Origin of the sequence: Marivita sp. S2033 (assembly GCF_046592965.1) — a bacterium.
In the GTDB taxonomy this organism is placed as follows: Bacteria; Pseudomonadota; Alphaproteobacteria; order Rhodobacterales; family Rhodobacteraceae; genus Marivita.
Map to the genome: position 1 here is coordinate 732368 of NZ_JBISBV010000001.1, position 55769 is coordinate 788136.

At 60.5% G+C, this 55769-nt stretch carries 54 protein-coding genes and 1 tRNA gene (2 of these 55 running past the window's edge); 28 read left to right on the forward strand and 27 right to left on the reverse strand.

Translation table 11 applies throughout. The features are described 5' to 3' along the window. Positions 1-115: the start of a hypothetical protein gene (locus ACGKZZ_RS03535; RefSeq protein WP_411222054.1), read on the reverse strand. Its footprint begins 167 nt before the window's first position; 115 of the gene's 282 nt are visible here — the first part of the coding sequence; the start codon lies at positions 113-115; its stop codon lies off the left edge, out of view. Positions 116-238: 123 nt separating this feature from the next. On the opposite strand from ACGKZZ_RS03535, the gene ACGKZZ_RS03540 reads away from it, so the two are divergent. Then, on the forward strand, positions 239-1357 hold the full coding sequence (locus ACGKZZ_RS03540) for a beta-ketoacyl-ACP synthase III (RefSeq protein WP_411222055.1): 1119 nt from the start codon (positions 239-241) through the stop codon (positions 1355-1357). A 54-nt stretch (positions 1358-1411) separates the two neighbouring features. On the opposite strand, the gene ACGKZZ_RS03545 is transcribed toward ACGKZZ_RS03540, so the two are convergent. After that, positions 1412-1867 carry a PRC-barrel domain-containing protein gene (locus tag ACGKZZ_RS03545; RefSeq protein WP_411222056.1) on the reverse strand — a complete coding sequence of 152 codons (456 nt, stop codon included), beginning with the start codon at positions 1865-1867 and terminating at the stop codon, positions 1412-1414. Positions 1868-1934: 67 nt separating this feature from the next. Next, a complete protein-coding gene (locus tag ACGKZZ_RS03550) occupies positions 1935-2528 on the reverse strand; it encodes a thymidine kinase (protein WP_411222057.1) in 594 nt (197 codons plus the stop codon). A 236-nt stretch (positions 2529-2764) separates the two neighbouring features. Between ACGKZZ_RS03550 and ACGKZZ_RS03555 the strand changes: the two genes are divergently transcribed. Together ACGKZZ_RS03555 and ACGKZZ_RS03560 are read left to right on the forward strand one after the other, a co-directional pair. Continuing rightward, entirely contained in the window at positions 2765-3115 is a 351-nt protein-coding gene (locus tag ACGKZZ_RS03555; RefSeq protein WP_411222058.1) for a YigZ family protein, read from the forward strand. Positions 3116-3143: 28 nt separating this feature from the next. Further along, positions 3144-3494 (forward strand): diacylglycerol kinase, encoded by a 351-nt coding sequence (locus ACGKZZ_RS03560; RefSeq protein WP_411222059.1) that lies wholly within the window; start codon positions 3144-3146, stop codon positions 3492-3494. Between the two features lie 6 nt (positions 3495-3500). Here ACGKZZ_RS03560 and ACGKZZ_RS03565 read toward each other — a convergent pair whose 3' ends face one another. Both ACGKZZ_RS03565 and rimO read right to left on the reverse strand, forming a co-directional pair. Continuing rightward, positions 3501-4442, reverse strand: coding sequence for a zinc transporter ZntB (locus tag ACGKZZ_RS03565; RefSeq protein ID WP_411222060.1), 942 nt, complete (start codon positions 4440-4442; stop codon positions 3501-3503). Continuing rightward, the gene (gene rimO, locus ACGKZZ_RS03570) at positions 4439-5809 is read right to left on the reverse strand and encodes a 30S ribosomal protein S12 methylthiotransferase RimO (RefSeq protein ID WP_411222061.1); all 1371 of its coding nucleotides are present in this window, start codon (positions 5807-5809) and stop codon (positions 4439-4441) included. Before rimO ends, ACGKZZ_RS03565 begins: the two co-directional genes overlap by 4 nt. Before the next feature lie 142 nt (positions 5810-5951). Between rimO and ACGKZZ_RS03575 the strand changes: the two genes are divergently transcribed. After that, positions 5952-6728, forward strand: a complete 777-nt coding sequence (locus ACGKZZ_RS03575; RefSeq protein ID WP_411222062.1) for a transglutaminase-like domain-containing protein — start codon at positions 5952-5954, stop codon at positions 6726-6728. Positions 6729-6804: 76 nt separating this feature from the next. Here ACGKZZ_RS03575 and ACGKZZ_RS03580 read toward each other — a convergent pair whose 3' ends face one another. Beyond that, positions 6805-7377: a GcrA family cell cycle regulator gene (locus tag ACGKZZ_RS03580; RefSeq protein ID WP_411222063.1), complete on the reverse strand. Its 573-nt coding sequence runs from the start codon at positions 7375-7377 to the stop codon at positions 6805-6807. Between the two features lie 120 nt (positions 7378-7497). On the opposite strand from ACGKZZ_RS03580, the gene ACGKZZ_RS03585 reads away from it, so the two are divergent. Beyond that, on the forward strand, positions 7498-8307 hold the full coding sequence (locus ACGKZZ_RS03585) for an ABC transporter permease (protein WP_411222064.1): 810 nt from the start codon (positions 7498-7500) through the stop codon (positions 8305-8307). A 10-nt stretch (positions 8308-8317) separates the two neighbouring features. On the opposite strand, the gene ACGKZZ_RS03590 is transcribed toward ACGKZZ_RS03585, so the two are convergent. The 3 genes from ACGKZZ_RS03590 to dapF all read right to left on the reverse strand — a co-directional run bounded on the left by ACGKZZ_RS03590 (position 8318) and on the right by dapF (position 11185). Further along, positions 8318-9013 carry a CDP-alcohol phosphatidyltransferase family protein gene (locus tag ACGKZZ_RS03590; protein WP_411222065.1) on the reverse strand — a complete coding sequence of 232 codons (696 nt, stop codon included), beginning with the start codon at positions 9011-9013 and terminating at the stop codon, positions 8318-8320. 82 nt (positions 9014-9095) lie between these two features. Beyond that, positions 9096-10349, reverse strand: coding sequence for a tRNA (N(6)-L-threonylcarbamoyladenosine(37)-C(2))-methylthiotransferase MtaB (mtaB, locus tag ACGKZZ_RS03595; RefSeq protein ID WP_411222066.1), 1254 nt, complete (start codon positions 10347-10349; stop codon positions 9096-9098). Beyond that, a complete protein-coding gene (gene dapF, locus ACGKZZ_RS03600; RefSeq protein ID WP_411222067.1) occupies positions 10346-11185 on the reverse strand; it encodes a diaminopimelate epimerase in 840 nt (279 codons plus the stop codon). Before dapF ends, mtaB begins: the two co-directional genes overlap by 4 nt. 137 nt (positions 11186-11322) lie before the next feature. Here dapF and ACGKZZ_RS03605 point away from each other — a divergent pair. Further along, positions 11323-11398, forward strand: a tRNA-Lys gene (locus ACGKZZ_RS03605). A gap of 179 nt (positions 11399-11577) precedes the next feature. Here ACGKZZ_RS03605 and ACGKZZ_RS03610 read toward each other — a convergent pair. Then, positions 11578-14688, reverse strand: a complete 3111-nt coding sequence (locus ACGKZZ_RS03610) for an efflux RND transporter permease subunit (protein ID WP_411222068.1) — start codon at positions 14686-14688, stop codon at positions 11578-11580. Beyond that, positions 14685-15830, reverse strand: coding sequence for an efflux RND transporter periplasmic adaptor subunit (locus ACGKZZ_RS03615; protein ID WP_411222069.1), 1146 nt, complete (start codon positions 15828-15830; stop codon positions 14685-14687). The genes ACGKZZ_RS03610 and ACGKZZ_RS03615 overlap by 4 nt, the downstream gene beginning before the upstream one ends. Positions 15831-16092: 262 nt before the next feature. Between ACGKZZ_RS03615 and ACGKZZ_RS03620 the strand changes: the two genes are divergently transcribed. From ACGKZZ_RS03620 to ACGKZZ_RS03635, 4 genes are all read left to right on the forward strand, one after another. After that, positions 16093-16992 carry a metal ABC transporter substrate-binding protein gene (locus ACGKZZ_RS03620; RefSeq protein WP_411222070.1) on the forward strand — a complete coding sequence of 300 codons (900 nt, stop codon included), beginning with the start codon at positions 16093-16095 and terminating at the stop codon, positions 16990-16992. A gap of 120 nt (positions 16993-17112) precedes the next feature. After that, positions 17113-17949: a manganese/iron ABC transporter ATP-binding protein gene (locus ACGKZZ_RS03625; RefSeq protein WP_411222204.1), complete on the forward strand. Its 837-nt coding sequence runs from the start codon at positions 17113-17115 to the stop codon at positions 17947-17949. Further along, positions 17946-18851 (forward strand): metal ABC transporter permease, encoded by a 906-nt coding sequence (locus ACGKZZ_RS03630; RefSeq protein ID WP_411222071.1) that lies wholly within the window; start codon positions 17946-17948, stop codon positions 18849-18851. Before ACGKZZ_RS03625 ends, ACGKZZ_RS03630 begins: the two co-directional genes overlap by 4 nt. Next, positions 18851-19705, forward strand: coding sequence for a metal ABC transporter permease (locus tag ACGKZZ_RS03635; protein WP_411222072.1), 855 nt, complete (start codon positions 18851-18853; stop codon positions 19703-19705). The genes ACGKZZ_RS03630 and ACGKZZ_RS03635 overlap by 1 nt, the downstream gene beginning before the upstream one ends. 3 nt (positions 19706-19708) lie before the next feature. Here ACGKZZ_RS03635 and ACGKZZ_RS03640 read toward each other — a convergent pair whose 3' ends face one another. The 4 genes from ACGKZZ_RS03640 to ACGKZZ_RS03655 form a co-directional block, all read right to left on the reverse strand. Beyond that, entirely contained in the window at positions 19709-21340 is a 1632-nt protein-coding gene (locus ACGKZZ_RS03640) for an alpha-D-glucose phosphate-specific phosphoglucomutase (RefSeq protein ID WP_411222073.1), read from the reverse strand. A 49-nt stretch (positions 21341-21389) separates the two neighbouring features. Then, a complete protein-coding gene (locus ACGKZZ_RS03645; protein ID WP_411222074.1) occupies positions 21390-22100 on the reverse strand; it encodes a GNAT family N-acetyltransferase in 711 nt (236 codons plus the stop codon). Continuing rightward, entirely contained in the window at positions 22097-23485 is a 1389-nt protein-coding gene (locus ACGKZZ_RS03650) for an aspartate aminotransferase family protein (RefSeq protein WP_411222075.1), read from the reverse strand. The genes ACGKZZ_RS03645 and ACGKZZ_RS03650 overlap by 4 nt, the downstream gene beginning before the upstream one ends. Positions 23486-23716: 231 nt before the next feature. Beyond that, positions 23717-24523 (reverse strand): zinc-ribbon domain-containing protein, encoded by an 807-nt coding sequence (locus ACGKZZ_RS03655; protein ID WP_411222076.1) that lies wholly within the window; start codon positions 24521-24523, stop codon positions 23717-23719. 179 nt (positions 24524-24702) lie between these two features. On the opposite strand from ACGKZZ_RS03655, the gene ACGKZZ_RS03660 reads away from it, so the two are divergent. Genes ACGKZZ_RS03660 through ACGKZZ_RS03670 form a run of 3 tightly spaced genes read left to right on the forward strand, consistent with a single transcriptional unit; the run spans position 24703 to position 27016 of the window. Then, positions 24703-25380 carry a cell division ATP-binding protein FtsE gene (locus ACGKZZ_RS03660; RefSeq protein ID WP_411222077.1) on the forward strand — a complete coding sequence of 226 codons (678 nt, stop codon included), beginning with the start codon at positions 24703-24705 and terminating at the stop codon, positions 25378-25380. A gap of 26 nt (positions 25381-25406) precedes the next feature. After that, positions 25407-26282 (forward strand): cell division protein FtsX, encoded by an 876-nt coding sequence (locus ACGKZZ_RS03665; protein ID WP_411222205.1) that lies wholly within the window; start codon positions 25407-25409, stop codon positions 26280-26282. Then, the gene (locus ACGKZZ_RS03670; protein ID WP_411222078.1) at positions 26282-27016 is read left to right on the forward strand and encodes a lysophospholipid acyltransferase family protein; all 735 of its coding nucleotides are present in this window, start codon (positions 26282-26284) and stop codon (positions 27014-27016) included. The genes ACGKZZ_RS03665 and ACGKZZ_RS03670 overlap by 1 nt, the downstream gene beginning before the upstream one ends. A gap of 345 nt (positions 27017-27361) precedes the next feature. Here the strand turns inward: ACGKZZ_RS03670 and lpdA are convergent, their stop codons facing one another. The 6 genes from lpdA to sucC all read right to left on the reverse strand — a co-directional run bounded on the left by lpdA (position 27362) and on the right by sucC (position 36134). Next, entirely contained in the window at positions 27362-28756 is a 1395-nt protein-coding gene (gene lpdA, locus ACGKZZ_RS03675) for a dihydrolipoyl dehydrogenase (RefSeq protein WP_411222079.1), read from the reverse strand. Positions 28757-28842: 86 nt separating this feature from the next. Then, positions 28843-29253 carry an MAPEG family protein gene (locus tag ACGKZZ_RS03680; RefSeq protein ID WP_411222080.1) on the reverse strand — a complete coding sequence of 137 codons (411 nt, stop codon included), beginning with the start codon at positions 29251-29253 and terminating at the stop codon, positions 28843-28845. A gap of 81 nt (positions 29254-29334) precedes the next feature. Continuing rightward, positions 29335-30882: a 2-oxoglutarate dehydrogenase complex dihydrolipoyllysine-residue succinyltransferase gene (gene odhB / locus ACGKZZ_RS03685; protein ID WP_411222081.1), complete on the reverse strand. Its 1548-nt coding sequence runs from the start codon at positions 30880-30882 to the stop codon at positions 29335-29337. A gap of 1 nt (position 30883) precedes the next feature. Next, the gene (locus ACGKZZ_RS03690) at positions 30884-33850 is read right to left on the reverse strand and encodes a 2-oxoglutarate dehydrogenase E1 component (protein WP_411222082.1); all 2967 of its coding nucleotides are present in this window, start codon (positions 33848-33850) and stop codon (positions 30884-30886) included. Positions 33851-33972: 122 nt separating this feature from the next. After that, on the reverse strand, positions 33973-34857 hold the full coding sequence (gene sucD, locus ACGKZZ_RS03695) for a succinate--CoA ligase subunit alpha (protein WP_411222083.1): 885 nt from the start codon (positions 34855-34857) through the stop codon (positions 33973-33975). A gap of 83 nt (positions 34858-34940) precedes the next feature. After that, positions 34941-36134, reverse strand: coding sequence for an ADP-forming succinate--CoA ligase subunit beta (sucC, locus tag ACGKZZ_RS03700; RefSeq protein WP_411222084.1), 1194 nt, complete (start codon positions 36132-36134; stop codon positions 34941-34943). Between the two features lie 379 nt (positions 36135-36513). Between sucC and ACGKZZ_RS03705 the strand changes: the two genes are divergently transcribed. Next, the gene (locus ACGKZZ_RS03705; protein WP_411222085.1) at positions 36514-37560 is read left to right on the forward strand and encodes a glycosyltransferase family 2 protein; all 1047 of its coding nucleotides are present in this window, start codon (positions 36514-36516) and stop codon (positions 37558-37560) included. 40 nt (positions 37561-37600) lie between these two features. Here the strand turns inward: ACGKZZ_RS03705 and ACGKZZ_RS03710 are convergent, their stop codons facing one another. The 3 genes from ACGKZZ_RS03710 to ACGKZZ_RS03720 all read right to left on the reverse strand — a co-directional run bounded on the left by ACGKZZ_RS03710 (position 37601) and on the right by ACGKZZ_RS03720 (position 40051). Beyond that, the gene (locus ACGKZZ_RS03710) at positions 37601-38545 is read right to left on the reverse strand and encodes a class I SAM-dependent methyltransferase (protein ID WP_411222086.1); all 945 of its coding nucleotides are present in this window, start codon (positions 38543-38545) and stop codon (positions 37601-37603) included. Next, positions 38515-39477: a malate dehydrogenase gene (gene mdh / locus ACGKZZ_RS03715; protein ID WP_411222087.1), complete on the reverse strand. Its 963-nt coding sequence runs from the start codon at positions 39475-39477 to the stop codon at positions 38515-38517. The genes ACGKZZ_RS03710 and mdh overlap by 31 nt, the downstream gene beginning before the upstream one ends. 268 nt (positions 39478-39745) lie before the next feature. Then, the gene (locus ACGKZZ_RS03720) at positions 39746-40051 is read right to left on the reverse strand and encodes a hypothetical protein (RefSeq protein ID WP_411222088.1); all 306 of its coding nucleotides are present in this window, start codon (positions 40049-40051) and stop codon (positions 39746-39748) included. 197 nt (positions 40052-40248) lie between these two features. Here ACGKZZ_RS03720 and ACGKZZ_RS03725 point away from each other — a divergent pair, with 197 nt between their 5' ends. From ACGKZZ_RS03725 to ACGKZZ_RS03780, 12 genes are all read left to right on the forward strand, one after another. Then, entirely contained in the window at positions 40249-41106 is an 858-nt protein-coding gene (locus tag ACGKZZ_RS03725; protein ID WP_411222090.1) for an HpcH/HpaI aldolase/citrate lyase family protein, read from the forward strand. A 3-nt stretch (positions 41107-41109) separates the two neighbouring features. Next, a complete protein-coding gene (locus ACGKZZ_RS03730; RefSeq protein ID WP_411222091.1) occupies positions 41110-41661 on the forward strand; it encodes an NnrU family protein in 552 nt (183 codons plus the stop codon). A 1-nt stretch (position 41662) separates the two neighbouring features. After that, complete coding sequence (locus ACGKZZ_RS03735; RefSeq protein ID WP_411222092.1) at positions 41663-41866, forward strand: DUF1737 domain-containing protein; 204 nt, start codon at positions 41663-41665, stop codon at positions 41864-41866. Between the two features lie 23 nt (positions 41867-41889). Then, entirely contained in the window at positions 41890-42921 is a 1032-nt protein-coding gene (locus ACGKZZ_RS03740) for a MaoC family dehydratase (protein ID WP_411222093.1), read from the forward strand. Between the two features lie 218 nt (positions 42922-43139). Further along, complete coding sequence (gene sdhC / locus ACGKZZ_RS03745; RefSeq protein ID WP_411222094.1) at positions 43140-43526, forward strand: succinate dehydrogenase, cytochrome b556 subunit; 387 nt, start codon at positions 43140-43142, stop codon at positions 43524-43526. Between the two features lie 10 nt (positions 43527-43536). Continuing rightward, entirely contained in the window at positions 43537-43908 is a 372-nt protein-coding gene (gene sdhD / locus ACGKZZ_RS03750) for a succinate dehydrogenase, hydrophobic membrane anchor protein (protein ID WP_411222095.1), read from the forward strand. A gap of 16 nt (positions 43909-43924) precedes the next feature. After that, complete coding sequence (gene sdhA / locus ACGKZZ_RS03755) at positions 43925-45730, forward strand: succinate dehydrogenase flavoprotein subunit (RefSeq protein WP_411222096.1); 1806 nt, start codon at positions 43925-43927, stop codon at positions 45728-45730. Next, on the forward strand, positions 45730-46038 hold the full coding sequence (locus tag ACGKZZ_RS03760) for a hypothetical protein (RefSeq protein WP_411222097.1): 309 nt from the start codon (positions 45730-45732) through the stop codon (positions 46036-46038). Before sdhA ends, ACGKZZ_RS03760 begins: the two co-directional genes overlap by 1 nt. A 9-nt stretch (positions 46039-46047) precedes the next feature. Further along, positions 46048-46827 (forward strand): succinate dehydrogenase iron-sulfur subunit, encoded by a 780-nt coding sequence (locus ACGKZZ_RS03765; protein WP_411222098.1) that lies wholly within the window; start codon positions 46048-46050, stop codon positions 46825-46827. 9 nt (positions 46828-46836) lie between these two features. Beyond that, entirely contained in the window at positions 46837-47544 is a 708-nt protein-coding gene (locus ACGKZZ_RS03770; RefSeq protein ID WP_411222099.1) for a ZIP family metal transporter, read from the forward strand. A 603-nt stretch (positions 47545-48147) separates the two neighbouring features. Next, positions 48148-49317: a type III PLP-dependent enzyme gene (locus ACGKZZ_RS03775; protein WP_411222100.1), complete on the forward strand. Its 1170-nt coding sequence runs from the start codon at positions 48148-48150 to the stop codon at positions 49315-49317. Positions 49318-49591: 274 nt separating this feature from the next. Next, on the forward strand, positions 49592-50437 hold the full coding sequence (locus tag ACGKZZ_RS03780) for an urea carboxylase-associated family protein (protein WP_411222101.1): 846 nt from the start codon (positions 49592-49594) through the stop codon (positions 50435-50437). Positions 50438-50443: 6 nt separating this feature from the next. On the opposite strand, the gene deoD is transcribed toward ACGKZZ_RS03780, so the two are convergent. The 3 genes from deoD to ACGKZZ_RS03795 all read right to left on the reverse strand — a co-directional run bounded on the left by deoD (position 50444) and on the right by ACGKZZ_RS03795 (position 53625). Further along, positions 50444-51148 (reverse strand): purine-nucleoside phosphorylase, encoded by a 705-nt coding sequence (gene deoD / locus ACGKZZ_RS03785; protein WP_411222102.1) that lies wholly within the window; start codon positions 51146-51148, stop codon positions 50444-50446. 1 nt (position 51149) lies between these two features. Continuing rightward, a complete protein-coding gene (locus ACGKZZ_RS03790) occupies positions 51150-51461 on the reverse strand; it encodes an H-NS family nucleoid-associated regulatory protein (RefSeq protein ID WP_411222103.1) in 312 nt (103 codons plus the stop codon). A gap of 187 nt (positions 51462-51648) precedes the next feature. After that, positions 51649-53625 carry a methylmalonyl-CoA mutase family protein gene (locus ACGKZZ_RS03795; protein ID WP_411222104.1) on the reverse strand — a complete coding sequence of 659 codons (1977 nt, stop codon included), beginning with the start codon at positions 53623-53625 and terminating at the stop codon, positions 51649-51651. A 259-nt stretch (positions 53626-53884) separates the two neighbouring features. On the opposite strand from ACGKZZ_RS03795, the gene ACGKZZ_RS03800 reads away from it, so the two are divergent. Together ACGKZZ_RS03800 and ccrA are read left to right on the forward strand one after the other, a co-directional pair. Then, positions 53885-55228, forward strand: a complete 1344-nt coding sequence (locus tag ACGKZZ_RS03800; protein ID WP_411222105.1) for a 1-acyl-sn-glycerol-3-phosphate acyltransferase — start codon at positions 53885-53887, stop codon at positions 55226-55228. A gap of 162 nt (positions 55229-55390) precedes the next feature. After that, positions 55391-55769, forward strand: partial view of a crotonyl-CoA carboxylase/reductase gene (gene ccrA / locus ACGKZZ_RS03805; RefSeq protein WP_411222106.1) — the 5' end (the start) only. The gene runs 908 nt beyond the window's last position; only the first 379 of its 1287 coding nucleotides appear in the window; it begins with the start codon at positions 55391-55393; its stop codon lies beyond the right edge, outside the window.

Consider the following 55769-nt stretch of genomic DNA (forward strand, 5'->3'; position numbering starts at 1 on the left):
CCACACCGCCCAACACCCACCAGCTGTCGTAGCCCATGGAAAAGGCAGCCACGACCAGCGCGCCTGAGATCAGCGCGCCACTCAACAACGTCAAAATAACCGATAATCGGTTCATGTATCTTCCCTCTTCATATGTCAAAACGCGCAGGTTCGACCGAGGGTTCCGAAAGCCTCGGCGTGCCCTTGACGTCGTGCGGGACTTGCCGTTTTCTCGAACAAGCCCCCAAGGAGCCGATTTATGATCCAGCCCGCCATCACCGGAAGCGGTGTGTTCACGCCGCAAAGCGTCATCACCAACGATGAACTCGTGGCGGCTTTCAACGCCTACGCGGACAAGACCAATGCCGAAAACGCCGACGCGATTGCGGTGGGCGATACCGAAGCCATCGCACATTCCAGTAGCGACTTTATCGTCAGCGCCTCGGGGATCGAGCAGCGATATGTGATGAACAAGAGCGGTGTCCTTGACCCGGACCGGATGTATCCGGACCTGCCACCGCGCGCCGACGATGTGCCGTCGATCATGGCAGAGATGGCGGTCGATGCGATTTCTAAAGCGCTGGCGAAGGCTGGGCGCGGAGGAGCGGAGGTCGACCTAGTAATCTGCGCCGCATCGAATCTTGAACGCGCCTACCCGGCGGTGGCGGTCGAGATCCAGAGCCTGATTGGCGCGGGTGGATTTGCCTTTGACATGAATGTCGCATGCTCCTCGGCCACCTTCGGAATTCAGGCCGCCGCCGACATGGTGCGCGCAGGGTCCGTCAAATGCGCAATCGTGGTCAATCCCGAGATTTGCTCGGCACATCTGGAATGGCGCGATCGCGATTGTCACTTTATCTTCGGAGACGTGGCCACCGCGGTCGTGATCGAGCCTGCGATTAACGCCAATGGCGCGCACTTCATCATCCACGGCACGCGCTGTGCAACCGAATTTTCAAATAACATCCGCAATAACAACGGCTTCTTGCGGCGAGCACATGACCAGATGGAAGACCGCCGCGACATGCAATTCATGCAAAACGGTCGCAAGGTGTTCAAGGAAGTTCTTCCGATGGTGTCGGGTCATATCACCGGTCATCTGAAGGACGAGGGCTGGAGCGCCGACAGTCTGACGCGGGTCTGGCTGCATCAGGCCAACAAGACAATGAATGATTTCATCGGCAAGAAAGTCCTCGGGCGTAGTCCTGAGCCGGGTGAACAGCCCAACATCCTACAGGATTATGCAAACACGTCCTCGGCCGGGTCGATCATCGCGTTTTCAAAGCACTCGGACGATATGGCATCCGGCGAGCGTGGCGTGATCTGCTCCTTCGGTGCTGGCTACTCCGTCGGATCGGTGCTGGTAGAACGCGCCTGAGCCAAAAAAAAGAGGGCCGAAACGGCCCTCTTTCAGGAGTTCATACTGTCTGGATCAGTCCCAGAAGCCTTCGTCGACAGATTCGAGCGCTTCAAGCTGCTCTTCGTTCATTCGGGTCACGAAACCATAGGTTTTGTCATCCACCGCGACGAGGTTCACGTCATCCACCGCAATCAGCACGTGCTTGTCGCCAATGTCGAGGAAGCCGCCGATTTCACCGACGATACCAATCATCTGGCCGGACCGGTTCAGCACGATGTCTTCGATTTCGCCAATCTCGTTCCAGTCAGCGCCGACCGCGTCATAGCCGGTGTCGGAATCCCACCCTTCGTCATCGGCTTCGTTGGTCGTGTAGATTTTCCCGCCTGTGATGTCGCGTGTGCGGATCAGATCACCCTTCAGGCCTGGCATCGACATGCTGGCGTCGCCCATCATGCCGGTGTGGGATTCTGCCCATGCGCCGGTGGTTGCCATGGTAAGGGCGAGCGCGCTTGCAAATAGCTTAGTCATTTAAATCTCCTCGGTTGCGTTTCATCTGCCTACACAACGGGTGACCCTTGGCGCGGTTCCAAAAAAACTAGCCAAATCGCTCATCAGCATTCACAGCGGCGCGCCAATGCCGGCGACACAGGCTCACATAGGTCTCGTTGCCACCGATCTGGACCTGTGCGCCCTCGGTCAGCACGGTGCCGTCATCGTCCTGTCGGACCACCATCGTGGCCTTTCGCCCGCAATGGCAGATCGTGCGCACCTCTCGCAACGTGTCAGCCAGCGCCAGCAGGGTGGCAGAGCCCGGAAACAACTGTCCCTGAAAGTCCACGCGCAAGCCATAGGCCATGACCGGCACGCCAAGATCATCAGCCACCCGCGCCAGTTGCCACACTTGATCGGGCGTCAGGAACTGGGCTTCGTCGATGAAGATGCAGGCGAATTTGTCTTGCGCCAGAAGTGTCTTGATCCGTGCGAAGAGGTCGTCATTTGGCGAAAACGTATCCGCTTCGCGTGCAAATCCGATCCGCGATCCGATCTGCCCCTTGCCGGCACGATCGTCAAACGCCGCAGTCATGCGATAGACTGACATTCCCCGCTCTTCATAGTTATGCGCGGCCTGCAACAGCAAGGTGGATTTGCCCGCATTCATCGTCGAGTAATGAAAATACAATTTTGCCATGACGGCGGTGTGCCGCAAGCGGCGTTGCCTCGCAAGACCGGTTGCCGCTCTACCGATGCGTTTGTGCCCTGTGTCGCGGACAAGTCGCCTCTGGCGCCTTGGGATGCTTGCATTAAACTTGGACAAAGGGAAAATCGGAAAGGCCCGATCGCCAGAATCCGGCGCAGCAGAGGTAAGACAAATGCCGACATCTGTCCGGTATCAGACATATATTCCAAAACCCCGGTCAGGCGCTGATGCAACGGTTTGAAGGCGTCATCTCCGATCGCGGCTCGAAATACGCGGTCAGCGGTGGCCCCGCCAGCGGCCGCGAGGCCGCGCTTGAATTCCTCAAAACGCTCAAGCGTACCAAGAAATATGCCAAGGCGACGCACAACACCTGGGCCGTGATCTTTTCCGACGGCACACCGCTCAAGAACGATGACGGCGAAGGCGGGGCAGGGCAGTTGATCCTGCAAATGCTTGAGCGCGAGGGACTTACCGATCACATCGTCGTCGTCACCCGCTGGTATGGCGGCAAACATCTGGGCGGCGACCGGTTTCGCCACGTGCAGGATTGCGTGCGACACTATCTCGACAATGCCTGAAGTTAGGGCACTTCATAAGGACCACGACATGATCGTCTTTTTTACCCGTCTGAAAGCGCGCACCATCTGGTCGTGGGACGGCTGCGTCGAAACATGGCGCACCGAATACAGCTTTCGCTCATGGGTTTGGGCCAACCTCGTCTCTGCCGCGCTGGCGCTGGTCCTGCCGCTCGCCCCGGTCGAGCGTGCGCTGATCCTCGTTCTGGGTCTTCTGGTGCTGGCGGCTGAACTGTTCAACACGGCAATCGAGAACGCTGTCGATCATAGCTCGACCGAAATCCATCCGCTCGCCAAACGCGCCAAGGACGCGGGCAGCGCCGGTGTCGCGGTCGCGGCGTTTGCGGCGGGCGTGGCGTGGCTGGTGATCCTGATCGGCTGATCGCGCTCAGAACAATTTGAACTTGCGAAAGATCACGAATTCCAGCCCGACCACGGCCAGCATGAGCGCACAGACGATCCAGAACCCGTAATCGCTTTGCGCCAATGGCACGCCCCCGACATTCACTCCCAGCAACCCGGTCAAAAAACTGATCGGCAGGAAAAAGGCCGCCACGACAGTCAACACCAGCATTTGCTGGTTCATCGCCTCGGCACGTACGTCCAGCATGTGATCCTGCACCACCTGACAGCGTTCGCGGATCATATCCAGTTCCTCGCACAGCCGCGACAACCGGTCGACCGCCTCGCGCAGATGCGCCTTGGCAATATCCGTGATCCAGACGAAAGCCTCGACCTCAAGTGTTGTCAGCGCGTCGCGTTGCGGAAACAGATAACGCCGCAGCGCAATCGCCACCTGGCGCGTGTCCGAAATCGCGGCGCGGGTTTCTGCGATATCGCAATCCTGCAAGCCGTCTTCGATCCCGTCCAGCGCCTCGTTCAAATCGGCGACCACCGGGTCCGCGCGATCAATCAGCCGCAGCGCAATCGCCGCCAACATCGCACCGCTCGTGGCAGGAGCGCGGTCATGCATGACCATCGCACGAATATCGTCAAGCGCACCAAGGGGCCGGATTCCGACGCTGACGATCTGATTTGCCTCGATCCAGATCCGCAGCGAGATCATATCCTCGGGATCGGCCCCCTCGATCAGGTTCACGCCCCTCAGGATCACCACGGCGCCGTCGCCATGTGGCGTGCAACGCGGGCGCGTTTCGGCGGCCGAAAGTGCGGCGCGCACCACCGGATCAAGCGGCAGTTCGCCCAGTGTTTCGGCGACAAACCCCAGATCGCCCTGCACATGGGTCCAACGGTACGCCCCGTTCCCTTCAACCAGCGCACGGCCTGTGTCGGAAATCGCATAGCTGAAACTGTGGTTTTCCGGCTTCATGCCTTTGCCAATCGCCCCCAGAGATCGTATTCGCCCGCCTCGTCCACGTCGACAGATACAATCTCGCCGACCTGTAGCGCGCTCGTGCCTTCGTCGATGAAGAGGTTGCCGTCGATTTCCGGCGCATCCGCTTTGGTGCGGCAGGTGGCGATCCCGTCGGTGTCGATATCGTCGATGATCACCTCCATCCGGCTGCCCACCTTGGCCGCCAGCTTCGCTTCGGAAATTGCCTGCGCGTGCTCCATGAAGCGGTTCCACCGGTCTTGCTTTTCGTCCTCCGGCACATGGTCCGGCAACGCATTCGACCGGGCACCGGCGACGTTTTCGTACTGAAAGCACCCAACCCGATCGAGCTGCGCCTCATCCAGCCAGTCCAGCAACGTCTGGAACTCCGCTTCCGTCTCGCCCGGATAACCGACGATGAATGTCGATCGCAACGTGATGTCGGGGCACACATCGCGCCATGCCGCAATCTCGTCGAGTGTGCGCGCCGCTGCCGCGGGCCGCGCCATGCGGCGCAACACATCGGGATGGGCGTGTTGGAACGGAATGTCGAGATAAGGCAGCACCAGCCCTTCGGCCATCAGCGGCACCAGCTCGCGCACGTGCGGATAGGGATACACGTAGTGCATCCGTACCCACGCCCCCAACGCCCCAAGATCGCGCGCCAGGGACAGGATCGGAAACTTCTCGTCCCGGTCCTTCCAGTCGGTGCCATAGGCCGAGGTGTCCTGCGAAATCACCAACAACTCCCGCACGCCGTTCTCCACCAGCTTTTCCGCTTCTCGCAACACGGCGCGGGCGGGGCGTGACGTCAGCAATCCGCGCATGTCGGGGATGATGCAGAACTTGCACTTGTGATTGCAGCCCTCGGAAATCTTGAGATACGAATAGTGCCGCGGCGTCAGGCTGACGCCGGACGCGGGCAGCAGATCGACAAACGGATCGGGCGACGGCGGCACGGCCTTGTGCACCGCGTCGAGAACCTGTTCGTATTGATGCGGTCCGGTCACGGCAAGAACCTTGGGATGTGCTCCGGTGATGTAGTCAGGCTCTGCGCCCAAACAGCCGGTCACGATCACCTTTCCATTCTCGCTCAGCGCTTCTCCGATTGCATCGAGACTTTCCGCCTTGGCGCTGTCAAGAAATCCGCAGGTGTTCACGATCACCGCGTCCGCGCCGGAATAATCCGACGAAATCCCGTATCCCTCGGCCCTGAGGCGCGTCAGGATCCGCTCTGAGTCCACCAGTGCCTTGGGACAGCCAAGAGAGACCATTCCGATCAATGGCTGACCGGCGCGGGGAACATCCGCGATCCGGGCCGCAGGGGCCAGATCGGGGCGCAATGAAGGTGGGTTCTGTGACATGCGCGGCGTATAAAGTGAAGCGCGCGATTGGGAAAGAGGGCATCGCCATGCCTTCGCGCGAGCGTTACTCGCGAAACCACGTGCGCCACCGGCGCAAATGCCCTACCGTCACAGCCTCGCACTCATCTGATCGGAGCCACCTGTGATCCTCGATATCAATGTGCACCTTGCGTATCGTCTTGATGTCCCTCTCGACCTCCTCTTGCAGATCGAGGCGGCGGACCTTGCCGACCAGCGGCTTGTCTCGGCCAATATCCAGACGTCCGATGTCAGCCACTTCGTGCGCGTCGCCGCCGAAGATGGGCTGGGCGAGCGCATCTGGATACGCGCCGACGGGCTTTTTCGCTGCGATTATACCGCCCGCCTCGACATTGATCGCCCGGTGCTCGACATCGCGCCGCTGTCCGCCGTGCCGCCGCATCTGTTGCCGGGCGACACGGTGCGCTATCTCATGCCGTCGCGCTACTGCCCCTCGGACGAATTTCAAACCTTCGTTGCCGCCGAATTCGGCCATCTTTCGGGCGGAGCGCAAATTGCCGCGATGCGCGACTGGATCACCGGCGCGTTCGAATATGTGCCCGGCGCCAGCAATGCCCAGACAACCGCGCTCGACACCTTTGTGCAGCGTCAGGGCGTCTGCCGTGATTTCGCTCATGTGATGGTCACCCTGGCCCGCGCCGCCACGATCCCGGCGCGCTTTGCCAGCGTCTATGCCCCCGATGTCACCCCGCAGGATTTTCACGCCGTCGCCGAGATCTACCTTGAAGGCACGTGGCACCTTGTCGATGCCACGGGCATGGCGCGTGCTGATACGATCGCCCGCATCGGTATCGGCCCGGACGCCGCCAACGTGGCGTTCCTCAGCGCGTTCGGCAAGATCATGTTCGAGGCGCAATCCGTGTCGGTCACGCGCGGTTGAAGAGCGATTCCAGATAAACGAAAGGGGCGGTGACACCGCCCCTCGAAACTGCGCGAGTTGCAAAAGACGCGGTTGCTCACCGCCGCCTGTCGCGCCGCGAACTCATCGGTTGAAACGCAACACCCACATGGGCTTCGCAATAGGGCTTGCCCTGCTGGACAGGCAATCCGCAAAACCAGAAATTGGGCGTTGCCGGGTCTCCGACGGGCCACTTGCAGGTTCGCTCGGTCAGTTCCATCAGGGTCAGCTTCTTCGCCTTCTTCTCGATCGCGTTGACCTTGGCCAAGGCTTCGGGGCTGATTTCATTGGCCGAAGGTTGCGGCGGCAAGGGTTGTCCTGCGGGAATGATCTGCTTGCGCGGGCTTGGCGGTGGGGTCGCCGATTTCGTCTCCATCACCACTTCGGGAACAGCGGGTTTCGCCGGCGCCGCCTTGGGGGCGGGCTTTGGCTTGGCCTCGGCCTTGGCCGGTTTCGGCTCGGGCTTGGCCGTGCCGGCGGCCCCGGCACGGTTCGACAGGCCCAGACGGTGCACCTTGCCGATCACCGCGTTGCGGGTGACGCCGCCCAATTCCTTGGCGATCTGACTGGCAGACTGGCCTTCGCCCCACATCTTTTTGAGCACTTCAACTCGTTCATCGGTCCAGGACATCTGCGCCCTCCATCAAAAAGAGCGGCCCGTTTGCGTTGGCCGCCCATACACTCTAAGTCGATCCTTATTCTAATCATGCGTGGGCGAGATACAACCCGCGCGAGTCGCAAGAGGCACGCAATGCAGCAAGATGGGCAGATGATCGCACAGGAGCGCCGGTTCGGACGGGTCAACTGGATGGGTCTTTACACGCTTGCCGAGCGCGAGATCCTGCGCTTCACCAAGGTCTGGACGCAAACGCTGCTCGCGCCATTGGTGACAGCGGGGCTTTTCGTGGTGATCTTCACCATCGCCATCGGGCCGCGTCGGGGCGATGTCATGGGAGTCGATTTCACCACGTTCATCGCGCCCGGCATCCTGATGATGACTGTGATTCAAAACGCTTTTGCCAACACGTCCTCGTCGATTGTCGTCTCCAAGGTGCAGGGCAATATCGTCGACACGCTGATGCCGCCGCTGTCGGCCAGCGAACTGGTCCTGGGCTACCTTGCCGGCGGTATCGCCCGTGGACTCGTGGTGGCGGTGGCCATTGCCCTGGCCGTTTGGCTGTTCCTTGGCATCGTGCCGCAGCATCCGTTCGTGGCCCTGTTTTTCGTCATTATCGGTGCGGCATTGATGTCTGCGGTCGGAATGGTTGCGGGCATTTATGCCGACAAGTTCGATCAAATGGCCGCGATCACCAATTTCATCGTGACCCCGTTGGCGTTTCTGTCGGGCACCTTCTATTCGGTCGATGCGCTGCCACCACTGCTCAACCAGATCACCCACGCCAACCCGATTTTCTATCTGATCGACGGTGTCCGTTGGGGCTTGATCGGCGTCTCCGACAGCAGCCCGGTCTTGGGCGCCGTCGTGTCTGTTGTGGCGACGTTGTTGGTCTGCGTTCTGGCGTGGTGGTTCTTTCGCACGGGATATCGGCTAAAGGCCTGAATGGGCAGCGTCACGCGCCTCGCTCGGGAACCAGTTGCTGCACCACTCCGACGGCGATCAGGTAGACCGAGGTTGCGACAAGGCCCCAATGGGCCCAGCTTTCGGGGTGGAAATCAACCCACGCGGCCCAGCCCGCAAAGAACGTCCACGCCAGCGCAACGGGCAGCGACACCGAACGCCAGCGTTCAGTCCGCACCGGATGAATAAACTTGAGCGGCAAGAACATCGCGACCGCAAGTATGGCGACCAGCGACAGCGACACCCAGAAATTCGGCTCGATTGCGAACAACACCAGCACCAGCATGTTCCACGCCCCCGGAAACCCGTGGAATGAATTGTCGGATGTCTTCATCCGGCTGTCTGCGAAATACATTGCCGAAGCGAAGGTGATGATGATGATCGCGAACCACCCTGTCCAACCCGGCAAGAGGCCAGATTGGAACAGGGCGAATGCCGGGATGAACACATATGTCAGGTAGTCGATGATCATATCAAGCAGCACGCCGTCAAAGCGCGGTGCCTTGGTTTTGACGTCATACTTGCGCGCCAGCGGGCCATCCACGCCATCGACGGCAAAAGCGACCACCAGCCAAAGAAACATGATCGACCACTCTTCCTGAGCGGCGGCGAGCAGGGCCAACATGGCAAACACCGCCCCGGTGGCGGTGAACAAATGGACGAGCAGGGCGCGGGATTGATCGGTCATGCGTTTTATCTGACGGAATTCGTGGCCAAGGTGAAGCCCCCGCGCACGGCTCGACGACGCTCTTTTGCACCCAAGCAACAGATCAGGCGGTTAGCTGATGCCCATCGGTCCCGGTGATCACCGCCGTGACGATCTTGCCCACGGCCTGAGGCGCGGCAAAGCGCACTTCGCTGAACTGCTCGGTGCGGCCCATGTCGGGCGCTTCGGTCAGAATGCGGTGCGTGCGACCCTGTTGCTGGCTCAAATGGCGGCTGATCGCATCGGCACCCGCCGAACGCAGCCGCGCTGCGCGGTCCTTGATCGCCCGCCCATCAACCTGCGGCATGCGCGCGGCTGGCGTACCGTGACGCGGCGAGTAGGGAAAGACGTGCAACCAGGTCAGGTGGCAGTCTTCCACCAGTTTCAGGGAGTTGTCGAAATGCGCCTCTGTCTCGGTCGGAAAACCGGCGATAATATCGGCGCCAAAGGTCATGTCCGGGCGCAGGCGTCGGGCATCCTCGGCAAAGCGGATCGCATCGTCGCGCAGGTGCCGACGCTTCATGCGCTTCAGGATCAGATCATCGCCGTGTTGCAGGCTCAGATGCAGATGCGGCATCAGGCGCGACTCGGAGGCAATCGCGTGCATGAGATTTTCGTCCACCTCAATGCTGTCGATCGAACTGATCCGCAAACGCGGCAGGTCTGGCACCAGCTTGAGAATGCGCATCACCAGATCGCCGAGCTTGGGCTGCGCAGGCAAATCCGCGCCCCAGCTCGTCAGGTCTACACCTGTCAGCACCACTTCGTTAAAGCCTGTATCGACCAGCCGTTTGATCTGATCGACGATCACCCCTGCGGGCACAGAGCGCGAATTGCCGCGACCGTAGGGAATGATGCAGAATGTACAGCGGTGATCGCAGCCGTTTTGCACCTGCACATATGCGCGGCTGCGGGTGCCGAATCCGTCAATCAGATGCTGCGCGGTCTCGGTGACGGACATGATGTCGTTGACTTGCAGCGCTTCGGTCTGGCCGATGAAATCGGCCGCCAGCCCCTGCCATGTCTCCGGCGACATCTTTTCGATATTGCCGATCACCGCATCCACTTCGGACATTTTCGAAAACGTCTCGGGCTCGGTCTGCGCGGCGCAGCCGGTTACAATGAGCCGGGAATCGGGATTGTCACGGCGCAGCTTGCGGATCTCCTGGCGTGCCTTGCGCACCGCCTCGGACGTCACGGCGCAGGTGTTCACGACCACGGCGTTCTCCAACCCGGCCTGTGCGGCCAGGTCTTTCATCGCCTCGGTCTCGTAAGCGTTCAGCCGACAGCCGAGCGTGGTGAACTTCGGCGCGCTCACGTGATCGCCTCCAGCCAGCCACGGGTGAACGTGCCACTAAACACATGCGTTGTCGGACCAGTCATCCAGACACCATCGTCGCGCCACTCGATGTCGATTCGCCCGCCATCGAGATCGATCCGGACCTGCCGGCCTGTCAGTCCGCGCCGCGCGGCCGCAACGGCGGTCGCGCAGGATGAGGAGCCCGAGGCCAACGTCACTCCGACGCCACGTTCCCAAACCCGCATCCGAAGATGATTGCCCCCGATCACACTTGCGAATTGGACATTGGTGCGTTCGGGAAACAGCGGGTGTCTCTCGATCTCGCGCCCCCGTGCTTCAAGGTCGATCATTTCCGCATCGTCAACGAAAAACGTGCAATGCGGGTTGCCCATTCCGGTTGCGGTCGGAGCCCCGTCAATCGGCAGTTCGAGGGTATCCACCGCCTTGGCCAATGGAACGTCCTGCCAGTCGAGCTGGGGCAGCCCCATATTCACCGACGTCTTGCCGCCCCCGGCGTCGCGGGCAAACAACTGGCCGCGCTCGGTTGTGAGGACAACTTCGCTGGTGCGGTCTTCGGTCATCAGATGACGGGCGATACAGCGGGTCGCATTTCCGCATGCCCCGGAGATCGACCCGTCGGAGTTGAAAAACGTGAGCCGCGCCGTTGCGCCGTCGTCACTGGCCGAGATGACGGCCAACTGATCGAATCCCACCCCGCAATGCCTGTCGCCAATCGCCTGCGCCATTGCCGGCGTCACGACAAACGGATGCTCGCGCGTGTCCAGCACGACAAAATCATTGCCGAGCCCGTGCATTTTCAGAAAGGAAACATCGTCTGCCGTGTGAATCGTCATGGCCGAGCACATAAGCTCCTTGAGTGCGTCTTTCCAGCCCGACAGCACTTACGCGGGCGTCAATCTTTAACTCAATGGCGGAATGTGACTTTTTGGGGTTGACCCTTCAACGCCCTCTTTTTAGACACCGCTCCAGTGGGCCGTTAGCTCAGTTGGTAGAGCAACTGACTTTTAATCAGTGGGTCGCAGGTTCGATCCCTGCACGGCTCACCACTGACCTCTCCAACCGGCAATGCGGGGCGCGCGCCAAATTGGCGTGCACGACCGAGAACTTCGCGACGGCCTGCGCGCTGCAAGGATGGCGAACACTCACCTTCCTCTGACAGCAGCCTATTGATGCTCAACAAGCGTGTCGCCGTATCGCTGGCTTAGAAAGCGAGACGTGTGGGTTCCTAACGCGCAGCGTGCGCCCTGTGGCGTTTGCGCTCGCCCAGCATCAGCATCGCGGGCGTGACCACAAGGGTGAGCACCGTTGCCACGACCAGACCGCCCGCGATGGAGGAGGACAACTCGGTCCACCACTGCGTTGATGGCGCGCCATACACGACATCGCGCGTAAAGAAGTTCAGGTTCAGGCCGATAACCATCGGCATCAGGCCAAGGGCGGTCGTCACCGACGTCAGAACCACCGGACGCAAACGTTGCGCGCCGGTGCGCAGAGCCGCTTCGAGAGGCGACTGCCCGGCCTTTTTCAGATCGTTATAGGTATCGATCAACACGATGTTGTTGTTCACCACGATCCCGGCCAGGGCGATGACACCGATCCCTCCCATGACGATCCCGAAGGGGCGACCGGTGACCACCAGCCCCAGCAAGACACCGGCAATGGAAAAGACGATCGCGCTCATCACGATGACCGCCTGATAGAAATTGTTGAACTGCAACACGAGGATGACGAACATCAGGAACACGGCAGCGATGAACGCGGTGATCAGAAAGGCCATGCTTTCCTGCTGGTCCTGCGCCTCGCCGGCAAACGTGAACGAGATTCCCTCGGGCAGGTCGGCCTCCTCCAAGGCATCCGTCAGCGCTACAACCTGATCGTTGACAAGCACACCGGGGGCGACGTTGGCCTCAATCGTCGTCACACGCTTTTCGTCGATGCGGCGGATCACACCGATTCGGTCGGTCGGCTCGAAGGTCACGAAGTTCGAAATCGGCACCAATCCCGAGGAGGTCGGCACCCGCAAGCTGGCAAGCTCTGCCAGAGAGCGTTCCGCGCGCGGGAACCGCACCCTTATGTCAAGCGTGCCGTCAATGTCATCGGGGCGGTAATCGGCCACCGTGATGCCTTGGGTCAGAAGCTGCACCGCCTGACCCAACAGGCTCACGTCGGCACCAAAGCGCGCGGCTTCGGCGCGATTGACCAGAATCGAAACCTCGACGCCGGGAACGGGACGGGTGTCGGTCACGTCGGTGAATCCGCCCATCCGGTCCATGACGTCGCGAATCTGCTGCACCGCGTTTTCCTGCGCTCGCGAGGATGCTCCGCTGACACGCAGGTTGATGGGTTTGCCCGACGTCGGCCCGCCGCTTTCGGTCTGGACCTGAACGTCGATACCGGCAATGTCGGACACGTCATTCCGAATATCGACGCCGATCTCGGCCGCGGTGCGGCGCGTGTCCCAGTCGGTCAACTCAAGCTGAAGCGTGCCGATGGTTTCCTCGTCACCACGGCCTGCGCTCATGGTCGAGCGGGCGTAGATGCTGGCGATTTCGTCATAGCCAAGCAGACGGTTTTCAACCGCCCGCACCAGCGCATCTCGCTCGAATATCGAGAAATTGTCGCGAGCACGCACCTGAACCTGCATGAACTCGGGCTCGATCGAGGGAAAGAAGGTGATGCCCTTTCCGAATTGCCCGTATAGCCCGAACCCGCCCAAGAGCAGCGCAACCGCGAGCAATAATGTGGTTGCAGGCCGCAGAATGGCGCGCTCCAGCAGGCGCACATACGCACCGGTAATGCCCCCCATGTCGCGCGGATCGCCCAGCTCGGCAGCGTGCAGCGCGGCCTTGGCGTTGGCTGATTGCGGTTGCCTCTTGCCGATCAGACTGCCCAGCACCGGAATGAAGATCAGCGCCATGAACAGCGATGCCGTGAGCGTCAGGATAACGGTGATGGGCAGGAATTTCATGAACTGCCCCACCATGCCCGACCAGAACAACAGCGGGAAAAACACGCTTAGCGTGGTGGCAGTAGAGGCGATGATGGGCCATGACATGCGCTTGGCGGCGAAGGAATAAGCCTCTCGCGGTGGCACGCCCTCCTGGAGTTTCCGGTCGGCGAGCTCGGTCGTGACGATAGCCCCGTCCACCAGCATCCCGACTACAAGGATCAGCGCGAACAGCACGATGATGTTCATCGAGTAGCCCATCGCCCAAAGCGCAATCACACCGGAAAAGAACGCGCCCGGAATGGCCAGACCAACCAGAACCGCCGAGCGGAAGCCGAGCGCGAAAACGATCACGATCATCACGAGGATCACGGCCGCAATCACGTTCGCTTCGAGATCGCTGAGAAAGGTCTTCACCTGCTCGGACTGGTCTTGAAGATACGTGATCTTGACACTTTCCGGCCAGTCCGCGCGCAGTTCTTCCACCCGTTCCTTCACCTGATCGACCGTTTCGATGATGTTCGCGCCCGAACGTTTCTTGACCTCGAGCGCCAACGCCGGTTGCCCGTTGATGCGGGCAAAGGAATCCGGATCGTCAAAGGTGCGCCGGATCGTTGCGATATCGCCAAAGGTCACAACCGCGTTGCCGCGCACCTTGACGGGCATCGCCATGACGTCTTCCAGCCCCTCGATCAGCCCCGGCACTTTCAGCACGATCCGCCCCGCGCCGGTCTCGATGGCGCCTGCGGCGATCAACCGGTTGTTGCGCTGGATCTGGCCGATCAATTCATCAAAGGACAGATTGTAGGTCTGAAACACCGTCGGATCGATCAGCACCTCCAGAAACTCGAACCGCTGACCACCGATATCGACCTCAAGCACCCCCGGCAGCGCCTCGATCTCCTCTTGCATTTCATCGGCCAGATCATTCAGCGTGCGTTCGGGCACAGAGCCGGACAGGATCGCGGTGACGATGGGGAACAGTGCGGTATTGATCTCGGTGATGGTGACGTCATAGGCGTCGCTCGGCAACTCGCTCTCGGCACGATCCACCGCGTCCTGGACCTTTCCCAGCGCCTCCTGGCTTTCAAATCCGGGGCTGAACTCCAGTTGCAGGCTCGCAAACCCTTCGGAGGCGTCTGATTTCAGGCTTTCCAGCCCCGCAATTGACGCAAACTCGGTTTCCAAAGGCTCCAGCAGCAGGCGTTCGGCGTCGGACGGGCTGATCCCGTCAAGCCCGGTCGAGACATAGAAAAACGGCAACGGTATTTCGGGCGTCGATTCCTTGGGGATCGCCATATAGGCATAGACACCCACGGTCAGCACCATGAACAGGGTCATGATGACGACGCGCGCCCGCGAAAATGCGGCGTTGATAATGGCATTCATCCGTTTGTGTCTCCGGCGCTCGGAATGACGGTGTCATCCGCACTGACATAGCCTTGACCCACGGTGATAACGTTGACCGTTTCGGGCAGGCCGGTCACCCAGATGCCGTCGATCTGCGCTTTCACCACCTCGACCGGGAAAAACTCGACCACATCGTCGTCGTTCACGGTCTTGACGCCCAGCGTGCCTTCGGAGTTCAGCGATACGATAGAGGGCGACAGGAAATGCGCAGTGACCTCGCCGGTTGGAATGATCACCTCTGCCGAGATGCCAGCAGGGATTTTGCCGTCCTCGTTGGCAATCTCGACCTCTGCCAGAAAGGTGCGGGTTTCCGATGCAGCGGACGTGCCGACAAAGACAACCGTGCCGTCGCGCTCTTCTCCGGTGATGAACCGGACCGTTGCCGTCTGGCCGACGGAAATGCGCGTCAGCGATTGCTGGGGCACCTGAATCGCCACCGTCAGCGGAGTGATATCGACCAGGCGGCCCACTTCGGTGCCCGCTGACACGAACTCGCCTTCATCGATATCCAGCGTTTCGATACGTCCGGCAAAGGGCGCGGTGATCGTCAATGCCTTGGCCGCCTGTTCGGCCGCGGTGACCTGCGCCTGCGCCGAGGCCAGTGCGGCACGCGCGTCGGTCATCCGGTCAATCGTCGCGACACCCCGATCCAGCAATTGCTGGGCGTTGTCGAACTCGCGCTGGGCACGGGCCAATTCCTCGGCGGCGCGGTTGGCGTCGGCCTTGTTGTTCGTGGGATCGAACCTGGCGATCACCGTCCCGGCGGCGACGTCCTGTCCCTTGCGCACCAGCACGGCCTCGATATCGCCAGAGGTTTCGGCGCGCATCATGGTGTCACGGTCGGGCAGGGCCTGACCTTCGGCGCGATAAAGCTGTGTCACCGTTTCCGCAGTCGCGGCTCTCACGGCAACCGACACCGGCTTGGGCGCCTCGCGCATGTTTGACGATTCCGCCTGGTCGGAGGGAAAGATGAAGCCGCTGCCCATCCACACCACAATCGCCACCACGAAAGCCGCAGCGATCCAGGTTGAGCGCGACGACCCCTTGTCGGATTCAAACGTCAGCCTTTGCGGCGTCTCGTCATCGGCGTCATCGGTGTGCTCGGTCTTGTCAAATGTCATCGGTCGTTTCCCTCGGGGCGACGGGCGTTTGCAACGGCGTCTGTGTCCTCGTGCTACTGACTTAGCCCGCTTCCGGGCAAGCCGACAGGGGAAGCGGGAAAAGACTTGTCAGCACTTTGCGATTTTCCGCTGCGTCCGTGGGGTTAAAAACCACAGGATACCTTCAATTTGGAGTTGCGAACAATTCGCAAGTGACTAAGTTGTTGAGAGTGATTTGCATGTGCAGACCGGACCTGACATAAGCCCATCGGAGGCATAATTCATGACGATCAGACCCCTTGCATCAGCCGCCGCCGCGCTCCTCGCCGTTCTGGCGACGACTGCCGCGGCCGACGACAGGATGAAGGTTGTCACGACCTTTACCGTGCTGGCCGACATGGCCGCCAATGTTGCCGGTGAAGCTGCGGAGGTCGTGTCGATCACCAAGCCCGGAGCCGAGATCCACGGCTATGAGCCAACTCCTCAGGACATCGTGCGTGCCTATGATGCCGATCTCATCCTCTGGAACGGAATGAACCTCGAACTTTGGTTCGAACAATTCGTGTCCAATCTTGGCGACATTCCCTCGGTCACGCTGACAGACGGGGTCGATCCGATCTCCATCGCGGCGGGCAGCTACGAGGGCAAGCCAAACCCCCACGCGTGGATGGGTTTGGACAACGCACTGATCTACATCGACAATATCGAAACGGCGTTTGCGCAGTACGATCCCGACAACGCCGACACCTATGCTGCCAACGCCGAGCGCTATAGGGAAGAATTGCGCGCCACGATCGAGCCGCTGCGCGATGAAATTGCAACCATCCCCCCAGAGCAGCGTTGGTTGGTCACATGTGAAGGCGCGTTCAGCTATCTGGCGCGGGATTTCGGAATGAAGGAACTCTATCTCTGGCCGATGAACGCCGATCAGGTCGGCACACCGCAACAGGTACGCGCGGTAATCGACGGGGTGCGCGACAATGACATTCCGGTGGTGTTCTGTGAAAGCACGGTCAACACCTCACCCGCCAAACAGGTCGCCCGCGAAACCGGCGCGACCTATGGCGGCGAACTTTACGTCGATTCGCTCAGCACCGCCGACGGACCTGTCCCCACCTATCTTGATCTGCTGACCGTCACGTCGCGCACCGTTGTCGACGGTCTGAGATCCGCCTCGCAATGAGGCCGACACCACATCACCCGGTCCCGGCAGGGACACGGCACCGCAAAGGACAATGCCATGCTCGATAATGAGCAGAGCCGAGGGCAGCCCGTCGCATCAGGGCACACCGGCAGCGGCCTCATGCTGCAAGACGTCACCGTGACCTATCGCAACGGACACACCGCCCTGTGGAACGCCAGTTTCGAAATCCCGCGCGGCACCGTGACGGCGCTGGTCGGGGTGAACGGCGCTGGCAAATCCACGATTTTCAAGGCGATCATGGGGTTCGTTCCGGCCGCGAGCGGTGACATTCGCATCCTTGGAATGCCTGTCCGAGAGGCGCTGGCCAAGAATCTCGTGGCTTACGTTCCGCAATCCGAAGAGGTGGATTGGGCCTTTCCGGTGCTGGTCGAAGACGTCGTGATGATGGGGCGCTATGGCCACATGGGCTTTTTGCGCCGCCCCAAACCGGCGGATCACGAGGCCGTGGATCAGGCGCTGGGGCGCGTGAACATGCGGGAGTTTCGCCACCGCCAAATTGGAGAACTGTCAGGCGGCCAGCGCAAACGCGTGTTTCTGGCGCGCGCTCTGGCGCAGGACGGGCAGGTGATCCTGCTGGACGAACCGTTCACCGGTGTGGACGTCAAGACCGAAGACCAGATCGTCGCTCTGCTGCGCGAATTGCGCGATGAGGGGCGGGTGATGCTGGTCTCGACCCACAACCTTGGATCGGTGCCGGAATTCTGCGACCGCACCGTGTTGGTGAAAGGCACCGTGCTCAGCTACGGGCCGACCGAAACCACTTTCACCCGCGCCAACCTCGAAGCGGCGTTCGGCGGTGTCCTGCGTCACTTTACCCTTGGCGGTGAAGATCTGCACGACGACGAGGATGCGCGCGAAGTCACGATCTTTACCGATGACGAGCGCCCCTTCGTGCAATACGGCGAGAAAACCCAGCGCACGGATACCAAGCCATGATCGCGTCGCTTTGGGAACCGTTCGGCTACAATTACATGGTCAACGCCATGTGGGTGTCGGCGCTTGTCGGCGGGGTGTGTGCGTTCTTGTCGGCCTACCTGATGCTCAAGGGGTGGTCCCTGATCGGCGATGCGCTGTCGCATTCGGTTGTACCGGGGGTGGCGGGTGCCTACATTCTTGGCCTGCCATTCGCGCTCGGCGCGTTCATCGCCGGCGGCTTGGCGGCGGGCGCGATGCTCTTCCTGTCGGAGCGCTCGGGGCTCAAGCCGGATGTGATCATCGGGCTGATCTTTACCTCGTTCTTTGGCCTTGGCCTGTTCATCGTGTCGGTCAACCCGATGTCGGTGTCGATCCAGACCATCACGATGGGCAACATCCTTGCCATCACGCCCGAAGACACGCTGCAACTGGCGATCATCGGATTTGTGTCCCTCGCGGTCCTGCTGGCCAAGTGGAAAGATCTGATGGTCACGTTCTTTGACGAAAACCACGCCCGCACCATCGGCCTGAACCCCACGCGGCTCAAGGCGATGTTCTTTGTACTGCTGTCCGCCTCGGTCGTGGCCGCGATGCAGACGGTCGGAGCCTTCCTTGTGATCGCAATGGTGGTCACGCCGGGCGCAACCGCCTACCTGCTGTGCGACCGCTTTCCGCGCTTGATCATCACGTCGGTCCTGATCGGAACACTGACGAGCTTTTTCGGCGCATACATCAGTTATTTCCTCGACGGTGCGACAGGAGGCATCATCGTGACCTTGCAAACGCTGATCTTCCTCATCGTCTTTGTCTTTGCGCCCCGCCACGGCCTCTTGGCCGCACGACGCCGCGCCAGGGACGCGTTGCGCAGTGGGCCGCCACGCGACAGCATGGTGCCGGTCAGTCCTGCACAGGAGCATGTGTGATGGACCTCGAAACCCTGCTTTTGCCCTTCCGCTTTGCATTTATGCAAAACGCGTTCTTCATCTCGATCATGGTCGCCGTGCCGACGGCGCTCCTGTCGTGCTTCCTCGTGCTCAAGGGCTGGGCGCTGATGGGGGATGCGGTGAGCCATGCGGTTCTGCCCGGCATCGTTCTGGCCTACATCTTCGGTATTCCGCTGATCATCGGCGCCTTCGCCGCCGGGATGACCTGCGCCCTGGCGACCGGCTATCTGGCCACCAACAGCAGGGTCAAACAGGATACGGTGATGGGCGTGGTGTTCTCCGGCATGTTCGGTGTCGGCATCGTGCTCTATGTCTCGATCGAGACCAACGCCCATCTCGATCACATCCTGTTCGGCAAAATGCTTGGGGTCGAGCCGCACGAGCTTTGGACTGCCGGCATCATATCCGCACTGGTGGGCGGTGTGCTGTTGCTCAAATGGAAAGACTGGCTGTTGCACAGCTTTGATCCCGCGCAGGCCCGTGCCTCCGGGCTGTGGGTCAATGCGCTTCATTACGGTCTTCTTGCCGCGCTGTCCCTGACCATCGTGGCGACATTGTCAGCGGTCGGCTTGATCCTTGCCATTGGCCTGCTGATCGCGCCGGGGGCGATCGCGTTCCTGCTGGTGCGCAAATTCTCGACGATGCTGTGGCTGTCGGTGCTGATCAACATGGCGTCGATGCTTTTGGGCGTTTACCTGAGCTTCTTCCTCGACAGTGCGCCAGCGCCGACGATCATCCTGATCCAGACCGCAATCTTCGTCGCGGCCTTTGTCCGCCGTCAGGTCGTGACGCGCCGCGCCTCTCGCCAGAGGCAGCAGGCGACACCGGTCTGAGGTTCAGGTCATCACATCAGGAACACTGCGTCCGGTGCGTTGTGCCAGACCGCAGATCTGCGCCGTGGCTTCGGCAAGATCCGCCAACGCCGCCTGAGTGTCGATCCCAAGGTCGCCCTCTGGCGGCTCGTAGCGTTCAAGGTAGACGCGCAGGGTCGCGCCTTCGGTTCCGGTTCCGGATAAGCGCAACACTGCGCGTCCACCGCCGTCAAAGTTGATGCGCAGTCCTTGATTGTGGCTGACCGACCCGTCAACCGGATCGTGATATGAGAACCGATCCGCATACGTGACCTTGCACGCGCCGAACTGCTGACCGGCAAGAGTTTCCAGATCCATCGTCAGATCGGCCATAAGATCATTGGCAATAGCGACGTCGAGCGCCTCGTAGTCGTGACGCGAATAATAGTTGCGCCCATAGGTGCTCCAGTGGCCATCAAGGGTCTCTTTGACCGACAGGTCGCGCGCGGCAAGGATATTCAGCCACATCAACACTGCCCAAAGCCCGTCCTTTTCGCGCACATGGTCGCTGCCTGTACCGGCACTTTCCTCGCCGCAAAGCGTGACGCGGCCAGCATCGAGGAGCGTGCCGAAAAACTTCCATCCCGTCGGCGTTTCGAAACATTCAACACCCAACGCCTCGGCCACCCGGTCACACGCGGCGCTGGTCGGCATGGACCGGGCCACGCCCTTGATGCCTGCCGCACATCCCGGCGTCAGGTGGGCGTTGGCCGCGATCACCGCAAGGCTGTCGGACGGCGTCACATAAACGCCCCTGCCAAGTATCATGTTGCGATCCCCATCGCCATCGGACGCTGCGGCAAAATCGGGCGCTCCATCGGCCATCACCATGTCCACCAACGGTTTGGCCCAGATCGGGTTCGGATCGGGATGGCCCTTGGCGAAATCAACCGAAGGCACGCCGTTCAAGACCGTGCCGTCTGGCGCGCCAAGCATGTCTTGCAGGATCGTCGTCGCATAGGGGCCCGTCACCGCATGCATCGCGTCAAAGCGCATTGTTTTGCCGTTCGCAAACCACGCGCGGATCGCGTCGAAATCGAACAGCTCCTGCATCAAGGCGGCATAATCCGCGACCGGATCGACAATCTCGATCGTCGTCGCGTGCAACTGCGTCTCTCCCAGAGTGTTAAGGTCAATGTCGCTGCTTTTGACGGTCTTGAAGCTTGTGATCGCCTGCGTCTCGGCAAAGATCGCGTCGGTGACGGCTTCGGGGGCGGGGCCACCGTTGGGGGTGTTGAATTTCATTCCGAAATCCGCATTCACTCCGCCCGGATTGTGGCTTGCCGACAGAAGCAAGCCGCCATCCGCGCCGCGCTTGCGAATGAGGTGCGATGCCGCCGGGGTGGAGAGCAAGCCGCCCTGGCCCACAATCGCCCGTGCCGCCCCGTTCGCCGCTGCCATGCACAGGATCGTCTGGATTGCTTCTAGGTTGAAGAACCGCCCGTCGCCGCCGATCACCAGCGTTTTGCCCGCGACCCCGCCAATCGCGTTGAAGATGGACTGCACGAAACATTCGACATAGCCGGGCTGCATGAAAACGCGGGTTTTCTTGCGCAAGCCCGATGTGCCGGGTTTCTGGTCGTCGAACGGGGTGCAGGTCTGGGTCAGGATTGTCATGCGGACACCTTTTTGCGCAACGTGCCCGATTTGAACAGAACCGCAGCGGTTACGCCACCGTCAGTGTGCGGATTTGCCGGCCATCCGCGTCGAAATTGTCATCCGCCAACCATCTGCTGAATCGCGCTTTCAAGGCTGGCCACTCGCGATCAAGGATCGAATACCACGCGGTATCGCGGTTGCGGCCCTTGTAGTGGGTCGCCTGCCGGAACGTCCCTTCATAGGTAAACCCCAGCCGCTCTGCCGCCGTGCGAGAGGGCGCGTTCAGCGCGTCGCATTTCCACTCGTAGCGCCGATAGTTCAACTCATCGAACGCGCGCGCCATCATCAGATACTGAAACTCCGTCGCGGCGCGGGTGCGTTGCAGGCGAGGCGAGAGATTGATGAACCCCACCTCGATGGATGCGGCCTGTGGCGCGTTACGCAGATAGCTGGCATGGCCCACCGCGTGCCCATCAACAAGAATGCTGAACATCAGCGGATCATCGGCATTCATCGCCGTCTTGACCCACGCGCGAAACGCAACCTCGTCGCGGTAGGGGCCGTTGGGCAGATAGGTCCAGATGCGATCCTCGGTGTCCTCTTTGAACGCCGTGTAGAGATCGCCGGCATGCTCCAGCGACATCGGCACGACCGAGCAGAACCGCCCGACCATCGGCGTGCGCGGAGGCGTCGGTCGGACGCTTGTGTCACTGACCGGCAGACCGACAGGTTGACCCAGCGCATTGCGGCGCTGGGTCAGCGTCGAGGCATCGCTCACCCGAATTCGCGACCCAAGGCTGCATCAACAGACGCGATGATCTGGTTGATGTCGTCTTTGGTGGCGATCAGCGCCGGGCTGAAGCACAGCGTATTGTTGAAGCCCGGAATTGACCGGTTCGTCGCACCGATCACCACGCCTTGCGCCATGCAATCGGCCACGACGCGCTGGACCCGCTTTTCATCGACGGGCGCGCGCGTGTCGCGGTCCTCGACCAACTCGGCGCCAAGAAACAGACCCTTGCCCCGCACATCGCCGATGGCGCTGTGCTTGTCGGCAAGCCCGTGCAACTGGTCGATCATATACTCGCCCATGCGCGTGGTGTTGTCCAAAAGATCTTCGTCCTCGATGATCCGCATATTCTCGAGCGCCGCTGCCGGGCCTGCGGTGCAGCCGCCAAAGGTGGAAATGTCGCGGAAATAGTTCATCGGATCGTCGGAATTGTCCTTGAACATGGAGAACACGTCTTCTGTGGTCACCAGGCAGGCAATCGCCGCATAGCCCGACGCGACGCCCTTGGCCATCGTGACCATGTCGGGTTGCACACCGTATTGCTGGTAGCCGAACCATGTGCCGGTACGGCCGACGCCACAGACGACCTCGTCAATATGCAACAGAATGTCGTATTTGCGGCAAATCTCTTGCACGCGCTGCCAGTACCCCTCGGGCGGAGTGATGACGCCGCCACCGGCTGTGACCGGCTCGAGGCAGAGCGCGCCGATGGTGTCCGGGCCTTCGCGCAGGATCACTTGCTCGATCTGGTCAGCGGCCCATTCGCCGTAATTCTCGCTCGGAGCGCCCTGATCTGCGGCGCGGTATTCAAGGCAATGGGGAACCTTCACGAAACCGGGAGTGTAGGGACCGTACTGCGCGTTGCGCTCCTCTTGGCCACCGGCGGACAGACAGGTGATCGTGGTGCCGTGGTAATCGCGGTCGCGGTAAAGGATCTTGTGCTTGGACCCGCCATAGCGCTTGTGCGCGATCTGGCGGACCATCTTGAACGCCTTCTCGTTCGCCTCGGACCCCGAATTGGTGTAATACACGCGGGTCATTCCCGGCATCTTCGAAATCAGCTTTTCCGAGAACAATGCGCCCGGAACCGACCCTGCGGACCCGGCGAAATAGTTCAGCTTGATCAACTGGTCATAAACGGCCTTGGCGATGCTTTCGCGCCCGTAGCCGACATTGACGGTCCAGACGCCACCGGACACCGCATCAAGATGCTCCTTGCCCTTCTGGTCCCAGACGCGCATGCCCTTGCCCTCGACGATGATCCGGGGATCGTTCGTCTCGAATGGTTTATGCTGTGTCAGGTGATGCCAGACATGGGCGCGGTCGGCCTCAACGATGTGGCTAAGATCATTTTTTGACAATGTGCCGTCCATGGCTGTCGTCTCCCTCTGAGAATCACCGCAGGGCAGGTGCGATCCCAGCCACGGCTCGCTCATTCTGGGCATATCACGCGGCTGCCGTTAGGGCCAAAGATGTGTCACTGATAGGTCCAGTTGCGGAAAGCCTCGCAAACTGGCCGGAAATGGCCTGAGGGCCGGCAGCTCAAGCAGCAAACGCCGATCAGGCATCGCTCATGGCCATCGCGTCGTCGGAACCGCCACCGATCATGCGAAAACTGTCGCGATTTGCGTATCGAGCCAAGCGCGGACCTGATTCACCATCGACACATAGCTGTCGAGCAATCCGGCAAGCTGTGGGATCGTTTCGCCGAGCTGCGGCGCAAAGATGTAGAGCGCTGTCAGGAAAACAAAGAGAAGCACCACAAACATGAAGCCACGGCCAAATCCGCCGGCGTCATCGTCGTCGTCATCAAGATCGCCCTGAAGCGTGCGCACCTCGCGCCGTTCGCTCGACGCGCGCAGGGTCTGGTTGATCTCGTCGATATCGGGCAGCATGTCGCCCCGAGATTGCGGCCGATCGCTGACCGCCGAAGCTGCTGCCGCGCCCGCTGCATCCTGGCCGCGCAATCTGCGCATCCGGTCCTGAGCCTGACGCGCACGCTTGGCGGCTTCGTCCTCGGGTTCCTGCAATCCCAGATCGGGCTGCTCTTCCAGAACACCAGCCTGAGACGCACGCGCTCGGCTTTCCAGCGCGGCTTCCTCGCGCAGGATGTCGGCCACCGACGGATCGAGTTCGCGCCGCTTGGGCGGGGTTGGCGCAGGCTTTTCGGCGGGTGCGGCACCTTGATTGACCGATGGCCCGTCATCGATATCGCTCTCGACCTCGGGATGCCAGACCGCGTCCTTGGGCGCGGAGGCCTCGGCGGCCAGTGTTTCGGGGCTGTCCTCGGTATCGCGTGCCTGAAACCAGGTGTTGCCGCAATTGGAACATTGGACATCGCGCCCGTCTTCGGGGATGACATCGGCGGGAACCTCGTATCGTGCCCCGCAGCTTGGACAGGTCAGCCGCATTTCGCCTATCGCCCTTTTTTGACGCGCCCGTGTTGCCGGCCGTCGTCGTTCCTCACCAATTCGCACAGCATAGGCCCGCCGATCTGCATGTAAAACCCCCTACAACCCCTATGGGCGCATTGAAACCGGCACGATGCTCAGGCACAACAGCGCCAACCAAGGGCAGGGGCAGCAGCGCCGTGATCGAGCTAGAAAATGTGGCGTATAGTTATGGCGGTGGCGAATTGCTGACCGACATCTCCCTCACCGTGCCACGCGGGTCGTTCCACTTTCTGACCGGACCATCAGGATCGGGAAAAACCACGTTTCTCAAGCTGTGCTACGGCGCGTTGCAGGCAACTGCGGGCCATGTGCGCCTGTTTGATCGCGATGTGCGCAGCCTTGGCCGTGACGACGTGGCGCTGTTGCGTCGCAAGGTGGGCGTGGTGCATCAGGATTGCCAATTCCTCGATCATCTTTCGGTGACAGAGAACATCGCCCTGCCGCTCGCCGTGTCCGGGCAGGACGCCACCGGAACGGATGCCAATCTGAAGGAATTGATGGCCTGGGTCGGCCTGACCTCGCGCGCCGAAGCCCTGCCGCCGGAACTGTCGGGCGGAGAGCGCCAGCGCGCCGCCCTGGCCCGCGCGGTCATCATGTCGCCGGATGTGATCCTGGCGGACGAGCCGACCGGCAATATCGACTGGGAGATGTCGCAGCGCCTGCTGACACTGCTGGTGGAGCTTAACCGCATGGGCAAAACGGTGCTGGTGGCAACACACGATCTGAGCCTGATCCGCGCGGCAAAAGCACAGGTGCAGACACGGGTGCTGCGCATTTCCAACCGGCGGTTGCAGACAGCGGGGGCGGATTTGTGAAGTTCGATCTGCGCGCCACGGCGCAAATGCTGCTGTTTGACGAAAAGTCCGACCGCGTCGTTCCGCCCACCGGTTTCACGGCACGGCTGACCCTGTTCAGCGCTTTCGCGATGGCATTCCTTGCGGTGTTTGCTCTGGCACTGTCGCTCGCCGCCGGGCGGGTCGCGGATCGCTGGGGCGAAGAGCTGGCACAATCCTCGACCGTGCGCATCTCGGCCCCGGCGGGCGAAGTGGCAACCCAGACCGAAGCGGCGCTGCGCGTGCTGCGCACGACGCCGGGAATCGAGGAAGCCAACGCGCTGACCCTTGAGGAACAGCGTGCGCTTCTGACGCCGTGGTTCGGCCCCGACCTGCCGATCGAGGATCTGCCGCTGCCGCAATTGATCGACATTTCCGAAACCGCCGAAGGCTATGACGCCGCCGGTCTGCGCCTGCGACTTGCCGCTGAAGCGCCCGCCGCCGTGCTGGACGATCACGCCCGCTGGCGCCGCCCTCTGGTGGATGCGGCGGCCCGGTTGCGCCTGCTGGGATGGGCGTCGATCCTGCTCATCGCCACGGCAACGGCGGCGATGGTCACGTTGGCGGCCAATGCGTCGCTGGCGGCGAACGCGCAGGTCATTGCGGTGTTGCGGCTGGTGGGGGCAAAAGACACCTATATCGCCAGCGCTTTCGTCCGCCGCTTTGCCTTGCGCGCCCTCATCGGCGCGGCGTTCGGCACTGTGATCGGCGTCGTCGCGCTGTTTCTGGTGCCGTCGGGCGGCGACGCGGCCAGCTTTCTGACCGGATTGACCATTCAGGGCTGGGGCTGGCTCTGGGTGGTGCTGATCCCGCCGCTGTCGGGGCTTGTCGCGCTTGTCGCCACGCGCTTTGCCGCCAACCGCGTGCTTGAGGAGTTGGCCTGATGTCATACGCAATCCAGTGGGTGCGGTCGCTGATCTACATGGCCTCGGTCTATCTGGCGATTGCCGTGGTCGGCCTCGTGCTGTTCCCCTGGGCGGTCTTTTCCCGCAAGGGCGCGCGCGTCGGGTGCATGAGCGTGTGCCGCTATGTGCGCTGGGCGGCACCCTGGATGATCGGGTTGAAAACCGAAGTGCGCGGCACGCCGCCTGATTACGAATGTATCGTCGCTGCCAAACACCAAAGCTTTCTGGATGTGTTCATGGTGTTCTCGGCCCTGCCAGCAGGCAAGTTCATCATGAAACGTATCTTGATGTACGCGCCGGTAGTCGGCCAATACGGTCTGCGCATCGGCTGCATCCCGGTCGATCGCGGCAAGCGCGGCGCGGCGATCAAGCAGATGGTTGCTGCGGTCGCGCGGGGTGAGGCAACAGCCGGACAGCTGATCATCTACCCGCAAGGCACCCGTATCGCACCGGGCGTCAAGGCGCCCTACAAGGTGGGTCCTGCGGTGCTTTACGAACAACTCAAACAGCCCTGCGTGCCGGTGGCCGCCAATGTCGGCCTGTTCTGGCCCAAGCGCGGTATCTATCGCAAGCAGGGCACGGCGGTGGTGGAGTTTCTGGAACCGATCCCTCCGGGGCTGCCGCGTGCGGAGTTTCTGGCGTTGCTGGAAGAGCGGATCGAGACGGCCTCGGACCGGCTCAACGCCGAGGCGGGGTTTGTGGCCCAGCCCTAACACCGGCGTACGGTGGGTTGGCAAACCGTTAACGCTTGACCGCTAGTGTGCCCCCACGTTGCGCAACGAGCGGACAGGGTCACTCCCACACCGCGACAGATTTGACTTTGCTCTCTTTCCGGTGGTGACGCGCCGACCATGAGAGACCGGTTTCAGCAGGCCCCGAGAGGGGTACAGGTCCGGGGGGCAACCCCTGATTTTGAGAGAATGGTCAGCCCGAACGGGGCGGCGCCGCTTCTTTTCAGCATCAAGGCTCTTTCTCAAGAGCCTGTCCCAAGCGGTTTCAAACCCGCTTCAGGAAGCCATGTCGACATGGCTTCCCGCTTTGCGTGGTAAATGGGTTTCTTAACTGTGGATCGCGCCGTCGCCGCAGGCCAGCGCCGCTTCGCGTACCGCTTCGGAATAGGTGGGGTGGGCGTGGCAGGTCATTGCCAGATCCTCGGCGGCCGCACCGAACTCCATCGCGACACAGACCTCGTGAATGAGATCCCCCGCCATCGGGCCGATGATATGCGCGCCCAAGATGCGATCGGTGTCCTTGTCGGCGAGGATCTTGACGAACCCGTCAGCGGCAAAATTCGCCTTGGCCCGGCCATTGCCCATGAAGGAGAACTTGCCCGCCTTGTAGGCGCGGCCTTCTTCTTTCAGTTGCTCTTCGGTCTGGCCGACGGTGGCAACCTCGGGATGGGTGTAGATCACGCTGGGAATGACGCCGTAGTTCACATGACCATGCTTGCCCGCAATCACCTCGGCGCAGGCCATGCCTTCGTCCTCGGCCTTGTGCGCGAGCATCGGGCCGTCGATGCAATCGCCGATGGCGTAAATGCCCGGCACGTTGGTCTGCCACTGCTTGTCGGTTTTGATCTGGCCCCGCTCGGACACTGCGATCCCAAGCGCATCAAGCCCGATGCCGTCGGTATAGGGGCGGCGGCCGGTGGCGACGAGCACCACATCGGCCTCGGCGCTGTGCTCGCTGTCATCCTTGCGCAGCTTGTAGCTCACCTTGGCCTTGCCCTTGGACGCGTCCACGCTTTGCACGGCGGCCCCCATGGTGAATTTAAGCCCCTGTTTCGTGAGGAGCTTCTGAAAGGTCTTTTGCACTTCTCCGTCCATCCCCGGCGTGACCCGATCAAGGAATTCGATCACCTGCACCTCGGTGCCCAGACGGCTGTAGACCGAACCAAGCTCCAGCCCGATCACGCCCGCGCCGATGACGATCATGGTCTTGGGGATTTTGGGCAATTCCAACGCGCCGGTGGAACTGACCACGGTTTTCTCGTCCACCGTCACATCGGCACCGGGCACCGGCGACACTTCGGAGCCTGAAGCGATGATGATGTTCTTGGCCTCATGCACCTCGTCGCCAACCTTGACGCGGCCCGCCTCGGGGATGGAGCCCCAGCCCTTGAGCCAGTCGATTTTGTTCTTCTTGAACAGGAATTCGATGCCCTTGGTGTTGGTCTCGATCACGTCGTCCTTGTAGGCCAGCATCTGCTTCCAGTCGACCGAAGGGGATTTGCCCTTCAGTCCCATCTTGGCGAAATTGTGCTCGGCCTCGTGCAGCATGTGGCTGGAATGCAGCAAGGCTTTCGAGGGGATACAGCCGACGTTGAGGCAGGTGCCGCCCAGTGTCTCGCGGCCCTCGACGCAGGCGGTCTTCAGGCCCAGCTGCGCGCAGCGGATCGCGGCCACATAGCCGCCGGGGCCGGAGCCGATGATGATGACGTCATACTGTGCCATTGGGTCTTCCTTTTCTTGGGTGGGGATCGGGGGCGCTGCCCCCGCGCGCCTTGCGCGCTCCCCCGAGGTATTTTGAACCGGAGAAGTTACATAAGCGCCGCGATCAGCATCAGGGTGGTCGCGCCGAACCCCGCGAACCAGATCACCGAGCGCCACGGCGTCCAGCCGAAATAATAGGCCGGGATGTAGAGCACTCGGGCGACCAGATAGATCACGGCACACAGCGCGGTCAGGGCCGTGCCCTGATCGGAGAAGCTGATCACCGTGCAGGCGATGCCGAACAGGATCAGCCCTTCGAAATGATTGTTCATCGCCCGGTAGAGACGCGCGGTCTTGTCGCTCAACTGGTCTTCGAGACTGCCCCCCAACCGCTTGCGATCGCGCGGAGAGGCGGTCTTGCCGGGGCCGAGTTCGAGGTTGGCAGGCACGGCCATGAGCACGAATTGTAGCACTTGGAGCAGCGCTGCGAGGGTGAGGGCGGTGAGTTCTGGGGTCATGGCGGTCCTGTTAGTGAGTGAGGCGCGCTGGGATGGCGCACCTTACAACATGGTTATGGGATGCGCCGTCGCGCACAACCCTCACAAATCCATCAACAACCGGCGCGGATCTTCGAGCGCCTCTTTCACCCGCACGAGGAACGTCACAGCGCCCTTGCCGTCCACAACGCGGTGGTCGTAGCTCAGCGCGAGGTACATCATCGGGCGGATCACGATCTCGCCGCCGATCACCATCGCGCGGTCCTGGATCTTGTGCATGCCCAGAATGCCGGATTGCGGCGGGTTCAGGATGGGTGAGGACATCAGAGAGCCGTAGACGCCGCCGTTCGATATGGTGAAGGTGCCGCCCTGCATTTCGGCCATGCTCAGCTTGCCATCGCGGGCGCGGCGGCCTTTTTCGGCGATGGCTTTCTCGATCTCGGCAAAGCTCATCTGGTCGGCATCGCGGATCACCGGAACGACCAAACCCTGCGGCGTGCCGGCGGCGACGCCCATATGGACGAAGTTCTTGTAGACGATGTCGGTGCCGTCGATCTCGGCATTGACCTCGGGCACCTCTTTCAGCGCATGGCAGCAGGCCTTGGTGAAGAAGGACATGAAGCCGAGGCGGACGCCGTGCTTCTTTTCGAACTGGTCCTTGTACTCGTTGCGTAGCTCCATGACCCCGGTCATGTCCGCCTCGTTATAGGTGGTCAGGATCGCGGCGGTGTTCTGGGCGTCCTTGAGGCGGCGGGCGATGGTCTGGCGCAGGCGGGTCATTTTGACCCGTTCCTCGCGCGAGGCATCGTCGGCGGAGACCGGGGCGCGGGGGGCGCTTGCCGGGGCAGAGGTTTGCGCCGGGGCGCTGGAGGCGGCGGCAACCGCTTTGGCGACGTCGTCTTTCATGATGCGCCCATCGCGGCCTGTGCCCTGAACCTGATCGGCGGAGATGCCGGCTTCGGCCATAGCCTTCTTGGCGGACGGTGCGTCTTCGACATCGCCGCCGGTGCTGGCGGGCTGTGCGGCGGGGGCGGGTTTGGTTTCCTGTGCGCTCGCCGATGTCGACGCTCCGCTGCTTCCGCCGATCACGGCGAGCTTGCCTCCGGCCTCGACGGTGCTGCCCTCTTCAGCGAGGATTTCGCTCAAGGTGCCGGCGCTCGGGGCGGGGACTTCGACGGAAACCTTGTCGGTCTCAAGCTCGCACAGCATCTCGTCCTGCGCGACGGTGTCGCCAACCTTCTTGAACCATGTCGAGACCGTGGCCTCGGACACGGATTCTCCCAAAGTGGGCACCATCACATCGACCGATTTGCCGCCGTCGTCCTTGTCCTTGGCCGGTTTGTCCGCTTCGGCCTTCTTTTCGGCCTTTGCCTCGGACGGGCGTTCCTCGACCTGTGTCGCGCCGGCCTCGCCGGACTCCGCGATATTCGCCAGCAGAGCATCGACACCGACGGTATCGCCTTCGTTTGCCACGATATCGGCCAGTTTTCCGGCCACCGGCGAGGGGACTTCAACCGTGACCTTGTCGGTTTCGAGCTCGCACAGCATCTCGTCCACGGCGACGTCGTCACCGGGCTTCTTGAACCATGTGGCAACCGTGGCTTCGGTTACGGATTCGCCCAATGTGGGTACACGCACTTCGGTGGTCATGTCATTTCTTTCCTTCGATCGTCAGCGCTTCGTCTACGAGTGCTGCTTGCTGTGCTTTGTGTTGGCTGGCCAGACCTGTGGCAGGTGAGGCCGATGTGGCGCGGCCCACGTATTTCGGGCGTTTGGTCTTGGCTTTGATGCGGCCCAGAACCCATTCGATATTCGGCTCCATGAAGGTCCAGCCACCCTGGTTCTTGGGCTCCTCCTGACACCAGATCATGTCGGCATCGGGGAACCGTTCCAGTTCCTTGACCGCAGAGATCGCCGGGAACGGATAGAACTGTTCGAACCGCAGGAGGTAGATGTCGTCGATGCCGCGTGCGTCGCGTTCTTCGAGCAGATCGTAATAGACCTTGCCGGAACACATCACCACGCGCTTGATCTTGTCATCCGCCACTAGCTTGGTGTCGGAATTGCCGTATTGGGCATCATCCCACAAGACACGGTGGAAACTGGACCCGGTTACAAATTCCTCGGTCTTTGAAACGGCCAGCTTGTGGCGCAGAAGCGATTTCGGGGTCATCAGGATCAGCGGTTTGCGGAACGAGCGGTGCAATTGGCGACGCAGGATGTGGAAATAGTTCGCCGGGGTTGTGCAATTGGCGACGATCCAGTTGTCCTGACCGCACATCTGCAAGAACCGTTCCAGACGGGCAGAGGAGTGTTCCGGTCCCTGACCTTCAAAGCCATGCGGCAGCAGGCAGACGAGGCCCGACATGCGCAGCCATTTGCTTTCGCCGGAGCTGATGAACTGGTCGAACATGATCTGCGCACCATTGGCGAAATCGCCGAACTGTGCTTCCCACAGGGTCAGCGCGTTGGGTTCGGCAAGGCTGTAGCCGTACTCAAACCCAAGGACGGCGTATTCCGAAAGGGCGCTGTCGATCACCTCGAAGCGCGACTGGCCTTCCCGGATATGGTTCAGCGGGTAGTAGCGGTCTTCGTTGTCCTGATTGACCAGCCCGGAATGGCGCTGGCTGAAGGTGCCTCGGGTGCTGTCCTGGCCGGACAGGCGGACCGGGTAGCCTTCCGTCAGCAACGAGCCGAACGCCAGAGCCTCGGCAGTTGCCCAATCAAAGCCCTGACCGCTGTCGAACATCTCCTTGCGGGTATCGAGCAGGCGCGCCACGGTCTTGTGTAGCGGGAAGTTATCGGGCGTGGTGGTCAGCGCGGTGCCGATTTCCTCCACTGTCTCGGGCTTGATCGAGGTTTTGCCACGCTGGTACTTGCCCTGTTTCTGACGGTCGAGATGCGACCAGCGCCCGTCGAGCCAATCGGCCTTGTTCGGCTTGTAATTCTTGCCCGCCTCGAACTCTTCGTTGAGATGAGACTGGAACGCCGCCTTCATATCCTCGATCTCGCCCTCGGGGATCAGGCCGTCCTTGACCAGACGCTCGGTGTACAGGCTCAGCGTGGTCTTTTGCTGCTTGATCTTCTTGTACATCAAGGGGTTGGTGAACATCGGTTCATCCCCCTCGTTGTGACCGAAGCGGCGGTAGCAGAAAATGTCGATCACAGCGTCCTTGCTGAATTTCTGGCGGAACTCCGTGGCGACCTTGGCGGCGTGAACCACCGCTTCGGGGTCATCGCCGTTGACGTGGAAGATCGGCGCTTCGACCACCAGCGCGTTGTCGGTGGGGTAGGGCGAGGAGCGGCTGAAATGCGGTGCGGTGGTAAAGCCGATCTGGTTGTTGACCACGATATGAATCGTGCCGCCGGTGCGGTGACCGCGCACGCCGGAGAGTGCGAAGCATTCCGCGACAACGCCCTGACCGGCAAAAGCGGCGTCGCCATGCAGCAAGAGCGGCATGACCTGCTTGCGATCGTTGTCGTTCAGTTGATCCTGCTTGGCGCGTACCTTGCCCAGAACAACCGGGTTCACCGCTTCGAGGTGGGAGGGGTTCGCCGTCAGGGACAGGTGCACAGAATTGCCGTCGAATTCGCGGTCGGATGATGCACCGAGGTGGTACTTCACATCGCCCGAGCCGTCGACATCTTCGGGTTTGAAGCTGCCGCCCTGAAATTCGTTGAAGATCGCGCGGTAGGGTTTCTGCATCACGTTGGCAAGAACCGACAAGCGGCCCCGGTGCGGCATCCCGATGATGATTTCCTTGACGCCAAGATTGCCGCCGCGCTTGATGATCTGCTCCATCGCCGGGATCAGGCTTTCGCCGCCATCAAGGCCGAAACGCTTGGTGCCCATGTATTTGACGTGCAAGAATTTCTCGAAGCCCTCGGCCTCGACCATCTTGTTGAGGATCGCCTTGCGGCCAACACGCGTGAACTTGACCTCTTTGCCGTAACCCTCGATCCGCTCCTTCAGCCAGGCGGATTGTTCGGGGTCCGAGATGTGCATGTATTGCAGCGCAAACGTGCCGCAATAGGTGCTTTTGACGATATCCACGATCTGGCGCATCGACGCGATCTGGAGGCCCAGAACGTTGTCGATGAAGATCGGGCGATCCATGTCGCTGTCGGTGAAACCGTAGGATTTTGGTTCAAGTTCGGGATGGGGTGTCTCGTCGCGCATGTTCAGCGGATCGAGATCGGCGGCGAGATGGCCGCGAATCCGGTACGCGCGGATCAACATCAGGGCGCGGATGGAATCAAGCACAGCGCGCTGGATGGCGTCGTCGGTGATTTCGACACCCTTTTCCTGCGCCTTGGCCTTGATCTTTTCGCCTGCCGCCTTTGTCTCGATCGGGGCAGGCCATTGACCATCGAGCGCCGCGGTCAGATCGTCGCTCGGTTGCGGCGGCCAGTCGGTGCGCGCCCAGCTTGGTCCGGTCGCCTCGGCCTTGATGCTGCGGTCGTCATCGCCCAACTGCTTGAAGAACGCCTGCCACGCCTCATCGACCGCGTTCGGATCGTTGGCATAGCGGGCATACATCTGTTCCAGATAGGCCGCATTGTGCCCCTGCATGAAGCTGGAGGCGTGGAAGAGATCGTTGGGGCTTTGATCCGTCATGTTTTGGTCCTCCTGACCGGTCTTGATCAAGCAGCAGGAAAGCGGATCGCAAGATCCGCCATCACGCAGCTTGGCAACAGGGTGGGCAATTTACCCACCCTGTGCAAGTGGCGGGGCCTGTATCAGCCCTTGATCGCCTCCAAAACCGCTTCGCCAAGGCTGGCGGGGCTTTCGGCAACGGTGATCCCGGCGGATTTCATCGCCTCGATCTTGTCGTCAGCGCCACCTTTGCCACCGGCGACGATGGCGCCGGCATGGCCCATGCGGCGGCCCGGAGGAGCGGTGCGCCCGGCGATGAAACCGGCCGTGGGCTTCCAGCGGCCCTTCTTCTTCTCATCGGCCAGGAACTGCGCGGCTTCCTCTTCGGCAGAGCCGCCGATTTCGCCGATCATGATGATGCTCTCGGTCTCGTCGTCGGCCAGGAACCATTCAAGCACATCGATATGCTCAGTGCCCTTGATCGGATCACCACCGATGCCGACGCAGGTGGACTGTCCCAGTCCCACATCGGTGGTCTGCTTGACCGCCTCATAGGTGAGCGTGCCCGAGCGCGACACCACGCCGACGCTGCCGCGACGGTGGATGTGGCCGGGCATGATGCCGATCTTGCACGCATCGGGCGTGATGACGCCGGGGCAGTTCGGGCCGATCAGGATCGATTTCGAGGTCTCCAGCGCGCGCTTGACCTTCATCATGTCGAGCACCGGGATGCCTTCGGTTATGCAGACGATCACTTCCATCTCGGCGTCGATCGCTTCGAGGATCGAATCCGCCGCGAAGGGCGGCGGGACGTAGATGACCGAAGCATTGGCCTGCGTCTGGTGCTTGGCCTCGTGGACCGAGTTGAAGACCGGCAGGTCAAGATGCGTCATCCCGCCCTTGCCCGGTGTCACGCCGCCGACCATCTTGGTGCCATAGGCGATCGCCTGTTCGGTGTGAAAGGTGCCCTGAGAGCCGGTAAGACCCTGACAGATGACTTTGGTGTTTTCGTCGATGAGGACTGCCATGTGGCGTTCTCCTATGTAGGGTGCGTGATTTCACGCACCTGAAATTCCGTCACAAAGGTGCGTGAAATCACGCACCCTACACATCAGCCCTTAACCGCCTTCACGATCTTCTGCGCGCCGTCCTTGAGGTCGTCGGCGGCAATGACGTCGAGGCCGGAGTTCGAGATGATCTCTTTCCCCTTGTCGACATTCGTGCCTTCCAGACGCACTACCAGCGGCACCTTGAGACCGACTTCCTTGACCGCGGCGATCACGCCTTCCGCGATCACGTCGCAGCGCATGATGCCGCCAAAGATGTTGACGAGGATGCCCTTGACCTGCGGATCGGAGGTGATGATCTTGAACGCCTCGGTGACCTTTTCCTTGGTCGCGCCGCCGCCCACGTCGAGGAAGTTGGCAGGCTCGGCGCCGTAGAGCTTGATGATGTCCATCGTCGCCATCGCAAGGCCCGCGCCGTTCACCATGCAGCCGATTTCACCGTCCAGAGCGATGTAGTTGAGGTCGTATTTGGACGCCTCAAGCTCTTTGGGGTCTTCTTCGGTGGTGTCGCGCAACTCGGCAATGTCGGGGTGGCGGTAGATGGCGTTGCCGTCAAAGCCCATCTTGGCATCGAGGCATTTCAGATCGCCCTCGTCGGACACGATCAGCGGGTTGATCTCGAGCATCTCCATGTCTTTTTCGACGAAGAGCTTGTAAAGCGTGCCCATCAGCGCGACGCATTGTTTGACCTGCTTGCCTTCCAGCCCGAGGTTGAAGGCGATGCGGCGGCCGTGAAACGGCTGGTAGCCGGTGGCGGGATCAACGCTGAAGGACAGGATCTTGTCAGGCGTGTTCTCGGCCACTTCCTCGATGTCCATGCCGCCTTCGGTGGAGGCGACAAAGGACACGCGCGATGTCTGACGATCCACGAGAAGGGCGAGGTACATCTCGGTCTGGATGCCCGAGCCATCTTCGATATAGATGCGGTTGACCTGCTTGCCGGCGTCGCCGGTCTGCTTGGTGACCAGCGTGCGGCCCAGCATTTTCTTGGCTTCCTCGGCGGCTTCTTCCACCGACTTGGCAAGACGCACACCACCGGCTTCGCCAGCGCTGTCTTCCTTGAACGTGCCCTTGCCGCGCCCACCGGCGTGAATTTGTGCCTTGACCACCCAGAGCGGTCCGTCCATTTCGCCAGCTTTGGTCTTGGCCTCTTCGGCCTTGAGAACCACGCGGCCATCCGACACCGGAGCGCCGTAGCTGCGTAGCAGGGCTTTCGCCTGATACTCGTGGATGTTCATCGGTACACTGTCCCGTTCATTGCTGCGGTTGGCGTTGATATACGATTGTATACAGTATGGAATTAAGGGCCTTTTTGCCGCAGAGGCGGAAACCGGCCCAAAAAGCGACATTTGTGATCACAGGCAAAAATCGTGTGATCACAAATACTCCTTCGCACGTAGATACCGCACTGCGAGAACGGACAGAAGGCCGATTCCTTTCGGAGATAAAGCGCTTTCAGGAGTTGTTCCCAGAGCGTGTCGGTTTTTTCGCGGGTGCATCGCATCGGGGAAAAGACGACCCGAGTTCATGTACGATCAACCCCGGACATTGGCCGCTTGTCCGCAGACTGGCTTTAAACTACTCAAAGCGCCATTCGCAACAAAGGTCCGGATCGCCATGAAAACGCTGCAACGCTATGGTTCCGACGTTTTCGATGCGACGGCTTTGCCAGTCGTGTCGCTGCTCCATAATGAGGCCAACATCGTGCAGGATTTCCTGTCGCACTACCGTGGATTGGGGCCAGTTTCGTTCCTGATCGTGGATGATGGATCGACGGACGGCACGGCCGAGCTGTTGGCGGACGCGCCCGATGTGACGGTGTTTCGCCCGGTTGCCGGTTCAACCTACCGCGAGGACAAGGCCGTCTGGCGCTCGGAGTTGCTGGATGCCTATGGGGATGCTCGGTGGTGCCTTGTTCCCGATCTGGACGAGCATTTTGTCTATGCCGGAGCCGACACACTTGCGCACTATATCGCGCAGCTTGAAGCCGAAGGGGCCGAAGCGGTCGCAACGTTGATGATTGATATGTATGGCGACCAGCCGCTGCGCGATCATGTGCATCCTGTCGGTGAGGATTTGGCATTGGGCAAACGGTTCACGCTTTTTGACGGTCCCGACGCGTATGCGATGCGCAGCGTGATGGGGCGGGCGATCCGTCGGTTTCCAACGCCGCCGATTGCCTTTCACGGCGGGCCACGGGACAGGTTGCAGCGTGGCGGGCTTTTTGACGGAGCGGGCCGATTGAGCCGCTGGGTATTGCAGAACCGGGTCGGGCTGGACCAACCGATCCGCGCGCGGTCGTCAATGGGGCGCAGGATCGTTGATCGGTTTGCCCGAGCGCAGTTTTCCGGAACGCTCAATATGACAAAACTCGGGTTGTTGCGCTGGCAACGGGGCCTGCGATTCAACGGCGGCGCGCACAAGGTGAACCGGATTTTGCCGGTTTCCGAAAGCATCGCGGGATTTCTGCACTACCCGTTCACACGCGGGCAGGCGGGCGTCGCCTATATCGCCCGGCGCGGGCAGCATGCGGGGGGCGCAAAGCACTATCGGGCGGTTCTGGACACCGACATGATGGACCGGTCGCTGGTGCATGAGGGCAGCCGGGTGTTCTCTGATATCGCCGACCTCACGGGGCTGATCCGCCCGGTTCCGGTGCGTTAGATACAAAAAAAGCGTGCGCTGACCTGGCAGCAGTGAGATGTCAGGCAGATTTTTTCATCATGACGCGTCTTGCGTTTCCGTAGGCGGAGTCGGTCAGCGTGGACACTTTGCCAATCGAGCCGAGGGCTTTGATCCCCGGTTCGGCCCGGCGCGCCCGGAGATCTAGAATAACGGCACCCTCGGGCGACACTCCATCTTCAAAGAATGTCATGTAGGTGTCGCATGGATAGTGAAACCCGCAAGAGATAAAGCTCACGGCAAGATCGACCGGGGGTTGGTCAGAGACGGCCTCTTTCTCTGGGTTTATGCAAACGATATCTTTTTTCGCCACGCCATTTGCCTCGAGAAAGGCACGGGCGACGCCAAGATTGGAATAAGCGGCCCCTTCCTCACGAAATCCGAAATGCCGGTCTTCGCTGTGTTCCAGGTCGATCAGTAGAAGACGACCGGGGTGGTCTTGCCACAGAAAGAGATCGAAAATTGCATAACCGCATCCGATATCTGCGGTCGATTTCGGGCTTAACCTGTCGATGGCTGGTTTGATCTCTTGATACTCCAGCCAGATGACGCTCGCGGCGCGACGGATCAGATCGTCTCGCATTTTGTCGACCAGTGCCAATGCGGGGCCGGAATCACCCTCGGCCCACGCCTTGGTGACCTTTCCGGGGCGCGGTTGATCACGGATGATCTCTGATCTTTGCAGGATGAGATTGACGACATCTTCCGTGCTGAAACATGTGACATCGAGCGATTTGATGATGTCCAGGTCACACGCGTCCAGCGTCTGTTCGAACGTAATCAAGGAAGAAGCCTCTTGAAGTGAAAGGGCGCGGCAACAGCCGCACGCTAGATCTATTCTGCGGGTTGAACAATCATCGTCGCGCGTCAGGATAATCATAAAAAAACGCAGCGACGCTGGGCCGCTGCGTTTTTTTTCCGTGACGTAATCTGTATTTACGCGAGGCTGTCGTCGATGCCCTTGCATGCCTCGACAAGGCCTTTCACCGCGTTGACGGAGTTGTCGAACATGACTTGCTCGTCTTTCGTCAGCTTGATGTCGACGACCTTTTCGATACCGCCAGCGCCGATGATGGTGGGGACGCCAACGTAAAAACCGTTCAGGCCGAATTCGCCGTCGCAATGGGCTGCGCAGGGGAGCAGGCGTTTCTGATCTTTCAAATACGCTTCGGCCATTTCGATGGCAGAGGTTGCCGGCGCGTAGAAGGCCGAGCCGGTTTTCAGCAGGCCGACGATTTCCGCACCGCCATCGCGGGTGCGCTGGACGATGGCGTCAAGCTTGTCCTGTGTTGTCCAGCCCATCTTGACCAGATCGGGCAGCGGGATGCCCGCGACTGTCGAGTAGCGGGTGAGCGGCACCATCGTGTCGCCGTGGCCGCCGAGAACGAAGGCGGTGACGTCGCGCATCGAGACGTCGAATTCGAGGCTGAGGAAGTGGCGGAAACGGGCGCTGTCGAGTACGCCGGCCATGCCGCAGACCTTTTCGGTGGGCAGGCCCGAGAACTGCTGAAGCGCCCAGACCATCGCGTCGAGCGGGTTGGTGATGCAGATCACGAACGCATCCGGTGCGTTGGCGGCGATGCCTTCGCCGACGGATTTCATCACCTTGAGGTTGATGCCAAGAAGGTCGTCGCGGCTCATGCCCGGTTTGCGGGGAACACCGGCGGTGACGATGCAGACATCCGCGCCTGCGATGTCGGCGTAATCCTGGGTTCCCTTGAGAGTCGCATCAAAACCCTCGGCGGGGCCGGATTCAGCGATGTCGAGCGCTTTGCCCTCGGGGATGCCTTCGGAGATGTCGAAGAGCACAACATCACCCAATTCTTTCAGTGCCACGAGGTGCGCGAGCGTGCCCCCGATCTGTCCTGCGCCGATGAGGGCAATCTTTGGTCTGGCCATGGAAACTGTCTCCGGTCCGATGTGAATTTTGCGATGTGCTAGTCCGACTGCCCGGCTTTCGCAAGTGCGGCGGAGCGAAGCGGTTATTTGCGTGATTGTGGCAAAGTTCGATTAAGTCGGGAGTTTCCCACAGGTTAGTGTTTGAATTCGGCCTTGAGCAGCGGGCCCGTTTTTTGCGTCGCGTCCGTTTGAGGTGACTGCACCGGCGTTTCTCGGAGGTCATGTCCGGCGTCACTGCGTGCCGACGCGGTGTCGATTCTGCGGGGGCTCAGGCGTCTTTGGTCGGGACGGGGAGCGTTTCGGCCAGTGTTTCGAATGCGAGACCGCTGGCGATCAGGCAGGTCACGCCCGAGGGCGAAGTGACTGTGATTGTCCAGCTGCCGGTATCCATTGAGGCGAACACTTCGAGCAGCGTGTTGTTCTGGCCCAGACCGATGGACTGGCGGGTTTCACTGTAGATGTCCGCCAGCCGCTCCAGAACCTGCGCGCGCGGGGCGCAGGTTTCCTGTGCGTTGCTTTCGTGCGGTATGGCCAGAAGCAGAGCGGTGGCGAGAACGGCGAGTTTCGGTGTCATTGGCGATGCCTCTTATGGTTTGATGACCTGTTGCCCAAAGGGTGAGACGCGATGCCTACCAAATGGTTAACGGCGCGGGCGGCTAACCTTACGGGGCGCTTTTTCTGCACTGCGGCACATCTGGTCTTGCACTATTTGGCTAAAAATGTACCTGTGCAGCGCAACATTATTTCGCACCAATCACTCAGGAGACCGTCATGGACATGCGCAGCCGCCCTTATCGCTCGGTTCTTTATATCCCCGGATCGAAAGACCGGGCGTTGGAGAAGGCGCGCAGCCTGCCGGTGGATGCGATCATTTTCGATCTGGAAGATGCAGTGTCGGTTGATGAAAAGCCGGGCGCGCGTGCGACGCTGGCGGAGGCGCTTGGTGCGGGTGGCTATGGCGCGCGGGTGCGGATCGTGCGGATCAACGGGCTGGACACCGAATGGGGGCACGCCGATGCCGAAGCGGTCACCAAGATGGATTGTGACGCGGTTTTGTTGCCGAAGGTGGAAAGCGCGGCGCAGCTGGATGCGCTGGCCAAGATCACCGGCGACCTGCCGATCTGGGCGATGATGGAGACGCCAAGGGGCATGTTGAACGCTGCCGAGATTGCGGCGCATCCGAAACTGGCCGGGATGGTGATGGGGACCAACGACTTGGCCAAGGAGCTGCAATCGCGGTTCAGGGCCGACCGGATGCCGATGCTTGCTTCGCTGTCGCTGTGCCTGCTTGCGGCCAAGGCCGAGGGGCTGGTGATCGTCGATGGCGTCTACAATGCGTTCAAGGACGAAGACGGATTGCGCGCCGAATGCACGAAAGGGCGCGACATGGGGTTTGATGGAAAGACGTTGATCCATCCAGCGCAGGTGGACATCGCCAATACCGCCTTTGCCCCCACGTCTGAGGAGATTGATCTTGCACGCCGCCAGATCGCTGCCTTCGAAGAAGCGATGGCAGAGGGGCAGGGGGTTGCCGTGGTGGACGGCAAGATCGTCGAAAACCTTCACGTTGCCACGGCGCGTGAAATACTGGCAAAAGCAGAGGCGATAGACGCGATCGAAGCGGGGTAAGCCATGATCGGACTTCTTATACTGGGACTGCTCATCTGGACGGGCGCGCATTTGTTCAAGCGCGTGGCGCCGGAGCGACGGGCCGCGATGGGTGATTCAGGACGCGGCATTGTGGCCGCGGCGCTGGGCCTCAGCCTTGTTCTGATGATCTGGGGCTTTTGGAAGGCCGATTTCATTCCGGTCTGGTATCCGCCCAGTTTCCTGACACATATCAACAACCTGCTGATGCTGGTGGCGATTTTCGTGTTCGGGATGAGCGCGACCACGGGGCGGTTGCGCGGCAAGATGCGGCATCCGCAGCTGACGGCGGTCAAGATCTGGGCCGTCGCGCATTTGCTGGTGAACGGCGATCTGGCGTCGATCATCCTGTTCGGCGGTCTTCTGGCCTGGGCCGTGGCCGAGGTGATCGTGATCAACCGCGCCGAGCCGGTCTGGGATCGCCCGCCGCCGGGGGATGCGAAGAAGGACGTTCTGTTGGTGGTCATCACCATCGTCGCCTATGTCGTGATTTCCCTTATTCACCTGTGGCTTGGCGTTTCGCCGTTTGGAGGATGACATGAAGATTTACCGCTTGTTGACCGAGGACGATACATCGGCCTTTTGCCACAAGGTGTCCGAAGCGTTGAGCAAGGGATGGGAGCTCTATGGCACGCCGACCTATGCGTTCGATCAGGCCAATGGCGTGATGCGTTGCGGGCAGGCGGTGACGAAAGAGATCGACACGCCCTACAGCCCCGACATGAAACTGGGTGCGCAGTAGCTGTTGCGTAAGAAAGAGACGTTATGACCAAGACCAATGCTGGCCGTTTTTTCGAGGATTACGCTGTCGGGCAGGTGATCCGCCATGCGGTGCCGCGGACCGTCAAGATGGGAGAGCGGGCGCTCTATCACGCGCTTTATCCGGCGCGTCACGCGCTCTATTCGTCGGATCAGTTCGCGCAGGATTGCGGCCTGCCGTTCAGCCCGCTTGATGACATGATCGCGTTCCATGTGGTGTTTGGGAAAACCGTACCGGATGTCTCGCTGAACGCGGTGGCGAATCTGGGATATGCCGAAGGGCGTTGGATCACGCCGGTCTGGCCGGGTGACACGTTGCGCTCGGAATCCGAGGTGATCGGTGTCAAGCAGAACTCGAACGGCAAGACTGGTGTTGTCTGGGTTCGCACGCGCGGGATGAACCAGCATGACGAACTGGTTCTGGAATATGTGCGCTGGGTCATGGTGCGCAAGCGTGATGTTGAGGCGGCCGCGCCGGAAACGGTGGTGCCGGAGTTGAAACCGGCGCTTTCGGCGTCTGATCTGGTGATCCCGAAGGGGCTTGATTTCACCGGATACGATTTCGAACTGGCTGGCGAGCCGCATCGCTGGGGCGATTACGAGATCGGTGAGAAGATCGACCATGTGGACGGTGTGACGATCGAGGAAGCCGAGCATATGATGGCAACGCGGCTTTGGCAGAACACCGCCAAGGTGCATTTCGACGCCACGTTCCGGCCCGACGGGCAGCGGCTGATCTATGGCGGGCACATCATCAGCATGGCGCGGGCGTTGTCGTTCAACGGGCTGGCGAATGCGCAGATGATCGTCGGGCTGAATGGCGGAGCACATGCGAACCCGTGTTTCAGCGGTGACACGGTGCGCGCCTGGTCCGAGGTGCTCGACAAGGCAGAAACCGATGCGCCCGGCGTCGGCGCGGTGCGGTTGCGGCTGGTGGCAACCAAGGAGGCTGAATCATTCGAGTTGAAAGGCGAGGACGGCAAGTATCTGCCGCATGTGCTGCTCGATCTCGACTATTGGGCACTGATGCCGGTGTGAAGGTGAAGATGGACTGGCGCGGATCGTTGGAGAAAACCTGAGTGAAAAACTGCGAAACGACAGGGTGAATTTGTGTGATCACACGCTGTAAAAGTGTGATCACATCGCCTCGAAATTTGCGATTCCGGTGATAAAATGACCAAACTGCGCGGTCCTGTCTCGTGACACCGTTGTAAAAAAGAATAGAACCACGTGCAGGAACACGAAAGGACTCAGACATGGCTGACGTCAATCGGGGCAATCGCCCGCTGTCACCGCATTTGCAGGTGTACCGACCACAACTGACCTCAATGACCTCTATCCTGACGCGCATCACCGGCAACGCGATGATCGTTGCGGCGCTGATGATCGTCTGGTGGCTGATCGCGGCCTCGACTGGACCAGAGGCGTTCGCGACGGCAAACGGATTTGTAACAAGCTGGTTCGGCGATCTGGTGCTGTTCCTGTCGGTCTGGGCGCTGTGGTATCATACGCTGGCCGGTGTGCGGCATCTTATCTGGGACAATGCCAAGATGCTGGAGATCGATCAGGCCGAAACGCTGGGCTGGATCGTGATTATCGGGTCGGTCGTTCTGACCGTACTGACTGTTGTTCTGGTTTGGTGAGGCGCGAGACATGGCTTTTTTGACTGACCGCAAGCGTGCCGAGGGACTGGGCTCTGCACAATCGGGAACCGAGCATTTCTGGGCGATGAAGAAATCGTCGATTGCCTTGCTGATCCTCATTCCATTTTTCGTGTTTACCTTTGGCAACGTGCTTGGCTCGTCCTACGAGGACGTTCTGGCCTATTATTCGCGGCCTTTCCCCGCGATCGTGGCGGCGTTGACGCTGCTTGTGGGGTTCAAACACTTCAATGACGGTTTTCAGGTCCTAATCGAGGACTATGTGCATGGCTTGGCCGGGAAGATCATCATCCTCGGCATGACATGCGTAAGCTACGGCGCGGCTGCCGTTGGCGTTTTTGCAATCGCCAAAATGGCCCTTTGACGGAGTTTCCAGGATTATGGCTGCATACGAATACGAGACGCATGATTATGACGTCGTGGTCGTCGGCGCGGGCGGCGCGGGTTTGCGCGCCACGCTGGGCATGGCCGAGCAGGGGTTGCGCACGGCGTGCGTGACCAAGGTGTTCCCGACACGCTCGCACACGGTCGCGGCGCAGGGCGGCATCGCGGCGTCGCTGTCGAACATGGGGCCGGACCATTGGCAGTGGCATATGTATGACACCGTCAAGGGCTCGGACTGGCTGGGCGATACAGACGCGATGGAATACCTCGCGCGTGAGGCGCCCAAGGCGGTGTATGAGCTGGAGCATTACGGCGTGCCGTTTTCGCGCACCGAAGAGGGCAAGATCTACCAGCGCCCCTTTGGCGGCCACACGACAGAATTCGGCGAAGGCCCGCCCGTGCAGCGTACTTGTGCGGCGGCGGACCGTACGGGGCACGCGATCCTGCATACGCTTTATGGACAATCGCTGAAGAACAACGCGGAATTCTACATCGAGTATTTCGCCATTGATCTGGTGATGTCCGACGATGGGCGCTGCACGGGCGTCGTCTGCTGGAAGCTTGATGACGGCACGATGCATGTGTTCAATGCCAAGATGGTCGTGCTGGCGACGGGTGGCTATGGCCGTGCCTATTTCAGCGCTACGTCGGCCCATACCTGCACCGGCGACGGCGGCGGTATGGTGGCGCGGGCAGGGCTGCCGCTTCAGGACATGGAGTTCGTCCAGTTCCACCCGACCGGCATCTATGGCTCTGGTTGTCTCATCACCGAAGGCGCACGCGGCGAAGGGGGTTACCTCACCAACTCCGAGGGCGAGCGCTTCATGGAGCGTTATGCGCCGAACTATAAAGACCTCGCGCCGCGCGATTACGTTTCGCGGTCCATGACCATGGAAATCCGCGAAGGGCGCGGTGTCGGGGACGAGGCGGATCACATTCACCTGAACCTGTCGCATCTGCCGAAAGAGGCGCTTGCCGAACGTCTGCCCGGCATTTCCGAGAGTGCCAAGATTTTCGCCGGTGTCGATGTCACCAAGGAGCCGATCCCGGTTCTGCCGACCGTGCATTACAACATGGGCGGTATTCCGACGAACTATTGGGGCGAAGTGCTGAACCCCACCGAGGATGAGCCGAACAAGGTTGTTCCGGGCCTGATGGCCGTGGGCGAGGCGGGCTGTGCGTCGGTGCATGGCGCGAACCGGCTTGGGTCGAATTCGCTGATTGACCTTGTGGTCTTTGGCCGTGCGGCCGCGATCCGGGCGGGCAAGGTCGTTGACCCCGAAAGCGCCGTGCCTGCGACGAACAAGGCGTCCGTCGACAAGGCGTTTGAGCGGTTCGACGGGTTGCGCAACGCCAATGGCGGCGTTCCGACTGCCGAGCTGCGGCTTGAGATGCAGAAAACCATGCAGGCCGATGCCGCCGTGTTCCGTACGGCCAAGACGATGAAAGAGGGTCTGGACAAGATGACGGCGATTGCCGCCAAGCTGGACGATCTCAAAGTGACCGACCGCAGCCTTGTCTGGAACTCGGATCTGATGGAAACGCTGGAACTGACCAACCTCATGCCCAACGCGCTGGCGACAATCACCGGGGCCGAGGCGCGCAAGGAAAGCCGCGGCGCGCATGCGCATGAGGATTTCAGCACGCGGGACGACGAGAACTGGCGGGTTCATACTATCGCGCGGGTCGAGGGCAACTCGGTTGATCTCAGCTACCGTCCGGTGGTGACAGATCCGCTCTCGACGGAAGCCGAAGGTGGTATCTCGCTCAAGAAGATCGCGCCGAAAGAACGGACGTTCTGATGCGGTTGGTGCTCGCCTCTGTCGTGCTTTTGTCTGCCTGCTCTGTCCAGCAGCAGGACCAGATCGCGCGGGAGGCGGCACGGTCGGCCATAACGCCTGTGCTGGTGGAGCGCTTTCCCGGCGTGCCGCTGGAGCCGACGTTGAACTGCGTGATCTACAATGCCAGTGCGGTGCAAATCCGCGCTCTGGCGGTTGATAGCGTGGCTGGCACAACCCAAAGCACGGTGCAGATCGTGACCGATATCGTCTCGCAACCCGAGACTTTGACTTGTCTGGCGGCCAATGGCCTGCCGGCCCTGCTTCGTTAGGAGAAAGACATGGTTCAACTGACGCTCCCCAAGAATTCGAAAATGCGCACCGGCAAGACGTGGCCAAAACCCGAAGGTGCGACCAATGTGCGGAAATTCAGCATCTATCGCTGGAATCCCGACGACGGCCAGAACCCGCAGGTTGATACCTATTTTGTCGACATGGACAAATGCGGGCCGATGGTTTTGGACGCGCTAATCAAGATCAAGAACGAGATTGACCCGACGCTGACATTCCGCCGGTCCTGTCGCGAAGGCATCTGCGGATCCTGCGCGATGAACATCGACGGGATCAATACGCTGGCCTGTATCTACGGCCTTGATGAGATCAAGGGCGATGTGAAGATATATCCGCTGCCGCATATGCCGGTGGTCAAGGATCTGATCCCCGACCTGACGCATTTCTACGCCCAGCACGCCTCCATCATGCCGTGGCTGGAGACCAAGACGAACCGCCCGGCAAAGGAATGGAAGCAATCCATCGAGGACCGCAAGAAACTCGACGGACTATATGAGTGTGTGATGTGCGCGTCGTGCTCGACGGCCTGCCCGTCCTATTGGTGGAACGGCGATCGCTATCTCGGGCCAGCGGCGCTGCTTCATGCCTATCGCTGGATCATCGACAGCCGCGATGAAGCAACGGGCGAGCGTCTTGACGAGCTGGAAGACCCTTTCAAGCTATATCGTTGCCACACGATCATGAACTGCACCAAGACCTGCCCCAAGGGATTGAACCCCGCCAAGGCGATTGCAGAGATCAAGAAACTGATGGTGGAACGGCGCGTCTAGCCTCCAACGATGTCTGATCTGATCAAAGTGATCCTGCTGACATCGCTGGCAGGAAGCGCGATCCCGCTGGGAGCGTACCTGGCGGGACGGGAGCGGTTTGTGCCGCACCGGTTTCTCAAGGAATTCCAGCACGCGATCATCGCATTCGGGGGCGGCGCGCTGCTGTCTGCGATTGCGCTCGTTCTGGTTCCCGAAGGGATCGACCGCCTGCCCGCGGTGCCATCCCTTCTGGCCTTCGGGGCCGGAGGTTTGGTGTTCGGGTTTCTCGATCACCTGTTGTCACGGCGAGAAGGGCGTTTGGCGCAATTCATGGCGATGATGCTTGATTACATTCCCGAGGCGATGGCGCTCGGGGCCATGATGATCGGACAAAGCAGCGTGGCCCTTCTATTGGCGGGGCTGATCGCGCTGCAAAACCTGCCCGAAGGCTATAATGCGTGGAATGAGATGACCACAAAGAAGCGGAATCCCAAGCTTCTCGCTGTGTTCATCGCGATGGTGCCTGCGGGGGCAGTTGCGGCTGTGGTCGGTCTGACCATACTCGGTGAAGCGCAAGCCGTGCTGGGCGCGATCATGCTGTTTTCGGCTGGCGGTATTCTTTACCTGCTGTTCGAAGATATCGCGCCGCAGGTGCCGATTGCCCAACGCTGGGCCCCTCCAATGGGAGCGGTCATGGGCTTCATGCTTGGTCTCGCGGGGCATTTGGCAATTGGGTGACTCGCGATCCTATTCCGCCGGTAGGTAAACCGAAAAGGAGCCTTCGACGGTTTGCGACGAACCACGTTCTTCGGGTTTCTTGTAGATCGTGGGCCAAGTGACCTTATGTTGTCGCCGCTCTGATACGTTGCTTCAATGATCGTTTCGATGGCGCAATAGTGACGCATGTCCGACAGACGCCATTGCAGGCGCTCGGATCGTGCCATTAAACGGGAGCCATGCCCATCTTTCTCATTCTTCTCTTGCTGGGTGTGCTGGCCTATCTGTTCTGGCGGCGCAAGACGACAACCCTGACGCGGGAATGTCGTTGGCGGCAGGTGCAGCTCGGACAGTGGCGATGTGCCTTTTGCGGGGCCGAAACTGCCTCGCAGTCCAGCCCCTTGGTGTGTTTACGCAACGACAGAACCACCCCGGAATAAATTTTCATTTGTCGCAAAAAACTTGTTGCGCCGAATCCGGTTCGGCCCCATATGCGCGATTACAGACGCCAACGCACGCACCTCTGGCGAGGTGGGCTTTAGCACCCACGCGGTTTACGTAGCGACGGTAACGTCTCCCTTGGAAGTGAGCGGTCATATATGGCCGGGTCTATTGGAGATGACCATGAACGCATACGTAAACGGGCTTCAGGCCTGTGCCTTCTCGACTGTATCCCGCGCAGAAACCTATATCCTGAATACCCGGTTCGAGCGTCCGACGCTGGTCATCGACACGCAGGCTGTTGCGCGCAACTATGCCGCCCTGTCGCAAGGGCTCGGCCGTGCGCGTGTGCACTTTGCAGTGAAAGCCAACCCGGCGCCCGAGATCCTGAAAACCCTGGCAGACGCGGGCAGCAATTTCGATGCCGCATCGCGCGCCGAGATCGAGATGTGCCTTGCCGCGGGTGCGGATGCATCGCGCATTTCCTTTGGCAACACCGTCAAGCGTGCATCGGATATCGCATGGGCGCACGGCGCGGGCATCACGCATTTTGCAGCGGATTCCGAAGAAGAGCTTGAAAAGCTGGCGCTTCACGCACCGGGCGCGCAGGTTTACATCCGCCTGATCGTGGGCTCTTTGCAGGCCGATTGGCCGCTGTCGCGCAAGTTCGGTTGTGCACTTGAAAAAGCGCCGGCGCTGTTTGCGTATGCGGTGTCTCTGGGCCTGGTTCCGGTTGGTCTTTCGTTCCACGTCGGGTCGCAAACCCGCCGCGCCGAGATGTGGACAGAGACGCTGGATCAGGTGGCCGAGGTTTGGCACGGACTGAAAGCGCAAGGCTTCGCGCCCAGCCTGTTGAATATCGGTGGTGGCTTCCCGGCATTCTACGGTCAGGAAGTTGATGCGCCTCAGGACTATGCGGCGGCCGTCATGCGTCTGATCCATGCCCGTTTCGGCGATATTGAATCGATCATGGCAGAGCCGGGGCGTGGTCTTGTGGCTGATGCGGGGGCCATTGCCGCCGAGGTGCTGCTGGTGTCGCGGAAATCCGACAATGACCTGCACCGCTGGGTTTACCTTGATATCGGCAAATTCTCGGGCCTTGCCGAGACGATGGACGAAGCCATTCGCTATCAGTTCATCACCGAGCGTGACCACGAGCCGACGGGCGCGTGCATTCTGGCCGGCCCGTCTTGTGACAGCGCCGATGTGCTATACGAAAAGCAGCCCGTGCAATTGCCGCTCGGGTTGCAATCCGGGGACCGTATCGTGATCCGCAACTGTGGGGCGTATACGTCGACCTATTCGTCGGTCGGCTTCAACGGCTTTCCGCCGCTGGACGTGATCGCGATCTGAAGGTTCCCGTCTCTGGCGCGCGAGGGGAGGCGCGCGCCGGAGAGTTATTTGAGTATTTGGCAAAGAAAAGAAGCCAGGGGTCCAGCCTACCACGCTCCGGCGTTGATCGGCTCTCCAGCCTCTACCGCGCGGTGAGTTCAGCGCATATTGATTGAAACGCCGTGAACGCAACCGCGTTCTTCTCTTGAAAAATACATCCATTCTTTCGCCTGAACGATGCTTGCCATCAGATGCGATCTGCGCTTCCTTGCTTGGCAGATGACAGGGAAAGAGCATGACGAGGATTCCAGACGACGCCGATGCGCGCCGCGCGGTGGCGCCGGTGATCTGCTATCCGAATGACACGTTGCCTCGCCCTGATATGGCGACTTATGCGCGTGCTTTGGCCAGTGCGGAAATCGTGGAAACCGTGGTCGCACCGCCGCGTGATGCGTGCAGCTTTCGCGTTCCGGCGGGGAGTTTCTTTCGCATCGTCAGTGTCGAGGGGCCGCAGGTCGGAGATTTGAACCTGTGGAATGCCGAAGATCTGAGCGAGCGATTTTATTCCGGCAAGACGCGTGCGCTACATGGAACGCATGTCACAACGGGAGAGCGGCTTTGGTCGTCGTTTCCGACCTTGCGACCCCTCGCGACAATCGTTGAGGACAGTCTCGATTGGTATGGGATCGACCGTTTTGGCGGATCGGTGCATGACGTGATCGGCACGCGGTGTGACCCTTATACCGGCACACTCTTGTCTGGATCACAGTACCATCATTGCTGCCACTCCAACCTCACACGGGCGCTGGCGGACGCGACTGGCGTGTCGTTGTCAGAGGCAGAGTGGCATGTGCATGATGTGTTGAACATCTTCATGTGTACCGGATTCACACGTGACACGGGGCAGTATTTCATGAAAGCCAGCCCGGTGCGGCCCGGCGATCATTTGACGTTTTTTGCGGAGATTGATTTGCTCGGCGCTTTGTCCGCCTGTCCCGGCGGTGACTGTTCGTCTGAGCACACCAGCGACGTTGCCGCGTGTTATCCGCTTCGGGTTGATGTGCTGCGCCCCAAAGACGGTGCGCTTCAGGGGTGGGTATCACCGCCCGTAAACGGATATGACCGAAGTCACGGGCGGTGATCGAATTCAGGCGAACGCGGCGGTCAGGGCGATCTCGATCATATCACCAAAGCTGCGCTCGCGGTCCTCTGCGGGCAGGGCTTCGCCGGTTTGCAAATGGTCCGAAACCGTCAGAACGGCCAAGGCGCGAACCGAATGGCGCGCGGCAAGGTTGTAAAGTTCAGCCGCTTCCATTTCGACGCCGAGAATCCCGTGACGGGTCATCTGTTCATTCAGATCGGGGCGTTCGTCGTAAAAGACATCCGACGAATAGATCCCGCCGACATGGGTTTTCACGCCTTTCGCCTCGGCCGCGTCGAACGCGGCGCGGAGCAAGCCCCAATCCGCACACGGGGCGAAATTCAATTCCTTGAAGATGCCGCGTGACGGCGTGGACAGAGTGGTTGCCGTCATTGCCAGAACAACATCGCGAATACCGACCTGAGGCTGCATCCCGCCGCAAGACCCGATGCGGATCAGCGTCTTTGCACCGTAATCGCGGATCAACTCGTTGGCATAGATCGACAGCGACGGCATTCCCATTCCGGAGCCCTGAATGGTGACGCGCCGGCCTTTCCAGGTGCCGGTGAACCCCAACATCCCACGCGTTTCGTTGATCAGTTTGGCGTCATCAAGAAAGGTCTCTGCCGCCCATTTCGCGCGATAGGGATCGCCGGGCATGAGAACGATTTCAGCGATATCACCCGCTTTGGCACCGATGTGGACCGTCATGTCAGATCGCCAGATCTTGGAGCGATTTGCCGTCGGCCAAAGCGTCGTTTAGCCAATTGGGTTTGCGGCCCTTGCCCGTCCAGGTCTGATCGGCATTTGCTGGATTGCGATATTTGGGCGGACTTTTGGACCCCTTCTTGGGTGCAGCACCGAGCAATTCATCCAACGAAAAACCGTATTCCTTCGCAGCGCTTTCCGCCGCTTTCTTGGCTTCGGCCTTGCGGCGAGATTCAAGAGATTTCAAAGCTTTTTCAGCATCGTTGATCAGCTTTTTCAATTCGTCTTTCGACATGTCATTCACATCAATCGCCATATTTCCCTCCAGCAGGTGTGCAATTCCAATCGAGAGATAAAGATGTTTCAGATTATGTCAATTCAGGAACCGGGTGAGGCCAATCGGATATCCGCCGAAATGCAATTCACGGTTGATTTGAGCTGCATTTCACCATCCTTTCGACTGTCAGGTCAAAAGGATGATGATCCTTATGCGGACATCGGATTTACTCTGCCGCGACGGCCTGAGGATCGACCAGCGTCACGATATCCATCATGATGGTATTCAGAACGAAATCCTTGGGGGTGTAGACTTTGGCCACGCCCATCGCTTTCAAGCGAGCGGCGTCGTCCTCGGGGATGATGCCGCCGACGATGACGGGAATATGCGTCAATCCAGCATCGGCCATCTTTTTCATCATGTCCTCGACCAGCGGAATGTGGCTTCCCGACAGGATAGACAGGCCGACCACATGCACGTCATGTTCCTGTGCGGCGGCAACGATCTGGTCGGGGGTGAGGCGGATGCCTTCATAGTCGATCTCCATGCCGCAATCACGAGCCCGGAACGCGATTTGCTCGGCACCGTTGGAATGGCCGTCAAGGCCCGGTTTGCCGACAAGGAATTTCAGGCGGCGGCCCAGTCGGTCGCTGACAGCATCAACCGCATCGCGGATATCGTCCAACCCTTCGGTCTTGTTCGACATGGCTTTGGACACGCCTGTGGGTCCACGATACTCGCCGTAGACATTGCGCATTTCCTGAGCCCATTCGCCTGTCGTCACGCCGGCCTTGGCGCAGGCGATCGAGGCGGGCATGACATTGCGCCCCTCATTGGCGGCTGCCCGCAGATCGGCGAGAGCGGCTTGGACCGCGCCGGCGTCACGTTCGGCGCGCCATTTGGAGAGGCGGTCGATTTGATGTTGCTCGACCGCCGGATCGACAACCATGATGCCGCCGTCTTCGGTTTGCAGAGGGGACGGTTCGCCCTCGGTCCATTTGTTGACGCCGACAACAATTGTTTCGTTGCGCTCGATCCGGTTCAGGCGGTCGGCGTTTGAATCGACAAGGCGGCCTTTCATGTAGTCGATTGCGCCGATGGCGCCGCCCATGCTGTCGATATTGGCCAATTCTGCCCGGGCGCCATCTTTCAGCTCTTCAACCTTGCGATCCACTGCCGGGTTGTTTTCAAACAGATCGTCATATTCCAGAAGATCCGTTTCATAGGCCAGAATCTGTTGCATCCGCATCGACCATTGCTGATCCCACGGGCGCGGCAGGCCAAGCGCTTCGTTCCAGGCGGGCAATTGCACGGCGCGGGCGCGGGCTTTCTTGGAGAGAGTCACCGCCAACATTTCGATCAGAATTCGGTAAACGTTATTTTCCGGCTGCTGCTCGGTCAGGCCAAGGGAATTGACCTGAACGCCATAGCGAAAGCGGCGGAATTTGGGGTTTTCGACACCGTATCGGGTTTCCAGGATTTCATCCCAGAGATCGACAAACGCGCGCATCTTGCACATCTCGGTGACGAACCGAATGCCTGCGTTGACGAAGAAGGAGATGCGGCCACAGAGGGCCGGGAAATCCTCGTCGGGAACGCGGGGTTTCAATTCGTCCAGCACGGCTACTGCGGTGGCAAGGGCGAAGGACAACTCCTGCTCCGGTGTCGCGCCGGCCTCTTGCAAATGGTAGGAACAGACGTTCATCGGGTTCCATTTGGGGATATGCGTGTAGCAGTATTCGGCCACATCCCCGATCATCTTGAGCGACGGTTTCGGCGGACAGATATAGGTGCCGCGCGAAAGGTATTCCTTGATAAGATCGTTCTGCACCGTGCCTTGCAGCTTGCTCACATCCGCGCCCTGTTCCTCGGCGACGGCAATATAGAGCGACAGCAGCCATGGCGCGGTGGCATTGATCGTCATGGAGGTGTTCATCTGCTCCAGCGGAATCTGGTCAAACAGCATGCGCATGTCGCCAAGATGGCTGACTGGCACGCCGACCTTTCCGACTTCGCCACGCGACAGGATGTGATCGCTGTCATAGCCGGTTTGCGTGGGCAAATCGAAGGCCACCGAAAGACCTGTCTGACCGCGTGCGAGATTGGACCGGTAGAGCGTATTGGAGGCTTCTGCGGTGGAATGACCCGCATATGTGCGGATGAGCCAAGGGCGGTCGCGGGGCGGGGTCTGTGCGTCGGTCATTGTGGCTCCGTTACTGGCGAGATTCGTTTGCGTAATCATGTTGCGTCAGTAGGTGAATATGTGAAAGATTGTGTCGCTGTCAATTCGCCGCACTGCGGCGTCGCGGTTTTTCTGCGCGACAGCATATTCCATCCGGGCAGCCTTGGAAAACCCCAACGGGTATTTTAGCAAGACGCTGACCATGACTTTCGCGCGCCGGCAACCGGGTGGCGAGATATGAGTGGTTTACCCGGCGCTGCTACGTTGCGAAAGTGACACGATGACAAGCAATGTGACGCTTCCCTTATGGGTGTTCGTTCTGATCGTGCTCTTTGCGGCGGTGACGTTCGCGTCGCATTTCCTGTTTCCCTCGGTGCGCTGGTTCTTTCGTCGCCGGATGGAACGCGCCGTGACGCGTCTGAATGCGCGCCTTGAGACGCCGATCCAGCCATTCAAGCTGCTCAGGCGGCACGATATGATCCAGCGGCTTGTCTATGATCCCGAAGTGACGCAGGCCATCGTCGAACATGCCAAGGCGACCGGCGTGCGCGAGGACGTGGCTTTCGAGCGTGCGCGCCGCTATGCGCGCGAGATCGTTCCGTCGTTTTCGGCATGGGCCTATTTCGGCTTTGCCATCCGGGCGGCCAAGTTTCTGAGCACGTCGCTGTACCGCGTGCGGATGGTGCACCATGACGTGCGGCTGGCCGATATCGACCCTGATGCAACGGTCGTGTTCGTGATGAATCACCGCTCCAACATGGATTATGTGCTTGTCACGTACCTTGCGGCGGATCGGTCTGCGTTGTCCTACGCGGTGGGCGAATGGGCGCGGGTGTGGCCGTTGTCACGGTTGATCCGGGCGATGGGGGCGTATTTCATCCGGCGCAGATCGCGAAACGATCTCTATCGCAAGGTTCTGGCGCGGTATGTGCAACAGGCGACCGGAGCGGGTGTGACCCAGGCGGTGTTTCCCGAAGGAGGGCTGAGCCTTGATGGAAGTCTCGCGCAGCCGAAGGTCGGGATACTGAGCTATATCCTGAAGGGCGCGGCCACCGCCAATCGGGATGTGATTTTTGTACCCATCGCGCTGAATTACGATCGGGTGCTGGAAGACACCATTCTGCTGAAAGCCCAAGAGACCGGTGACCGCAAGTTCCGGGCGCGGATCAGCGTGGTGTCCCGGGCGATCCTGCGCAAGATCTGGCAACGTGTCACTGGCCGGTTCCACCGCTTCGGCTACGCTGCGGTCAGCTTTGGAGAACCTGTTTTGCTCAGTGACATCGCGGGTGGTGTCGAGAACACCGAGGCTCTTTCAGAAATGATCATGCAGCGCATTTCCGATGCGGTCCCGGTTTTGCCAGTGCCCTTGGTCACAACCCTGCTTCTGCGGGACGGCGCGGTCACTCCTGCGCAACTTGGTGTTGCCTTTGCGGAAGCGGTCACGGCATTGGACGACGCGCAGGTGCATCTGCCGCGTGGCGATTGTGATTATGCGGTGAAATTCGGACTACGCGCCTTGGAAGAGCGCGGGATTGTTGTCCGGGAGGAGGGGCGAGTGCGCATCGCGGATGGACAATACGCGCTGGCTCAGTTCTATGCGAATTCGATCAAACATCTGATGTAGCTGATTTCTGCGCCCGCGAAGGAATTTCTGCAATTGCTCGGTTATAAAATTACAAAATCGGCTGAAATCTTATTGCATAATTTCAATCCGGCACATATCTCAGGGTCAGACGCCGCGATTCTGCATTGCGGCACACTTGTAACTCGACTCTAGGAGGCTCCGATGGCTCTGGACCAGGAAACCGGCATCGCGGCGTATGACGCGCCTGAAAAAGATCTGTACGAAATCGGCGAAATGCCACCGCTCGGCTATGTTCCCAAGCAAATGTATGCCTGGGCCATTCGCCGCGAGCGTCACGGCGAGCCTGAGCAGGCGTTCGAAATCGAAGTTGTCGATACCTGGCAGATCGACAGCCACGAGGTCCTGGTTCTCGTGATGGCGGCAGGGGTGAATTACAACGGTGTCTGGGCTGGACTGGGCCAGCCGATCAGCCCGTTCGACGGACACCAGCAGCCCTATCACATCGCCGGATCGGATGCGTCGGGCATCGTCTGGAAAGTGGGCGACAAGGTCACGCGCTGGAAAGTGGGTGATGAGGTTG

What these genes read in the sequence shown, in the direction of transcription:
- ACGKZZ_RS03540 (WP_411222055.1), top strand. Translation starts at nt 239, where the DNA reads ATGATCCAGCCCGCCATCACCGGAAGCGGTGTGTTCACGCCGCAAAGC.
- ACGKZZ_RS03545 (WP_411222056.1), bottom strand. Translation starts at nt 1,867, where the DNA reads ATGACTAAGCTATTTGCAAGCGCGCTCGCCCTTACCATGGCAACCACC.
- ACGKZZ_RS03550 (WP_411222057.1), bottom strand. Translation starts at nt 2,528, where the DNA reads ATGGCAAAATTGTATTTTCATTACTCGACGATGAATGCGGGCAAATCC.
- ACGKZZ_RS03555 (WP_411222058.1), top strand. Translation starts at nt 2,765, where the DNA reads ATGCAACGGTTTGAAGGCGTCATCTCCGATCGCGGCTCGAAATACGCG.
- ACGKZZ_RS03560 (WP_411222059.1), top strand. Translation starts at nt 3,144, where the DNA reads ATGATCGTCTTTTTTACCCGTCTGAAAGCGCGCACCATCTGGTCGTGG.
- ACGKZZ_RS03565 (WP_411222060.1), bottom strand. Translation starts at nt 4,442, where the DNA reads ATGAAGCCGGAAAACCACAGTTTCAGCTATGCGATTTCCGACACAGGC.
- rimO (WP_411222061.1), bottom strand. Translation starts at nt 5,809, where the DNA reads ATGTCACAGAACCCACCTTCATTGCGCCCCGATCTGGCCCCTGCGGCC.
- ACGKZZ_RS03580 (WP_411222063.1), bottom strand. Translation starts at nt 7,377, where the DNA reads ATGTCCTGGACCGATGAACGAGTTGAAGTGCTCAAAAAGATGTGGGGC.
- ACGKZZ_RS03585 (WP_411222064.1), top strand. Translation starts at nt 7,498, where the DNA reads ATGCAGCAAGATGGGCAGATGATCGCACAGGAGCGCCGGTTCGGACGG.
- ACGKZZ_RS03590 (WP_411222065.1), bottom strand. Translation starts at nt 9,013, where the DNA reads ATGACCGATCAATCCCGCGCCCTGCTCGTCCATTTGTTCACCGCCACC.
- dapF (WP_411222067.1), bottom strand. Translation starts at nt 11,185, where the DNA reads ATGACGATTCACACGGCAGACGATGTTTCCTTTCTGAAAATGCACGGG.
- ACGKZZ_RS03610 (WP_411222068.1), bottom strand. Translation starts at nt 14,688, where the DNA reads ATGAATGCCATTATCAACGCCGCATTTTCGCGGGCGCGCGTCGTCATC.
- ACGKZZ_RS03615 (WP_411222069.1), bottom strand. Translation starts at nt 15,830, where the DNA reads ATGACATTTGACAAGACCGAGCACACCGATGACGCCGATGACGAGACG.
- ACGKZZ_RS03620 (WP_411222070.1), top strand. Translation starts at nt 16,093, where the DNA reads ATGACGATCAGACCCCTTGCATCAGCCGCCGCCGCGCTCCTCGCCGTT.
- ACGKZZ_RS03625 (WP_411222204.1), top strand. Translation starts at nt 17,113, where the DNA reads ATGCTGCAAGACGTCACCGTGACCTATCGCAACGGACACACCGCCCTG.
- ACGKZZ_RS03630 (WP_411222071.1), top strand. Translation starts at nt 17,946, where the DNA reads ATGATCGCGTCGCTTTGGGAACCGTTCGGCTACAATTACATGGTCAAC.
- ACGKZZ_RS03635 (WP_411222072.1), top strand. Translation starts at nt 18,851, where the DNA reads ATGGACCTCGAAACCCTGCTTTTGCCCTTCCGCTTTGCATTTATGCAA.
- ACGKZZ_RS03640 (WP_411222073.1), bottom strand. Translation starts at nt 21,340, where the DNA reads ATGACAATCCTGACCCAGACCTGCACCCCGTTCGACGACCAGAAACCC.
- ACGKZZ_RS03650 (WP_411222075.1), bottom strand. Translation starts at nt 23,485, where the DNA reads ATGGACGGCACATTGTCAAAAAATGATCTTAGCCACATCGTTGAGGCC.
- ACGKZZ_RS03655 (WP_411222076.1), bottom strand. Translation starts at nt 24,523, where the DNA reads ATGCGGCTGACCTGTCCAAGCTGCGGGGCACGATACGAGGTTCCCGCC.
- ACGKZZ_RS03665 (WP_411222205.1), top strand. Translation starts at nt 25,407, where the DNA reads ATGCTGCTGTTTGACGAAAAGTCCGACCGCGTCGTTCCGCCCACCGGT.
- ACGKZZ_RS03670 (WP_411222078.1), top strand. Translation starts at nt 26,282, where the DNA reads ATGTCATACGCAATCCAGTGGGTGCGGTCGCTGATCTACATGGCCTCG.
- lpdA (WP_411222079.1), bottom strand. Translation starts at nt 28,756, where the DNA reads ATGGCACAGTATGACGTCATCATCATCGGCTCCGGCCCCGGCGGCTAT.
- ACGKZZ_RS03680 (WP_411222080.1), bottom strand. Translation starts at nt 29,253, where the DNA reads ATGACCCCAGAACTCACCGCCCTCACCCTCGCAGCGCTGCTCCAAGTG.
- odhB (WP_411222081.1), bottom strand. Translation starts at nt 30,882, where the DNA reads ATGACCACCGAAGTGCGTGTACCCACATTGGGCGAATCCGTAACCGAA.
- ACGKZZ_RS03690 (WP_411222082.1), bottom strand. Translation starts at nt 33,850, where the DNA reads ATGACGGATCAAAGCCCCAACGATCTCTTCCACGCCTCCAGCTTCATG.
- sucD (WP_411222083.1), bottom strand. Translation starts at nt 34,857, where the DNA reads ATGGCAGTCCTCATCGACGAAAACACCAAAGTCATCTGTCAGGGTCTT.
- sucC (WP_411222084.1), bottom strand. Translation starts at nt 36,134, where the DNA reads ATGAACATCCACGAGTATCAGGCGAAAGCCCTGCTACGCAGCTACGGC.
- ACGKZZ_RS03705 (WP_411222085.1), top strand. Translation starts at nt 36,514, where the DNA reads ATGAAAACGCTGCAACGCTATGGTTCCGACGTTTTCGATGCGACGGCT.
- ACGKZZ_RS03710 (WP_411222086.1), bottom strand. Translation starts at nt 38,545, where the DNA reads ATGCAAGGGCATCGACGACAGCCTCGCGTAAATACAGATTACGTCACG.
- mdh (WP_411222087.1), bottom strand. Translation starts at nt 39,477, where the DNA reads ATGGCCAGACCAAAGATTGCCCTCATCGGCGCAGGACAGATCGGGGGC.
- ACGKZZ_RS03720 (WP_411222088.1), bottom strand. Translation starts at nt 40,051, where the DNA reads ATGACACCGAAACTCGCCGTTCTCGCCACCGCTCTGCTTCTGGCCATA.
- ACGKZZ_RS03725 (WP_411222090.1), top strand. Translation starts at nt 40,249, where the DNA reads ATGGACATGCGCAGCCGCCCTTATCGCTCGGTTCTTTATATCCCCGGA.
- ACGKZZ_RS03730 (WP_411222091.1), top strand. Translation starts at nt 41,110, where the DNA reads ATGATCGGACTTCTTATACTGGGACTGCTCATCTGGACGGGCGCGCAT.
- ACGKZZ_RS03735 (WP_411222092.1), top strand. Translation starts at nt 41,663, where the DNA reads ATGAAGATTTACCGCTTGTTGACCGAGGACGATACATCGGCCTTTTGC.
- ACGKZZ_RS03740 (WP_411222093.1), top strand. Translation starts at nt 41,890, where the DNA reads ATGACCAAGACCAATGCTGGCCGTTTTTTCGAGGATTACGCTGTCGGG.
- sdhC (WP_411222094.1), top strand. Translation starts at nt 43,140, where the DNA reads ATGGCTGACGTCAATCGGGGCAATCGCCCGCTGTCACCGCATTTGCAG.
- sdhD (WP_411222095.1), top strand. Translation starts at nt 43,537, where the DNA reads ATGGCTTTTTTGACTGACCGCAAGCGTGCCGAGGGACTGGGCTCTGCA.
- sdhA (WP_411222096.1), top strand. Translation starts at nt 43,925, where the DNA reads ATGGCTGCATACGAATACGAGACGCATGATTATGACGTCGTGGTCGTC.
- ACGKZZ_RS03760 (WP_411222097.1), top strand. Translation starts at nt 45,730, where the DNA reads ATGCGGTTGGTGCTCGCCTCTGTCGTGCTTTTGTCTGCCTGCTCTGTC.
- ACGKZZ_RS03765 (WP_411222098.1), top strand. Translation starts at nt 46,048, where the DNA reads ATGGTTCAACTGACGCTCCCCAAGAATTCGAAAATGCGCACCGGCAAG.
- ACGKZZ_RS03770 (WP_411222099.1), top strand. Translation starts at nt 46,837, where the DNA reads ATGTCTGATCTGATCAAAGTGATCCTGCTGACATCGCTGGCAGGAAGC.
- ACGKZZ_RS03775 (WP_411222100.1), top strand. Translation starts at nt 48,148, where the DNA reads ATGAACGCATACGTAAACGGGCTTCAGGCCTGTGCCTTCTCGACTGTA.
- ACGKZZ_RS03780 (WP_411222101.1), top strand. Translation starts at nt 49,592, where the DNA reads ATGACGAGGATTCCAGACGACGCCGATGCGCGCCGCGCGGTGGCGCCG.
- deoD (WP_411222102.1), bottom strand. Translation starts at nt 51,148, where the DNA reads ATGACGGTCCACATCGGTGCCAAAGCGGGTGATATCGCTGAAATCGTT.
- ACGKZZ_RS03790 (WP_411222103.1), bottom strand. Translation starts at nt 51,461, where the DNA reads ATGGCGATTGATGTGAATGACATGTCGAAAGACGAATTGAAAAAGCTG.
- ACGKZZ_RS03795 (WP_411222104.1), bottom strand. Translation starts at nt 53,625, where the DNA reads ATGACCGACGCACAGACCCCGCCCCGCGACCGCCCTTGGCTCATCCGC.
- ACGKZZ_RS03800 (WP_411222105.1), top strand. Translation starts at nt 53,885, where the DNA reads ATGACAAGCAATGTGACGCTTCCCTTATGGGTGTTCGTTCTGATCGTG.